Origin of the sequence: Micromonospora sp. NPDC050784 (genome assembly GCF_044456765.1) — a bacterium.
Classification (GTDB): Bacteria; Actinomycetota; Actinomycetes; order Mycobacteriales; family Micromonosporaceae; genus Micromonospora; species Micromonospora foliorum.
Window position 1 is genome coordinate 228642 of the sequence record NZ_JBITGG010000006.1, and the last position, 57671, is coordinate 286312.

The following is a 57671-nucleotide window of genomic DNA, read 5'->3' on the forward strand; positions in this document are numbered from 1 at the left end:
GCTGGGCAGCGACACCCCGACCACCCGGTCCGGCCCGAGCGCGTCGACGGCGAGCGCGGCCACCACCGCCGAGTCGATGCCGCCGGAGAGACCGAGAACCACCGACGGGAACCGGTTCTTGTTGACGTAGTCACGCAGACCCAGCACCAGCGCCTGCCACACCTCCGCCTCGTCGGCCACCGGCTCGATCAGCCCGCCCGTGGCGGGCGGGCCGGACGGCGTGGGCGGAATGCCGTCCACCGTGCTGTACACGATCCGCATGTCGTCCGCCACCGTCCCGGTGGTCGGCGGGGTGCCGGCGGCCGGCAGTTCGACGTCGTGCACGAGCAGGTGCTCGACGAACTGCGGGGCCCGGGTCAGCAACTCACCGTCGGCGCTCACGATCATCGAGTCGCCCTCGAAGACCAGCTCGTCCTGGCCGCCGGTCATGTTGACGTACGCGATGGCGGCGCCCGCCTCGGCGGCCCGGCGGCGGACCAGCGGCAGCCGGATGTCGTCCTTGTTCAGCTCGTACGGCGAGCCGTTGATGTTGACGACCAGGCCGACGCCGGCCCGCCGGGCGGCGGCGAACGGACCGCCGGCCTGCCACAGGTCCTCGCAGATGGTCAGCGCGACGTCCACGCCACCGATCCGCACCACGGTCAGCGCGTCACCGGAGATGAAGTACCGGTCCTCGTCGAAAACCCCGTAGTTGGGCAGGTGGTGCTTGAAGTAACGGGCGACCACGACGCCCCGGTGCAGCAGCGCGGCGGCGTTGCGGGCACCCCGGCCCGGCTCGGCGTCCCCGCTGACCTGCGGTGGTCCGTCGGCGTCCAGGTAGCCGACCACGACCGGCAACTCGCCGAGACCGTCGGCGGCCAGGTCGGCGGCCAGCCGCTCCACGGCGGCCCGGGACGCGGCCACGAAGGAACGCCGGAAGACCAGGTCCTCGACCGGATAGCCGGTCAGCATCATCTCCGGGAAGAGCACCAGCTGGGCACCGGCATCGGCGGCCTGGCGAGTCCAGCTGCGAACCAGGTCGGCATTGCCGGCGAGGTCGCCGACGCTCGGGTTGACCTGGGACAGGGCGAGGCGCAGGGTGGGCATGTCTTCATCTTGCCCCAGCCACCGCGCGACAATCCGTACCCTCGGGCGAGATTGCCGCCACCTGCCGCGCCGGGCGCTCGGCAGGCCGCGGCGGCGGAAGCTCGGCCGTCCTGGCGGCGGATGTGGCGGCGCGCGTGGCGGCACCGCTGGGGCGCGTGCTCGCCGGGCGGGACACGAGGGGACGGGCGGCGGCAGTTCGCGTAACGTCTGCGTAACCAGGCCCGGGAACACTGGGCGATCAGGTCGGGTGCAGCCCGACCAAGGCGGACAAAAAGAGTGTCGCGAGGGGTTGGGGAAGTGGACCGTCAGCAGGAGTTCGTCCTCCGCACGCTGGAAGAGCGGGACATCCGGTTCGTCCGGCTGTGGTTCACCGACGTTCTGGGCACGCTCAAGAGCGTTTCGGTGGCACCCGCCGAGCTCGAGGCCGCCTTCGAGGAGGGCATCGGCTTCGACGGCTCGGCGATCGAGGGCTTCGCCCGGGTCTTCGAATCGGACATGGTGGCCATGCCCGACCCGACCACCTTCCAGGTCTTCCCCTTCGAGGGTGGGGTCAGCGGCGAGAGCGCCCGGATGTTCTGCGACATCCTGCTGCCCGACGGCGGGCCGTCCTGGGCCGACCCCCGGCACGTGCTGCGCCGCGCGCTGTCCAAGGCAGCCGAGAAGGGCTTCACCTTCTACACCCACCCCGAGATCGAGTTCTTCCTGCTGGAGAACGGTCCGCAGGACGGCTCGGTGCCCACCCCGGTCGACACCGGCGGCTACTTCGAGCACACCACCCATGCCGTGGCCCGGGACTTCCGCCGCCAGGGCGTGCTGGCACTGGAACGGATCGGCATCTCGGTGGAGTTCAGCCACCACGAGGTCGCGCCCGGCCAGCAGGAGATCGACCTGCGCTACGCCGACGCGCTGACCACCGCCGACAACATCATGACCTTCCGGCACGTGGTCAAGGAGGTCGCGCTCTCCACCGGGGTGCAGGCCAGCTTCATGCCGAAGCCGTTCACCGACCAGCCGGGCAGCGGGATGCACACCCACCTGTCGCTGTTCGAGGGGGAGCGCAACGCCTTCCACGACAGCGGCGACCCGATGAAGCTGTCGAAGGTGGCGAAGTCGTTCATCGCCGGCCTGCTGGTGCACGCCCGGGAGTACACGGCGGTCACCAACCAGTGGGTCAACTCGTACAAGCGGCTCTTCCCGCAGGCCCTGCCGGACCGGATCACCGAGAGCCCGGCGTACGTCTGCTGGGGTCATCTCAACCGGTCCGCGCTGGTCCGGGTGCCCGCGTACGGCAAGCCCAACTCGGCCCGGGTCGAGGTCCGCTCACTGGACTCGGCGACCAACCCGTACCTCGCCTTCGCGGTGCTGCTCGGCGCCGGTCTGAAGGGCATCGAGGAGGGGTACGAGCTGCCGCCGGGCGCCGAGGACGACGTCTGGTCGCTGACCAGCGCGGAGCGGCGCGCCATGGGCTACGAGGCGCTGCCGGAGAACCTCGCCGAGGCGATCGACGTGATGGCCGGCTCCGAACTGGTCGCCGAGGTGCTCGGCGAGCACGTCTTCGACTTCTTCCTGCGCAACAAGCGGGCCGAGTGGGAGCAGTACCGCCGCGAGGTCACCCCGTACGAGCGGCAGCGCTACCTGGCGCTGTAGCCGCAGGGGCTGACGCCATTGCGCGCTGCCGCTATCGTCTCGATCACCGCGCCGGTACCCCTCCGGGCGGAGAGTCGGGAGGCAAGTCGGTGCTGGAGGATCTGTTCAGCGGTGCCTGGCAGAGCGTCGTGTTCGGGCTCGTCGGCGTCGGCCTCATGGCCGCCGGCTTCGGGCTCGTCGACCTGCTCACCCCGGGCCGGCTGCGCGACCTGATCTGGGTCGAGCGCAACGCCAACGCGGGGTTGCTGCTCGCCGCCAACCAGCTCGGCATCGCCGGGATCGTCTTCACCGCGATCCTGACCAGCTACAGCGACTTCGGCAAAGGGCTCGCCTCCACCGTGGTCTTCGGGCTGGTCGGGTTGGCGATCATGGCGTTGGCCTTCGTGGTGCTGGACCTGCTCACCCCCGGCAAGCTCGGCGAGGTCATCTGCTCGCCCGAGCCGCACCCGGCCGCCCGGGTCAGCGCCGCCACCCACTTCGGGGCCGCACTGATCGTCTGCGCCTGCATCGCCTGAGGCGGTCGTCCGCGTCGCCGGGGGAGCGTCGTACCTCGGTCGTAGCGTGGTGGGTATGAACCGCACGGACCGCCTCTACGCCCTGGTCGAGGAGTTGCGGGCGGTGTCACCACGGCCGCGCAGCGCCCGCTGGCTGGCCGCGCGCTTCGAGGTGAGCAGCCGGACCATCGAACGGGACCTCGGCGCGTTGCAGGAGGCCGGGGTGCCGATCTGGGCCGAGCCCGGGCGCACCGGCGGCTACGTCCTGGATCGCGCCCGCACCCTGCCGCCGGTCAACCTGACCGCCGCCGAGGCGGTGGCGATGGCCGTGGCGCTGCACCGGCTCGCCGGCTCGCCGTTCGCCGGGCCGGCCACCACCGCGCTGCGCAAGCTGGTGGCGGTGCTGCCAGCCGCCGACGCCGCCGAGGCACACCGCCTCGCCGGCCGGGTGCACCTGATCGGCGACGGGCCGGCCACGCCCGTCCCGGCCACCGTCGCCGACGCGGTCGCCGCGCGGCGGGTGCTGCGCATCCGGTACGCCGACCGCTCCGGCACGGACTCGATCCGTGACGTCGAACCGCTGGGCTACCTCGGCAACACCCGCCACTGGTACCTGGTGGCCTGGTGCCGTCTGCGCGACGAACTGCGGTGTTTCCGCACCGACCGGATCCGGAGCGTCTGGGCGCTGCCCGACGTGGTGGCCCGGGAGTTTCGCCTGACGGATCTCGACATCCCGCATGAACGGGTCCGCCCGCTGAGCCTGGTCTGAGGCGCGCACGTCGGCGCGGCGGGCCCGGGTGGGCCTCGTGAGGAGAAACCCCGCCGGGTGATCCGGAAACACCGACAGGACGTTGTCGCGAACGGCCCAGAGACTGCTCCAGACGACGGCCGAACGGCCGGCACGGAAACTCTGGAGGCAGTAAATGTCCAGGCCCACCACGCCTGTCACCTGGTTCGAGATCGGCACCGACCGACCCGAGGACGCGGAGCGGTTCTACGGAGAGTTGTTCGGCTGGACCTTCGAGGAGCAGGCCCCGACCAACGGCGGCTCCTACCGCGTGACCGGGGCCGGTGGCGACACCGGGATCGGCGGAGCGATCCGGGCGACCGACGGGACGTCGCCGAACTACGCGGTGTTCTACGCCGAGGTCACCGACGTCGAGCAGACCTGCCGACGGGCCGAAGCAGCCGGCGGCCGGGTGTTGGTGCCAGCGCGTACGACACCGGCCGGTCTCACGTTGGCCCACCTACTCGACCCGGCCGGCAACCATCTGGGCGTGTTCGCGCCCCCGCCCCAGCAGCCCTGACCCCCTTCCGGAGCAGGTGATCGACTCGGTTTGCAGGATGTCGGGGTGTTCGCGTGCGCCGGACACCGCGACTTCATGGAAACCGAGCGGATCAAGCCGCGGCCGACCCGAGCCGGCCCCGGCCCTACAGGTCGAACCGGGGCCGGCGGGGCGGACCAAGAGTGGCTCTGGCTCGACCGGACGGACCAGGGCCGGCCGGGGCGTTTCAAGGTCGGCCCCGGGTTGCCGGTGCCTGTCGGGGCCGGGGCAGCCGGGTTACTTGCCGGGCGTACCTTCGCCGTGGTGGCCGCCCGGACCGCGGTGGCTGGCCGGGCCGGGGAAGACGCCGGCCTCGACGGCCTTGGTGATGGCGTCGGCCTGCTCCTGGGTGAGCTTGCCGTCCTTGACCGCCTGGTCCAGGCGCTGCTTGAGCGCGGCCTGCCGGTCCTCGGCGGACGGACGCTGCGGGCGGTCGGTCGGGCGGTGCTGCTCGCGGATCTTCTTCAGTGCGGCGGTCACCTTGTCGGCGGGCACGCCCAGCTCCTTGGCGAGCGCCTCGGCGAACTCGCCCTGCCGGTCGGCCTTCGCGCCGGGAGCAGTGCCCGGAGCCGCGCCGGGCGCCGGGGCGGTGCTGGCGCTCGGCGTCGGAGTGTCGGCGGCGAACGCGATGGTCGGGGCCGCGATCCCGACGCCGAGGACTCCGGCCGTGGCCAGGCCGGCCAGCAGGTGCTTCCTACGGATGGTGCGGGACATGCTGTCCTCCAGAGGTTCGGTCATCCTGCGCTGTCGTCACCGACAGTGATCGAAGAGTCTGGGCGGAAGCCGTGGCGACCCTGTCAGCGAGCTGATAATCGAGACCGGCGGTCAGTGAAATCGGTTGTGTCGTCGCTGGCCGAGCGGTCAGGGTGGACGACCCACCGACAGAAGGGCACCGCGGAATGACCGTCGAGATTCGGGAGATTCCACTCGCCGAGCCGGGCGCGGGGCCGTACGGCATCACGCCTGGCCCGGACGGCGCGCTGTGGCTGACGCTGGCCCAGGCCGGCGGGATCGCCCGTCTGTCTCCCGACGGCGCGGTCCGGACCTACCCGCTGGACCCGGCGGGCGGTCGCCCGTTGATCATCACGGCCGGGCCGGACGGGGCGCTCTGGTTCACCCGCTCGGGAGACGACCGGATCGGTCGGATCACGGTCGACGGCGAGCAGCGCGCCATCGCCCTGCCGGCTGGCACCGGGCCGGGCGGCATCGCGGGCGGGCCGGATGGTGCGCTCTGGTACGCCGGAATGACCTCCGACACGATCGGCCGGGTGGAGACCGACGGCACCCACACCGCGTTCCCGCTGCCGGTGACCGGCGGGTTCGCCTCGATGATCACTGCTGGCGCGGACGAGGCTCTCTGGTTCACCCTCAACCAGGCGAACGCGATCGGCCGGATCGGCCTCGACGGCAGGGTGACGCTGTACCCGTTGCCCACCGCGAAGGCAGGCCCGGTCGGCATCGCCCTCGGTGACGACGGCGTCATCTGGTTCGTGGAGATCGCAGCCGGTCAGCTCGGTCGGATCGACCCGGATGGCGAGATCGTCGAGTTTCCGCTGCCGGACCGGGCGGCCCGACCGCACGCCATCGTCGCCGACGCGGACGGCGGCGCGTGGTTCACCGAGTGGGGAGCCAACCGGATCGGTCACATCGATCCCACCGGACGGATCGACGGCTACGCCCTACCCACCCCAAACGCCGAACCGCACGGCATCACCCGCACCCCCACCGGCATCTGGGCCGCCCTGGAAATCGGCGCAATAGCCCACCTAACCCCACCCACCTAGGCCCACCCCAACCCCACCAACCCGGCGGCGATCATGAAGTTATTGCCGCGACACGCCGTGGCGAGTGACAACAACTTCATGATCAACGACGCCGGGGCGGGGGGAGGGAGGGCCGGGGGAGGGAGGGGTACGGGGGTTACTGGACTGCGGGGGTTGCGGTGAGGGTGGCGGTGGTGGTGTCGAGGGTCGCGGTTGTGCCCACCGGGACTGTGAGCTGGTTGGGGCCGTGGCCGATGGGGAGGCCGCCGAGGACCGGTACGCCCAGGTCGCCGAGGCGTTCGGTGAGGACGTCGACGATCGTTGTGTCCCAGCCGTCTCCGCAGTCGGTGAACTGCCCGACCGCCACCCCGGCCAGTCCGTCCAGCGCGCCGGCCCGGCGCAGGTGCGTGAGCATCCGGTCGACCTTGTACGGGGGCTCCTGCACGTCCTCGATCAACAGCACCGCACCGGTCAGGTCGGGTAGGTCCGGGGTGCCGATCGACGCGGCGATCAGGCACAGGTTGCCGCCGAGCAGGGTGCCGGTGGCGCGACCGGGGACGCGTACGCCGAAGGTCTCCTCGGTGGGGACCGCGGTGATCGACACCGGTTCGGTCGTCATCAGCGCCGCGTGCAGGGACTCGGCGGAACGCAGCGGCGTCCGTTCGTCGCGCCAGGCCGCCCCGGGACCGTGCACCCCGGCCAGGCGGGCGCCCCGCCACAGTGCGAACTGCAACGCGGTGATGTCCGAGAAGCCAGCCACCACCTTCGGATCACGGCGAACGGCGGCCATGTCGATGGCGTCCACGATCCGCTGGGCGCCGTACCCGCCCCGAGTGCAGATCACCCCGCGCACGTCAGGGTCGGCGAAGGCCGCGTTCAGGTCGGCGGCGCGCCTGTCGTCGGTGCCGGCGAGGTAGCCGTGGCGGGCGTACGCGTTTGGTGCCGGCACCGGGCGCAGGCCCCAGCCGGTGAGCAGCTCCATGCCCCGGGCCACCCGCTCCGGCGAGGTCGGCCCGGACGGCGACACCAGCAGCACCGTGTCACCCGGGCGCAGCACGGGCGGGCGTACGGCGGCGGTGTCCTCGCTGATCACAACCGCAGAGCCTAACCACCCCGCCGTGGCCCGGACCCGCGCACGGGCGGCGGGACGACGCGCGCCCGTGCCGGGGCGTGGTGCCGTGTGGCGTACCGGCTAGCCTCGACGGGTGGCAACCGCGCTGGTGATCGAGAACGACCCGACGGACGACGCGCGCCGGCTGGGTGAGTGGCTGACCGAGGCTGGGCTGGAGTTGTGGGTGGTGCGCCCGCACGCCGGCGACGAGCTCCCCGCCGACCTGGAGGGGTACGCGGCGCTGGTGGTGCTCGGCGGCGACCAACAGGCGTACCCGTTGCCGGACGGCTCGCCCGGGGCACCGTGGTTTCCCGCCGTCGAGGGCCTGCTGCGCAAGGCGGTCCGGTACCGGGTGCCGACCCTGGCGGTCTGCCTGGGCGCGCAGCTGCTCGCCACCGCGCACGCCGGGTCGGTGGAGCGCAGCCCGTCCGGGCCTGAGATCGGCCCCGGCGTGGTCGGCCGGCGTGACGCCGCCGAGAACGACCCGCTGTTCCGGTACGTGCCGTTGATCCCGGACGTGCTCCAGTGGCACGCCGACGAGATCACCGAGCTGCCCCGGGGCGCGACGCTGCTGGCCGCGTCCACCCGCTACCCGCATCAGGCGTTCCGCCTCGGTGACCGGGCGTGGGGGTTGCAGTTCCACATCGAGTGCGACGCCGCGATGATCGCCGACTGGGCCACCGACTCGACCCAACTCGCCGAGCTGGGCTACGACCCGGAGCTGGTGGTCGCGGCCTGCGCCTCGGTGCTGGCCGACGTCGAGGAGGTCTGGCAACCGTTCGCCGCCCGGTTCGCCGCGCTGGCCCTCGGGGAGCTGGACGACAGCACGACGCGGCGCGGCCTGCCGCTGCTCGGGCACTGATGAGCCGGCCGACCAGGGCACCGGGCCGGCTCGCCCGGTACGGCTTCGGCACCGCCGAAGGCGATGGCGGCGCACGCGCCGCGGACCTGCTCGGCCCGGAGGGGCTGCGGCTGTGGCGGCCGGTCGAGCAGGAGCCGGTCGACGAGGCCGCCGCGGAGCTGCTCGCCGCGCTGTCCCGGGCCGCCGACCCGGACCTGGCGCTGCGCCAGCTGCACCGCATCGTCGAGGCCGAAGGCCGCACCACCGACGGCGGCGCCGGTAGCCGCGGCACCGAAGGCGGCGCCGGTAGCCGCGCGGAATCGCCGCTGCTCGCGGACCTGCACAAGGACCCCGGGCTGCGGCGGCGGCTGATCGCCGTGCTCGGTGCCTCGTCGGCGCTCGGCGACCATCTGGTGGCCCACCCCGAGCACTACCAGGCGCTGCGGACCGCCCCGGACGGGCTCGCCCCGACCGCCGAGGGGCGGCTGGAGCCGACCGGCGGCGGCAACCCGGTGGCGGCGTTGCGGGCCGCGTACCGCCTGGCGTTGTTGCGGATCGCGGCGGCCGACCTGACCGGCGGTCGCGGCCTGGAGCAGACCATGGCCGCGCTCTCGGCGCTGGCCGACGCGACGCTCTCCGCCGCGTACGCGATCGCGGTCGCGGAGTTGGCGGAGGGCACCGAGCGGCCCCGGCTGGCGGTCGTGGCGATGGGCAAGTGCGGTGGCGGTGAACTGAACTACGTCTCCGACGTGGACGTCATCTTCGTGGCCGCCGAGGACGCCGACCTGTCCGCCGCGACCCAGGTGGCGACCCGACTGATCTCCATCTGCGGGCTGGTCGCCTGGCCGGTGGACGCCGCGCTGCGCCCCGAGGGCAGCCGGGGCCCGCTGGTGCGGACCCTCGCCAGTCACCTGGCCTACTACCGGCGGTGGGCGCGTACCTGGGAGTTCCAGGCGCTGCTCAAGGCCCGCCCGGCCGCCGGGGACCTGCCGCTGGCCCAGGAGTGGATCGACCAGCTCGCGCCGCTGGTCTGGCGGGCGGCCGAGCGGCCCGAGGCGGTCGAGGACGTCCGCGCCATGCGCCGCCGGATCATCGACCACATCCCGCCCAAGGAGCTGGAACGCGAGATCAAGCGCGGCCCGGGCGGGCTGCGCGACATCGAGTTCGCCGTCCAGTTGCTGCAACTCGTGCACGGTCGCGGCGACGAGACGCTGCGCCCGCCCGGCACCATCCCGGCGCTGCGCGCGCTCGTCGCGGGCGGCTACGTCGGTCGGGCCGACGGCGAGGCCCTGTTGCGCGGCTACCGTTTCCTGCGCAGCGTCGAGCACCGGCTGCAACTCCAGGGTCTGCGTCGTACGCACACCGTGCCCGCCGAGCCGGGCGCGCTGCGCTGGCTCGCCGCCGCGCTGGGTTTCACGGCCGCGCCGGGGCGCAGCGCCGTGGAGAGCTTCCGGGCCGAGTGGGTCACCCACGCCACCGAGGTACGCCGACTGCACGCCAAACTGCTCTACCGGCCGCTGCTGGAGTCGGTGGCCCGGGTGCCGGCCGACGGGCTGCGGCTCACCCCGGAGGCGGCCAGGAACCGCCTGGAGATCCTCGGTTTCGCCGACCCGGCCGGGGCGTTGCGCCACCTCCAGGCGCTCACCGGCGGGGTGAGCCGCACGGCGGCCATCCAGCGCACGTTGCTGCCGGTGCTGCTCAGCGAGTTCGCCGACGCGCCCGAGCCGGACCGGGGGCTGCTCAACTACCGCAAGGTCTCCGACAAGCTGGGCAGCACCCCCTGGTATCTGCGGCTGCTGCGCGACGGCGGCCCGGTCGCCCGTCGGCTGGCCCGGGTCCTCGCCCTGTCCCGGTACGTCGCCGACCTGCTCGCCCGCGACCCGGAGGCGCTGCGGCTGCTGGCCGAGGAGAACGAGTTGGCGCCACGCGCGCCCGAGGTGCTGCGGGAGGGGTTCCTGGCGGCGGCGGCCCGGCACACCGACCCGGTCGAGGCCACCAGCGCGGTCCGCGCGCTGCGCCGTCGGGAGTTGGTCCGGGTGGCCTGCGCCGACGTGCTCTGCCGGGCGGGCGCGCTGGCCCCCAGCCCCACCCGGGCCGACGGCGCCAACCGGCCCGCCCGCGGGCTGTCCGACATCACCGAGGTCGGTACGGCGCTCGCCGACGTCACCGACGCCACCCTGGCCGCCGCTCTGCGGGCCGCCCAGGCCAGCCAACCGGCACCGGAAGGGCTGCGGTTCGCCGTGATCGGCATGGGCCGGCTCGGCGGGTACGAGTCGAACTACCTCTCCGACGCCGACGTGCTCTTCGTCTACGACCCGCCGCCGGGCACCAGCGAGAGCGCCGCCAGCGCCGCCGCGCACGCCGTCGCCGAGGAACTGCGCCGACTGCTCGGCGTACCCGCCCCCGACCCGCCGCTGGGCGTCGACGCCGACCTGCGACCCGAGGGCCGCCAGGGTCCGCTGGTACGCAGCCTCGCCGCGTACGCGCAGTACTACGCCCGCTGGTCGCGGGTGTGGGAGGCGCAGGCACTGCTGCGCGCCCGGTTCGTCTGCGGTGACGCCGCCCTGGGCGCCGAGTTCGAGGCGATGATCGAGCCGGTGCGCTACCCGGCCGACGGGCTGACCCGCGAGCAGGTCGTCGAGATCCGGCGGATCAAGGCCCGGGTGGAGACCGAACGGCTGCCCCGTGGCGCCGACCCGGCCACCCACACCAAACTGGGGCGCGGTGGACTCGCCGACGTGGAGTGGGCGGTGCAACTCGTCCAGCTCCGGCACGCCGGCGCGATCCCGGAGCTGCGCGGCACGCGTACCCTCGACGCCCTCGCGGCGGCCGAGCGGGCCGGCCTGATCGACCCGGCGGACGCCGCGGAGATGGCCGCCGGTTGGGCCCTGGCCGCGCAGGTCCGCAACGCGTTGATGCTGGTCCGGGGCCGGGCCGGCGACCAACTGCCCCGGCACGGGGTGGAGCTGGCCGGGGTGGCCCGGCTGCTCGGCCGCGACGACCCGGGGGAGTTCCTCGACGAGTACCTGCGCACCGGCCGCCGCTCCCGCGCCGCGGCCGAACGGGTCCTCGATGCCTGACGCGTCGCCGCGCCCGACCGGGCTACGCAGCGCGGGCACCGGCTGGGCGGCGGCGACCGGAGCCGCCGTCGTGCTCGCCGTCGCGTTCCTCCTCACGCCGCCGATGGGCACCGACCTCGCCGCCCAGGTGGCCCGTGCCGGCTTCACCGAGCGGTACGGGGCCGCGCCTGTCGACTTCGGCTGGTACGGCGGCGTCAACCAGTACGGCTACAGCCTCTTCACCGCCCGGTTGGGCGAGCTGATCGGGGTGCGTCCGCTGGGGGCGGTCGCCGCCGTGGTCGGCGCGGCCGCGCTGGGTTGGCTGTTCACCCGCAACCGGGCCCGCCGGCCGCTGCTGGCCGGCGTCCTCGGCGCGGTGGTGCTGGTCGGCAACCTGGCGAGCGGTCGGATCACCTTCGCGGTCGGGCTGGCGTTCGGGCTGCTGGCGCTCTGCGCGGTCAGCGCGGAACGCCCACCGCGCTGGCTCCGGTTGACGCTCGCCGCCGGCTGCGCCGCCCTGGCGACGGCGGCCAGCCCGGTCGCCGGCCTGTTCACCGGGCTGGCCGGCGCGGCGTTGCTGCTGGCCGCCCTGCGTACCGGTGACGGGCCGGGCCGACCGCTGCCCGGAGGGTTACGAGCCGAGCGACCACTGGCCGAGGGGTTCGTCCTGGCCGTGGCGCCCGCCGTCACGCTCGCCCCGATGGCGTTCGTCTTCGGCAACGGCGGCACCCAGCCGTACTCGGCCGAGTCGATGCGCATCAACGTCGCGCTCGCGGTGCTGGTGGCGGTCGTACTGCCGCGCCGCCGCCGGGTGTTGCGCGTCGGCGCGGTGCTCACCGTGCTGCTTCTGGTCGGGGCGTACTACCTGCCCAGCCCGATCGGGTCCAACGCGCTACGACTGCCGATGCTGTTCGCCCTGCCCGTGCTGGCCGGGTACGCCGCGTTGCCGGGGCCGTGGCTGGCCGGGCTGCTCGCCGCGACCGTGTGGTGGCAGTCCCCGGTGATGGTGAGCGATCTGACCCGGGCCGGCGCTCCCGAGAGCGCGGAGAGCTTCTACCAACCGCTCGTCGCCGAACTCGACAGGCGGCAGCCGGCCGGGCGGGTCGAGGTGGTGCCGCTGCGGGACCACTGGGAGTCCGCGTACCTGCCACCGACCGTGCCACTGGCCCGGGGTTGGGAACGCCAGGTCGACAGCGACCGCAACGCGCTGTTCTACGACGGCAGCCTGAGCGCGCAGACGTACGAGCAGTGGTTACGGCACGAGGCGGTGAGCTACGTGGTGATCGCCCCGGACGCACCCGCCGACCGGTGGGGCCGCGACGAGGCCGCGCTGATCCGCGCCGGCCTGCCGTACCTGCGGGAGGTCTGGCACGACCCGACCTGGCGGATGTACGCCGTGGTCGACCCGACCCCGCTGGTCGGCGCCCCGGGTCGACTCGTCACCGCCGACCGCGGTGCGGTCCGGTTGACCGCCACGCCCGGGGACGTGCCGGTCCGGGTGCGCTGGTCGCGCTGGCTCACGTTGAGCGGCCCGGACGGCTGCCTGCGGCCGGGCGCGGACGGGTGGACCGAGGTGCGGGTCCGGGCCGCCGGCGACTACTCGATCTCGAGCGGGCTGGCGCCGGCGCGCCACTGCTGACCCGTGCCTGCCGTCGGCACCCCGTCATGATGCTGGCAGCATGTCGGGCGTGCCTTCCCACCTCGCGCGCTGGACCGGCCTGGCCGGCTCGATGCTGCTCGCGTTCTCCGCGTTCCTCGGCGGCGCGTTCCCCAGCGGCCCCCTGCGCAGCACCCCGGTCAGCATCTGGCAGGGGCCCGACGGCCCGCTGATCCTCGCCGCCTGGTTGGTCGGCACCGGCCTGATGGCGTACGCCTGGTGGGCACTGCGCGACGGGGGACCGTCGACGCGGTGGGCCCTGCTCACCGTCGGGCTCTGGCTGCTGCCGTTGCTGGTCGCACCGCCCTTCGGCAGCCGGGACGTGTACGCGTACGCCTGCCAGGGCGCCAGCTTCGTCGGCGGCATCAGCCCGTACGAGCAGGGCGTCTCCGCGCTGCCCTGCCCCTGGCTGGACACGGTCTCGGTCATCTGGCGGGACACCCCGGCGCCGTACGGGCCGCTGTTCGTACTCATCGCGGGCGCCGTGGTGAAGGCCACCGGTTCGCTGACCGCCAGCATCGTGCTGTTCCGTGCGCTGTCGCTGGTCGGCGTGCTGCTCACCGCGTGGGCCCTACCGGCGTTGGCCCGCCGGGCCGGTGTGCCGGCGAAGCGGGCGGTGTGGCTGGCGTTGGGTTCCCCGCTGGTCGCCGCGCACCTGGTCGGTGGTCCCCACAACGACGTCCTGATGCTCGCCGCGCTTGTCGGTGGGCTCGCCGTGGTGGCCGCGCACCCGGGCCGGCGCGGAATGCTGCTGGTCGGCGGGCTGCTCCTCGGAGTCGCGGTGGCCATCAAGGTGACCGCCGTGGTGGTGGTGCCGTTCGCCGCGCTGGCGGCCACCGCCGGGCCGTACCGGATCCGAACGCTGATCCGCGACGGCGGCTGGGTGGTCGGTGGCACGGCCGCCACAGTGGTCGGGGTGACCATCGCCGGTGGGCTGGACTTCGGTTGGGTCGGTGGGCTGTCCCAGGGCGGTGCCGCCATCGCCTGGACCTCCCCGCCGACCGCCGTCGGGCAGACGATCGGGTACGTCGCGGCGCTGTTCGGCGCTCACATCGACGCGCTGCCGGTCACCCGCGGGATCGCCGTCGTCCTCCTGGCCGTCCTGCTCGTCTGGCTCTGGTGGCGCGCGCGCACCCGTGACCCGCTGTACCACGCCGGTCTCGCGCTCGCCCTCACCGTCGCGCTCGCCCCCGTGGTGCACCCCTGGTACTGGACCTGGCCGCTGTTCGTGCTGGCGGCCACCGCCCAACGGACCCGATGGTTCACCGTGGTCGCAGTGGTCGCGTCGTTCCTGGTGCTGCCCGACGGCACCGGGCTGCCCCGGTACACCAAGACGGTCGGGGCGCCGCTGATGACGCTGTTGGTGATCGTGCTGGTCATCCGGTTGGTACGGTCGGCTCGGGCGGCCCGTCAGCCGGTCGCCGCCGATTGAGGGAAGGTGCGCCGGTGACCTCTCCCGGCCCGCCTGTTTCGCCGCCGCCTGTGTCGTTGGCGGCATCGGGTGCCCGGTACGCGGGCCTGGCCGGCGCGGTCCTGCTCGCCGTGGCCGGATACCTCGGCGGGGCGCTGCCCGACGCCCCGCTCGGCGCGACACCCGCGTCGATCTGGCGAGCCCCGGACGGCCCGGCGACGCTGACCTGCTGGCTGGTCGGCACCATCCTGCTGGTCGGGGCGTGGTGGTCGCTGCGCGGTGGCGCGCCGTCGATTCGTTGGGCGTACGTCACCGCCGGGCTGTGGGCACTACCGCTGCTGGTCGCGCCGCCGCTAGGCAGCCGGGACGTCTACTCGTACGCCTGCCAGGGCTGGACGTACGCGCACGGCGTCGACCCGTACACCGTGGGGGTGGCGGCGGCGGGCTGCCCCTGGCTGGACACGGTGGCCCCGATCTGGCGGGACACCCCGGCACCGTACGGGCCGGTGTTCGTCCTGCTCGCGGCGTTCGCGGTCGGCCTCGGTGGCGGGCTCACCGGCACCATCGTGGCGCTGCGCGTGATCGCCGTGGCCGGGCTGCTGGTGGCCGCACTCTGCCTGCCCGGTCTGGCTCGGGCGGCCGGAGTACCCACCCGGCGGGCCGCCTGGTTGGCGCTGGCCGGTCCACTGGTCGGCGTACACCTGGTGGCCGGCGCGCACAACGACGCCGTGATGCTGGGCCTGCTGCTGTGTGGGCTGCTGGTCGTGGTCCGTCGACCGGGTCGGCCGGCGGCGTTGCTGCTGGCCGGAGCGCTGCTCGGGCTGGCGGTCACGGTGAAGGCCACCGCCGTGGTGGTGGTGCCGTTCGCCGTGCTGGCCGGGATGCCTAGCCGGTACACGGTGCGGGCAGTGCTGCGCCACGGTGGTTGGCTGGCCGGCGGGCTGCTCGCCGCGCTGCTGGTCACCTCGACGGTGTCCGGCCTCGGCTTCGGCTGGGTGGGTGGGCTGACCCACAGCGGCGACTCCGAGCAGTGGACGTCACCACCCACCGCCGTGGGCTTCGTGATCGACTACGCGGGTGGGCTGGTCGGCCGGGACCCACAGGCGGTGCCGGTCGTCCGGGCGGTCGCGCTGCTGCTGCTCGTCGGGGTGCTGGCGGTGCTCTGGTGGCGAGCCTGGCGGACCCTGCGCAGCCTGAACGAGGTTGTGTCTCCCGAGGTGGCGTGTCCTGATGGAGCGGGTCCCTGGCTGGCGCGGTCCCGGGTGCCGCTGCACGGTGCGGCGTTGGCGCTGGTCGCCACCGTCGTCCTGTCCCCGGTCTTCCACCCCTGGTACGCGACCTGGCCGCTGGCGCTGCTCGCGCTCACCGCCGCCGGTACGACGTGGTTCGTGTTGCCCGCCGCGGCGGCGGCCTTCCTCGCCCTGCCCGACGGCACCAACCTGGCCCGTGTCACCAAGGCACCCGGCGCCCTGGCGATGACCGCACTGCTCCTGACCGTGCTCGTGCGCACCCTGCGCCGCCCGTCGCCCACCCCGGCCACCACCACCCCCGCCGCGCGCAGTGGCCCCGGGAGCGACCGACCGAGTTGATCATGGAGTTGGCCGAGATGAACCGGACATAACTCCTGGCTAACCTCATGATCACCGGGGTCGGATGCTCAAGATCGTGCTCGAACGTGGATGTAGTGGCCTCTCGGCGCGTTCGAGGCCCCTCAATCCAGGATTGAGCACGATCTTGGCCGAGGCCAGACCCAAGATCCGCGCAACCGCAGGGTAAGTGCTGCCTCCCGGGCGTCGGAGGCAGCAACATCCCTGGAGTTGCGCCCCGCGCCCTCACACCCCGAGCCTTGCCACACCACACCTCCCGCCCCCTCGCCCCGCCATACTTCGCGCCAAGATCCGCGTCGCTGGAGAGGGTGTCGAAAGGGGGAAACGGGTCGGGCCGGCTCCGCGAACGCGAAGCCGGCCCGAGCCGGTGGTGCAGTGACTGCTCAGCAGTCGTAGTACATGGCGAACTCGTGCGGGGTCGGGCGCAGGCGCACCGGGTCGACCTCGTTGGCGCGCTTCCAGTCGATCCAGGTGGAGATCAGGTCGGGGGTGAAGACGCCACCGTCGAGCAGGTAGTCGTGGTCGGCCTCGAGCGAGTCGAGCACGGCCGGCAGCGAGCCCGGCACCTGCTTGACGTCGCCCCACTCCTCCGGCGGGAGGTCGTAGAGGTCCTTGTCGATCGGCGTCGGCGGCTCGATCTTGCTCTTGATGCCGTCCAGGCCGGCCATCATCATGGCCGAGAAGGCCAGGTAGACGTTGGCCGACGGGTCCGGGACGCGGAACTCCACGCGCTTGGCCTTCGGGTTCGCACCGGTCACCGGGATGCGCGTGCAGGCGGACCGGTTGCGCTGGGAGTAGACCAGGTTGACCGGCGCCTCGAAGCCCGGCACCAGGCGGCGGTACGAGTTGACCGTCGGGTTGGTGAAGGCCAGCAGCGACGGGGCGTGGTGCAGCAGACCGCCGATGTACCAGCGGGCCATGTCGGACAGGCCGGCGTAGCCGGTCTCGTCGTAGAACAGCGGCTCACCGTTGAGCCAGAGGCTCTGGTGGGTGTGCATGCCGGAGCCGTTGTCGCCGAAGAGCGGCTTGGGCATGAAGGTCGCGGTCTTGCCGTTGGCCCAGGCCTCGTTCTTCACGATGTACTTGAAGAGCTGGAGCTGGTCACCGGCGTGCAGCAGGGTGGAGAACCGGTAGTTGATCTCGGACTGGCCGGCGGTGCCCACCTCGTGGTGCGAGCGCTCCACGTTGAAGCCGGTGTCGACGAGGCGGCGCACGATCGAGTCGCGCAGGTCGGCGTAGTGGTCCACCGGCGGGACGGGGAAGTAGCCGCCCTTGTACGCGGTCTTGTAGCCGCGGTTGCCGCCGGGCTCTTCGCGGCCGGTGTTCCAGGCGCCCTCGATCGAGTCGATGTAGTAGAACGACTGGTGCGCCGAGGTCTCGTGGCGGATCGAGTCGAAGATGTAGAACTCCGCCTCGGCGCCGAAGTAGGCGGTGTCGGCGATGCCGCTCGCCGCCAGGTACGCCTCGGCCTTCTTCGCCACGTTGCGCGGGTCGCGGCTGTAGGCCTCGCGGGTGAACGGGTCGTGGATGAAGAAGTTGAGCGCGAGAGTCTTCTGCGCGCGGAACGGGTCGATGAACGCGGTGGCGACATCCGGGAGCAGGAGCATGTCCGACTCGTGGATCGCCTGGAAACCGCGGATCGACGAACCGTCGAACGCGAGGCCGTCGGTGAAGAGGTCGTCGTTGACGGACTCGACCGGCAGGTTGAAGTGCTGCATCACGCCGGGCAGGTCACAGAAACGAACGTCGACGAACTTCACGTCCTCGTTCTTGAGGTATCGCAGCAGTTCCTCGGGATTGGCGAACACACATCCTCCTGGCACGTCCACGGGGTGGCTAGGCTTCTGGCGACGCTAGGGCCGGGGGGTTGCCCGGCCGTGTCTCCGTTGTTTCTGCCGTGTTACGTCCCTCGCGGAGCGTCAGCGACACCCCTGTCCACGCCTCCGGCCCGCCAGGAACGCCGTACCGACTGTGCCAGTGTAATGACATCTGATGCCTTTGGCCTGAATCGGCACACAGCGGCGGCGGCACCCGGCCGGCCCTCATCTCGGCGCGGATACCCTTGACCGCTGTGACCAATCCGCACCTCCCGGCAGCGCCGGCCACCGACCCCACCTTCACCGCGCCGAGCCTCGGTCGGCGGTTCGGTGCGCTGATCATCGACTGGGTGCTTTGCCTGCTGGTGTCCAACTTCTTCGCCGACCCGGTACGCGACGGCTGGGCGCCGGTGCTGGTGCTGGTCCTGGTCTACGGCATCTTCCTCGGCCTGTTCGCCCAGACGCCGGGCATGTACATCACCAAGATCCGCTGCGTGAACTGGCACGACGGCGGCCGGATCGGCGTGCTCCGAGGGTTGATCCGTGGCCTGCTGCTGGCCCTGGTCGTCCCCGCGCTGATCATGGACGAGCACCGGCGCGGCCTGCACGACCGACTCGCCGACTCGGTCATCGTCGACGCCCCCCGCGCCTGAGCCGACCCATCAAGGCCGACCCGGGGCCCGCGACCGCGCGACCCGCGACCCGCGACCCGCAAGATCGCACTCGATCCAGTATGTAGTGGCATCCACCGTGCACGAGGCCACTACATACAGGATCGAGCACGATCATGGCCGAGGCCGAGGGCCGGGGCCAGGAGCCGCGGAGGCCGGAGGGAGCGGGGAGGTCGAGGCGGCGGGCCAGGCCGGGCGGTGGTCAGCCCAATCCGGGCGTCGGCGCGAACTCGGGCGGCAGGCCGGGGCGTGGGCGCGAACTGGGGCGGCAGGCCGGGGCGTGGGCGCGAACTGGGGCGGCAGGCCGGGGCGAGGCGCCGGGCGGCCGGCGCGTCGGGGGCGGGCGGCATGAGGGTGTACGCGAAGGAGCCGGACCCGCACGGGTCCGGCTCCTTCGCGTACACCTGGGGTCAGCGGCCCCGCGACTGGCGGAAGGCGCCTGGCGGCCGCATGTTCTTCGGGATCGCGCCCTTGGGCATCTGCGGCCTAGCGGTGAGCGCCTTGAGTCGCTTGTCCAGTGAGTTGACGTCCTTGCCGGAGAGGGCGCGGGGCAGGCGCAGCAGCGTCGTCCGGAGCTTGCGGATCGGCAGCTCGCCCTCCTCCTGCCCGATCACGTAGTCGTGCAGGGGGGCGGAGCCGATCACCTTGGACAGCCGCCGCTTCTCCTGGCCGAGCAGGCCGCGCACCCGCTGCGGGTTTCCCTCGGCCAGCAGGATCACGCCCGGGCGGCCGATCACCAGGTGGACCATGTCCATCTGGGTGGTCGAGCTGACCGCCGGGGTCACCCGCCAGTCGCCGCGCATGTTCTCCATGATCTGCGCCGCTGCGCCGGGTTGCCCCTCGGCGGCGTTCATCATCGCCTTGTTGGACCGCAGGTTGAGCACGATCAGCACCGCGAGCAGGATGAACAGGATGCCGATCGGCAGCCAGATCCAGCCCCAGAGGATGACCGCGACCACGGTGAGCGCGAGCGGGAGCAGCACCGCCGCGGCGACCAACGGCGCGAACCACCGGTCCTGCTTGGCGGTGAACTGGAACACCATCCCGATCTGCTTCAGCCGCTGGCCGAACGAGACCTTCTCCTGGGGCTTTGCCATGTCGCAGAGTCTAGTGGTCGCCGCCGGCCCGGTTGATCCGCGTCCGGGTGCCGGGGCAGCTGAGTACCTTACGTCGCCTTACCCGCCCGGACCGGCCGGGTAAGGAGGCTGTGGGCGGGGAAGATGAGGCGCCGTGCCCATGCCGGGGTGGGGCCTTCGCGCGAAGAGTCGTCAGCAGAAGACGACGACACCACGAAGGAGCCCGACATGTTCGGCAACGACGCAGATTTCCTGCTCACCCTGCACCGTACCCACGCCGCCGAGTTGCGCGCCGACGCGGCCGCGGACCGGCTCGCCCGGTCGCTGGCGCGTTCCGTCAGCCGCGGGTGGTTGGGCCGGCGCAGGCAGGCCGGTCGCACCAGCGACGCCCGCCGGTGACCGCGCCCAGCGTGGCTGCCACGTCTACGGCGCCGAGCGTGGCTGCCATGGTCGCGGCGCCCGCCGGGGTGGCGGCGGCTCGACCCGATCCGACCCCGTCGCCCGGCCGCCGGCCGGTCGGCGGGGTGGGCGGCGTGGGTCGCCATGGCATGCTCGAACACGTGACCGTACGCGCCGCCAGTTCCGTCCTCGTCGGGCGTCACCGCGAGACCGCGGCACTGCGCGAGGCGCTGGGCCGGGCGCGGGCCGGGGAGCCGACCACCGTGCTGGTCGGCGGTGAGGCGGGTGTGGGTAAGACCCGGCTGCTGGAGGAGTTCGCCGGCTGGGCTACCGAGGGCGCGGCGCGGGTTCTCGTCGGCCAGTGCCTGGAGCTGGGCGAGGCGGGTCTGCCGTTCGCCCCGTTCGCCGCCGCGTTGCGCGCGGTGCTCCGCGCCGACGGCCCCGAGGTCTTCGCCGGCTACGAGGCGGAGTTCGCTCCGCTCCTGCCGGAGCTGGGCCGCGCCTCCGCGACGCTGGCCGCGCCGCGTGCCGTCCCCCTCAGCGACGCCCCGCGCGGTTACCTGTTCGACCTGGTCGCCGAGCTGTTCCAGCGGCTGGCCGACGCTCGCCCGCTGGTCCTGATCATCGAGGACCTGCACTGGGCCGACCGCTCCACCCGCGACCTCATCGGCTTCCTCGTCCGGGCGGCGAGGCCGGGCCGGCTGCTGCTGGTCTGCACCTACCGCACCGACGAGTTGCAGCGCGGGCACCCACTGCGCCCGTTCCTCGCCGAGCTGGATCGGGCCCGTGGGGTGGAGCGGGTCGAGCTGGGCCGCCTGGACCGCGACGGCACCGCCGCGATCCTCGCCGACCTGCTCGGTGCCGAGCCGCTCGCGCGTGCCGTCGACGATGTCCACGACCGCACCCAGGGCAACCCCTTCTTCATCGAGGAGTTGACCGTCGCCGGTGACCCGATCGGCTGCGCGGCGCTCCCCGAGACGCTGCGTGATCTGCTGCTGGCGCGGGTGGACCGGCTCCCCGAGCCAACCCAGCGGGTGTTGCGGATCGCCGCCGCGGGCGGCACCCGTTTCGCCCATGACCTGCTCGCCGAGGTCGCCGGGCTGCCCGAGGCCGAGCTGGAGGACGCGTTGCGCGCCGCCGTCGCCGCCCAGTTGGTGGTGGCCGACCGGGACGGTGACTACGAGTTCCGACACGCGTTGGTCCGCGAGGCGGTGCACGACGAGCTGCTGCCCGGTGAGCACGCCCGGCTGCACGCCCGCTTCGCCGCCGCCATCGAGGCCCAGCCGCACCTGGTCGCCGCAGGCCGGGCCCCGGCCGAGATCGCCCACCACTGGTACGCGGCGCACGACCACCCGCGTGCCCTCGTCGCCGCGCGGGCCGCCGCGGGCGCCGCCGCCGACCGGTACGCGTACGCCGAGCAGCGCCGACTGCTGGAGCGGGCGCTGGAGTTGTGGGAGCTGGTGCCGGACGCCGCCGACCTGCTCGGCGTGGACCACCTGGCGTTGCTGGAGCAGACCCTGGACGCCGCGGTCACCGCCGGCGATTTCAGTCGGGCCATCACGCTGACCCGGGCCGGGCTGGCCGAGGTGGACGCCGGCGCCGCGCCGCTGCGCGCCGCCCGCCTGCTGGACCAGCGGGGTCGACTGATGGCCCTGCTCGGCAAGAGCGACGGCAGCCGCGAGTTGGATGAGGCGTACCGGCTGGCGGCCGGTGGCCCGCCCGCCGCGGAGCGGGTCCGGCTGCTCGCCGACATCGCCACCCATTTGGTCAAGATCGACCCGCAGAAGGCGGCCCGGGTGGCAGCCGAGGCCGCCACCGACGCCGAGGCGTTCGGGGTGAACGTGGCCCTGCTGTCGACGCGGATCGCGCTGCTCTGCCACGGCGAGCGGGACCTGACCGGGGGGCTGGCCGAGCTGGGCCAGGCGGCCGCCGCCGCCCGTGCGGCGGGGGACGCGCCGACCCTGGTGCTCGCCATGGTGTTCGAGTCGGACATGCTCTGCGAGTTGGGCCGCTACGCCGAGTCCGCGCAGGCCGCCGAGGCCGGCGTGGCCGAGGCGCGACGGGTGGGAATCAGCCGCTCCACCGGGGCGTACCTGCTCTCCAACCGGGCCGAGGCGCTCATCGCGCTGGGTCGGTGGGACGAGGCCGAGGCGGTCTGCGCGGAGGCCGCCCGGATCGACCTGTCCGGTGTCACCGGGCTGCACTGGCTCCAACTGGGTGCCGGGCTGCGGCTGGCCCGCGCCCATCCCGGCGCCGACGAGCTGGTCGACCGGGCGCTCACCTTCCTCGGTCGGCCGTACCTGTGGCCGAACCACCGACTGCCCCTGCACGAGCTGGCGATCGAGGCGGCGCTGGCCGCGGACGACAAGATCGAGGCGGTACGGGCGGCCCGCGTCGCGGTGGCTGACGAGAGCCTGCCGCAGCTGCCCCGGGAGGGTTGGCCGGTGCTCAGCGCCGCCGCGCGTACCGCGGCCCGGGTGGGTGACCGGGAGCTGGCCGCCGCCGTGGCGGCGCTCGCCACCGACCTGCCGGCGCGGCACCCGGCGGCCCGTGCGCACGCCGCCCAGGTCACCGCGCTGCTCGCGGTCGGTGACCAGGCGCTGCCGGCGTGGCGTGCGGCGGTCGACGCGTGGCGGGCCGACGGGCAGCCCTACCCACTGGGCCGGGCGTTGCTGGCGCTGGCCGAGGCGACCGCCGCGGCCGGGGAACGCGACGAGACGGCGGCGGCGGTCGCCGAGGCCACCGAGATCGGCCGGCGGCTGGGCGCGGCGCCGCTGGTCGAGGCGGCTGCCACCCTGGCGCGGCGGGTCGGCCTGCGCGGTGCGGCCGGGGGTGGGGCCGGCGCGGCCCTGCTGACCGCCCGGGAGCGGGAGGTGCTGCGGTTGGTCGCGGAGGGGCACAGCAACAGCCGGATCGCCGAGCAGCTGTTCATCTCCCCGAAGACGGCGAGCGTGCACGTCTCCCGGATCATCGCGAAGCTGGGCGTGACCAACCGGGTGGAGGCCGCCGCCCTGGCCCACCGCCTCGGCCTGCTCACCGAGGCCGCCGGGCCGCGCTGACGCGCACCGAGACCGCCGCTTCGGCGCGCACCGAGGTCACCGTGCCGCGCTGGCGCGCACCGAGGTCACCGCGCCGCGCTGGCGCGCACCGAGGCCGGCGCGCACCCGGGGCTGCGAGGTCAGCGCGGCAGGTAGATGCGCCAGCCCTCGATCGTGACCAGGTCGAGGCTGCCCGGCGTCGCCCGCTGCCGCTCGTCGAGCACCTCCGCCAGGGGCGAGCCGGCCGGTGCGACCCAGGCCGGTGCGGTCGCGCTGTCCACCTCCCGGCGGTACGCGGGGTAGCGGTCGAAGCCGGGGCGCAGGGTGTCGTCGACGACGGCGCAGACCACCCGCTCCGCACTGGCGAAGGTGAGCCGGTTGCAGGTCCAGTAGCCGGCGCGTACGTGCCGTACCCCGAGCTGGCGCAGGGTGTTCACCAACTCGGTGTGCCGGGCCTCGGCGGCCCGGGTCGCCGGGACGGTCTCCGCCGCCCGCCAGGTGGCGTGGGCGGCGGTGCCCAGCGTGGCGGCGAGCAACACCACCGCGACCGACCGGACTAGCGTCGACCCGATGCCGGGCCGGCTGGTCGTCGCCGAACCCAGCCCGTGCCGGGCCGCCGTCCACACCGGCCAGAGCAGCGCCGGCAGGGTGATGAGCAGGCAGGACAGGTAGCGGGAACTCTCCACCGGGGTGAGCCCCGCGGAACTGCTCACGGTGTACGCGCCGAGGGTGGCCACCGCGGCCAGCACGAGCGCCAACCGGACCGCCGCCGCCACCCGAGGCGACACCGCGCCGGGGCCGACAGCGGCAGGGTCGGGGTCGGGGGTGCGCAGGGCCCGCCAGGCGGTGGCGGCGGCGATGACCAGCAGCGGCGGCAGGGCGAGCGCCCACCAGAGTTGCCAGGTGGCGCACTGGCCGGGAGCGCAGAAGCCCAGGCCCAGCCCGGGGCCGAGCACCAGGCCGCCGTGCAGCCGGTCCGGCCAGCCCGCGCTGGCGTTCGCACCGCTGGCCGCCAGCACGGCGTGCAGCGGGTTCCGCCCGGTCAGCAGGCTGTGCAGCAGCAGCGGGGCCGCACCCAGCACGGCCGCCGCCCCGAGCAGCGCCCCGGCGGCACCCCACAGCTCCCGGCGGCAGAACCCGACGAGGACCGCGCCGGTCGCCGCGACGTACGGCAGCACGAGCGGGTCGACCCAGAGCATCAGCCCGGCCAGCAACCCCCACGCCGCCCAGCGCGCCAGCCGCCAGCCGGGTCGCCCAGCGTCGGCCGTCCGCCCGCCGGGTCGCCCAGCGTCGGCCGGTCGGCCGGTGGCCAGGTCCACGGCGAGCAGGGCCAGCGCCGCCCCGGCCGCGTTCATCTCGGGGTAGCCGCCGCCGGCGATCAGCTGGTTCTTGATGATCCGGTCGGAGCCGAGGGCCAGCAGCGTGACCACCAGCAGCCCGAACCACCGGTCCCCGGTCAGCCGCAGCGTCAACCGCCAGGTCAGCAGCAGGAACAGCGCGTAGAGCGCCAGCGTGGGCAACCGCAGGCCGAGCAGCGACGGCCCACCGGCGAGGGCGAACACCGGCGCGGCCAGGTACGCCTCCAGCGTGCCCATGTACTGCTGGCCGTAGAACCAGACCGGGAAGCCCTCGCCTCGGGCGATGTGCAGCGCGGCCAGCCCCATGGTGGCCTCGTCGCTGTTCGTCGGCGGCGCGGCGTGCCCCAGCAGCCAGAGCCGGTAGCCCACTCCGGCGAGCACGGCCAACCCGGTGAGCCAACCGACCAGGCCGGGACGTGCGCCGGGCCGCGGGCGGGGAGAGCCCGCGCCGCGCGGCTGCTCGCGTACGCCGACGGTCATCACAGGATCATGACACCCGGGCGCCGAACGGCCCGTGCGGCGCTGCGGCGGAGTCAGCTGGCGGTGGCGACCGAGGCGGCGGCGCGGGCGTCGATGGCCTGCTTGTAGAGCCGACCGGCCCGGTACGACGAACGCACCAGCGGCCCGCTCATCACCCCGGCGAAACCGATCTCCTCGGCCTCCTCGCGCAGCTCCACGAACTCCTCCGGCTTGACCCAGCGGGTCACCGGGTGGTGCCGGGGCGAGGGGCGCAGGTACTGCGTGATGGTGATCAGCTCGCAGCCGGCCTCGTGCAGGTCGCGGAGCGCCTGCGAGACCTCGGACCGCTCCTCGCCCATGCCCAGGATGAGGTTGCTCTTGGTGACCAGGCCGTCGGCGCGGGCCTGCCGGATCACGTCCAGCGAGCGGTCGTAGCGGAACGCGGGCCGGATGCGCTTGAAGATGCGCGGCACGGTCTCCACGTTGTGGGCCAGCACCTCCGGGCGGGAGCTGAAGACCTCGGCCAACTGCTCGGGGACGGCGTTGAAGTCCGGGATCAGCAGCTCGACGCCGCAGCCGGGCTGGAGGGCGTGGATCTGCCGGACGGTCTCGGCGTACAGCCAGGCGCCGCCGTCGGGCAGGTCGTCACGGGCGACACCGGTGATGGTGGCGTAGCGCAGCCCCATCGAGACCACCGACTCGGCGACGCGGCGCGGCTCGTCGGCGTCGAACTCGGCCGGCTTGCCGGTGTCGATCTGGCAGAAGTCGCAGCGCCGGGTGCACTGGTCACCGCCGATGAGGAAGGTGGCCTCCCGGTCCTCCCAACACTCGTAGATGTTGGGGCAGCCGGCCTCCTGGCAGACAGTGTGCAGCCCTTCGCGCGAGACGAGCCCGCGCAGCTGGGTGTACTCCGGGCCCATCTTGGCCTTGACCTTGATCCACGGCGGTTTGCGCTCGATCGGCGTCTCGGCGTTGCGCGCCTCGATCCGCAGCAGACGCCGCCCCTCGGGGGCCGCCGTTGCGGTGCGCGCTGCCTGGCCGGTCGTCGGCGCGGAGTGCTCGATCGTCACGAAAATGAGCCTACGCCGGACGGCAGGTGTCTATGTGCGTCAGGCGACCGGCGTCACGCCCCAAACGTTGTGACGCCGGACACCGGGGTGTCGAAAATGTGCGTCACACGAGCGGGATTCGGGTGCTACGGTCACCGCCAACAGCGACGACGGAGCCGAGTAGCCCCCGACCCGCCAGTGCAGAGAGCCGCCGGTGCTGAGAGGCGGTCTGGCACCGGGGCGCGAAGACCCTCCCGAGCTGCGGGAAGAACGGCCGCGGGTCACCCGCGCCCAGTAGAGCCCGCCCGGCTGGCCCCGGTCATCAGGCGACGAACGAGGCCCCCGCTTCGGCGGGGGCGAAGGTGTGGTGGCACCGCGAGGTTCCCGCTCGCCCACACCTCCCTGGGGCTGATGCGACGCTTCGCCACCCCAGGGCGGCGACCGCGTGGCGATCGACCGAGGAGCAGTACGCCATGCAACGAACCCTGTCCCAACACCTGCCCGCCAGGATCGGCACGACAGTGCGGATCGCCGGCTGGGTGCACCGCCGCCGACTGCTGAAGTCGGTGGCCTTCCTGATCGTGCGGGACGCCACCGGCCTGACCCAGGTGGTCGTCACCGACCCGGCCGTCCGTGCCGACCTGGAGAAACTCACCGAAGAGACGGTCGTCGAGGTCACCGCGACGGCCACCGCGAACGACACCGCGCCCGCCGGGGTCGAGCTGACCGACCCGACGGTACGTCCCCTCGGGCCGTCCGCCGTGCCACCCCCGTTCGACCTGTACCGGCCGGCGCTCACCGCGAGCCTGCCCACCCAGCTGGACAACGCGCCCACCGCGCTACGGCACCCCACCCGGTCGGCCGCGCTGCGGATCTCGGCGGCGGCGGTGGCCGGTTTCCGGGCCGCGCTCGACACCCACGACTTCGTGGAGATCCACACGCCGAAGGTGGTCAGCTCCAGCACCGAGAGCGGGGCGAACGTGTTCGCGCTGGACTGGTTCGGCCGGCCCGCGTACCTGGCCCAGTCACCGCAGTTCTACAAGCAGCTGATGGTCGGCGTCTTCGAACGGGTCTACGAGGTGGGGCCGGTCTTCCGGGCCGAGCCGCACGACACCGTACGGCACCTCGCGCAGTACACGTCGCTCGACGCGGAGCTGGGCTTCATCGCCGACCACCGGGACGTGATGCGCGTGCTGCGCGACACAGTGGCCGGGATGCTGGACGCGGTGAGCGGGCGGGCCGGCGCCGCTCTGGCGACGCTCGGCGTCACGCCGCCGCAGGTGCCGGCGGAGATCCCGGCGGTGCACTTCACCGAGGCGCTGACGATCGCCGGCGCACCCGCCGACGAGCCGGACCTCGCGCCCGCCCACGAACGGGCGCTGGGCGAGTGGGCCCTACGCGAACACGGGTCGGACTTCCTCTTCGTCACCGGCTACCCGATGGCGAAGCGGCCCTTCTACACCCACCCGGACCCGGCGCGGCCCGCGTACTCAAACGGTTTTGACCTGCTCTTTCGAGGTCTGGAGCTGGTCACCGGTGGGCAGCGGCTGCACCGGCACGCCGACTACCTGGCGGCGTTGGCGGCCCGGCGTGAGCCGGTCGAGCCGTACGTCGGCTACCTGGACGCGTTCCGGCACGGCATGCCACCGCACGGCGGCTTCGCCATCGGGCTGGAACGGTTCGTGGCCCGGCTGGTCGGCGCGGCCAACATCCGGGAGGTCACCGCGTTCCCGCGTGACCTGCACCGCCTGACTCCGTAGGCGGACGCCCCGCCGGCCCACTCGATCGAATGGAGGGGGCCGGCGGGGGCTCAGGCGGGGCCGAGCAGGTCCCACAGGTTGCCGGCGACGTCGCGGAAGACGGCGACCCGGCCGTACGGCTCGGTGCGCGGCGGCTTGACGAACTCGACGCGCGCCTCGACCATCCGGCGGTAGGTGGCGTCGAAGTCGTCGACCTGGAGGAAGAACCCGACGCGGCCGTGGGTCTGGTCACCTACCGCGGCCTCCTGCCGCTCGCCGTCGGCGCGGGCGAGCAGCAACCCGGTGCCGCCGCCCGGCGGGCGGACCACCACCCAGCGCTTCGGTCGCCCGTCGTTGGTCAGCGACGGGGAGTCCTCGGTCAGCTCGAAGCCGAGTACGCCGGTGAAGAAGGCGATGGCCGGGTCGTACTCGCTGACGACGATGGTGACGAGATCGATCTGCACCTGCCGAGGGTAGGCCGACCGTCGGTCACCCCGGCGCGCGGCCGGGTCTCAGACCGTGACGAGGGTGGAGAGTCGGCGCTCGACCACCGGCAGCACGTCGGCGACGCTGACCGGGCGGCCCAGCTCGGCGGTGAGCGAGGTGACGCCCGCGTCCCGGATGCCACACGGCACGATCCGGTCGAAGTACGTCAGGTCGCAGTCGCAGTTGATCGAGAAGCCGTGCAGGGTGACACCCCGGGCCACCCGGATGCCGATGGCCGCCACCTTGCGGGCCGGCCCCCGGTCGTCCTCGGGCACCCAGACCCCGCTGCGCCCCTCGACCCGGCCGGCGGTCAGCCCGAACTCGGCGCACACGTCGATGAGCAGCTCTTCGGTCCGGCGCACGTAGGCGACCACGTCAACCGGGTCGGGCAGGCGCAGGATGGGGTAACCGACCAGCTGACCCGGGCCATGCCAGGTGATCTTGCCGCCGCGGTCCACGTCGACGACCGGAGTGCCGTCCACGGGTCGGTCCCACGGCTCGGTGCGCTTGCCCGCGGTGTAGACGCTCGGGTGCTCCAACAGCAGCACGGTGTCGCCGCTCTCGCCAGCCACCACCGACTCGTGCAGGCGCCGCTGCTCGTCCCAGGCGGCCTGGTAGTCGAGCAGGCCGGCGCGGACGGCCGTCAGGCCGGGGGTCGTCGTTGTCACGGCGTCCAGCCTAGTCCCGCCAGGGGCGATCTTCCCTGGTGAGCCGCCTCACCGGGCCGGCCCGCCGCGACCCGCCCGCCTCAGGTGCTGCTCCGTCCCGCTGACCTCCTGCACCACCGGGTCGCCGCCGCGCCAGCCGACGATCTCGCTGGTCGAGGCGGTCTACCGATCGGCGGGCGGGATCCGCCAGAGCCAGACGTCGTCGACCCGTTGCGGCTCGCCGAACAGGGCGGTACCGGTACGTCGAAGCGCCTCCTCGTCGACCTCGAACTTCGCGCCGTGCACCTGGTCGGCGAGCACCACCGTCTCGATGCGCCAGTGCCGCAGGTCCGACTGGACCTCTCGGATGGTCCCGTCGGTGACGATGGGGACCAACCCGGTACGGCCGGCCTGGTCCATCAACGCGCTCAGGGTGCGCGGCACCGGACCGATCCGACCCCGCCCGTCCGGCCCGCCGGGGCCGAGGAAGAAGCCGCCCGGGATCTCGAACTCGCCCTGCCGGTGCGACAACGCGTACGCCTGCCACCGCTGGCCGTCCGGGTAGATGTCCACGGTCAACGGCACCGGGGTCAGCACCCCGTCGGGTGAGACGTAGTCCCGCCACGTGCCAGAGGTGATGAAGCGCGGGATCGGCTCCCGCTCGTCGGTCAGCAGCGGTGTGGGCAGCAGCGGCACCAGGGCCACCGCGAAACCGAGCAACCAGGCCAGCTCCGTGGAGCGGTGCCGGGGCGGCTCGGCGCGCAACTGGTCGACGGCGTACGCCAGCAGCAGCCCGATCACCGGCGCGACCACCAGCGCCAGCCGGGCCGGTAGCGCGGCGTTCACCACCGGCAGTTGTCCGACCAGGTCGAACGGCATGGGGAGGTCGGTGCGTCGGCCGTCGACCTTGGCGACCGGCCCGAAGGAGAGCACCGTGAAGATCAGCGCGAGGATGCCCAGCGCCCAGAGGGTGGCCCGGCGGTGCGCGTCCGCCCGCCGCCAGAGCGCGACGAAACAGACCACGGTGAGCACCAGCAGCGGGATGCCGAAGAACGAGTTCTCCTCGGTCGGGTTCGGTGCCAGCGAGGTGCCCAACCCGGCCTCGCCGGCCAGCGAGCGGCGCGGGAAGGCGGCGAACGCCGCGATGTCCTCGGAGTGGATCAGCGGGTCGAAGCCGGTGCCGTGGAACCGTTGTGGCCCGGCGAAGTGCAACCACAACGGGTACGACAGCAGCACGCCGGCGACCACCGCGGTCACCCCGAGCCCGCGCAGGAAATTGGGCAGCGCGGCGCGTGCCTCCACGCGGTTGGCCGGGTGCAGCGCCCAGATGGCGACGAACACCCCCAGCGCCAGCGCGGTGAAGAAGAGCCCCTCGGCGGCGATCGAGAAGGCCACCGCGACCAGCACGCCGAGGATCAGCCCGTCGCGCAGCCAGTGCCCCGGGCGGCGCAGTGCGAACAGTCGCCAGATCAGCAGCGGCACCAGCCAACCGGCGGTCCAGTTCAGGTGTGCGTTGGCGTGCGACACCATGCCGGGGGAGTAGGCGATGAACAGAGCGCCGATCCCGGCGGCCAGGCGGCTGCGCACCAGGTGCCGGGAGAGCAGCCAGTACCAGACCAGCGCGGTGGCGAGCAGATTCAGCGTGAGGATCACCAGGAACGTCGCCGGTGGCCCGATCAGGTACGTGAGCGGGGCGAAGACCACCGCGTACACCGTGATCGAGGTGTTGACCGCGAGGTTCACGCCGTCCGGGACGTTGATCAGGTAGGTGAAGAGCGGGTTGTCGCCGTGCGTGACCGCGTGCCCGCCGAAGGCCAGCAGCCACTCGAACAGCGCCTGGTCGCTGGAGTTGACGGTGATGGTGCGGACGTTCGGGTCCCGCCACAGCCCGCTTGTCACCCAGACGGCGAGCGCGAGCGCCACCAGCACGACGATCAGGTCGGCCCGGCGGTCCCGGACGGTGCGCGGCGGTGACGCGGGTGCGGGCCCGGTGGCCAGCGACGGGGAGGACGGCACGCAGCGGACGTTACCAACCGGACCTGGACGGGCCGGTCAGACCTGCAAGGAGGGGACCGTTGGGGACGGATTAGGCCCGCCACGTCGACGGTCTGGCGTACACAGCGTCCGTCGTGAATGTGTGAGTGTGCCCCATGTCATAGCGGCGACACATCGTCGTAACGTCTCGGCAACTCGACCGTGACCCAGTTCACAGTCCGCCCCTCCAGGAGGCCGCCGTGCGCCGCTCCTCGTCCACCCTCACCCGGCTGCTCGGTGCGGTCGCCGGGCTCGCCCTCGCCGTAGCGGGCGCCGTCGCCGTCGCCGCACCAGCCCAGGCCGCCACCCTCACCCAGGTCACCGGGTTCGGCTCCAACCCCGGCAACCTCGCCATGTACGCCTACCGGCCGGACGGTCTGCCGGCCAACTCCCCGGCGGTCGTGCTGCTGCACGGCTGCACGCAGAACGCCTCCAGCTACTTCTCCGGCTCCGGTTGGCAGAAGTACGCCGACCAGTGGAAGTTCACCCTGATCGTCGCCCAGCAGCCCTCCGGCAACAACGCCAACTCCTGCTTCAACTTCTTCGAGGCGGGCGACACCACCCGGGGTCAGGGTGAGGCGCTGTCGATCAAGCAGATGGTCGACCACGCCAAGACGAACTTCGGGGTGAACGGCTCCCGGGTCTACGTCAGCGGGCTCTCCGCCGGCGGGGCGATGAGCGCGGTCATGCTGGCGACCTACCCGGACGTCTTCGCCGCCGGGTCGATCATCGCGGGGATCCCGTACCGCTGCGCCACCAGCATGGTCAACGCGTTCAGCTGCATGAACCCGGGTGCGGACAAGACCCCGGCCGCCTGGGGCGACCTGGTGCGTGGCGCCTACTCCGGCTACACCGGCCCGCGTCCCCGGGTGGCCATCTGGCACGGCACCTCGGACACCACTGTCACCCCGCTCAACGGCACCGAGTCCCGTGACCAGTGGACCAACGTGCGGGGCGTGTCGCAGACCCCGACCAGCACTTCGTCGCTGCCCGGCAACACCAGCCTGGAGGTGTACGGCAACGACGACGTGCGCCTCTACCGGATCTCCGGGATGGGCCACGGCACCCCGGTCGACCCGGGCTCGGCGGCCGAGCAGTGCGGCACCGCAGGCGCGTACTTCCTGGACACCATCTGCTCGACGTACCGTGACGCGCTCTTCTTCGGCCTGAACGGCGGCGGGACCAACCCGACCCCGACCCCGACGGTCACCGCCACCCCCACGCCGACTCCGACGGCCACTCCGACCACGCCGCCGACCTGCGTGACGGCCAGCAACTACGCGCACGTGGCGGCCGGTCGGGCGTACCAGTCCGGCGGCTACGCCTACGCCAACGGCTCCAACCAGCGCATGGGCCTCTACAACACCTTCTACTCCAGCGCCCTCAAACAGACCGCCCCCAACTACTGGGTAGTCGGCTGCTGACCCCCACCCCTAACCCCTGTTGATCAAGAGGTTTGCGTCATCCGGAAGCCGGAATCTGACGCAAGCCTCTTGATCAACTCGGTCGTCGGCGCGGGGCTCGGGCGCGGGCTCAGGTCAGGCGGGCCAGGACTGGCGTGAGTGGATCCAGCGCGTCAGCGCGGACCACGAACCGGGTCACGCCCCAGCGCCGTTCATGCTCGGCGACCGCCGTGAGGATCTCGTCCACCGTGCCGATCAGCACGAACGGGGTGGCCAGCAGCTCGGCGGGGGTCATGCCGTTGCGCCGGGCCTGCTCCGCGGCGGCAGCCTCCGCGTCGTCGGTGACCACCACCGTCTGGACCAGCGCCTCCAGCGCCGGCGGATCGGTCCGGCCGGCCGTGCCGGCCGCCACACAGGCCAGCTGCGCCTCGATCTGGTCGGCCCGCCAGCGCGCCTCATGCTGGTGGCCGTCGGCGAGGGTACGCCCGAACCCGGTCAGCCCGACCACGTCGGCGTACGCGCCGGCCCAGCGCAGCAGCGTGGAGTTCGCCGTACCCATCGTCAGCGGGATCCGGTCCTGCACCGGCCGGGGTGCGCGCAGCACCGCCTCGCGCATCGTCAGCTCGGCCGAATCGACGGTGACCGAGGCGCCGTCGAGCAGGGCGCGGACCGCCTCGGCGACGGCCACGCAACGGCGGACCCGGCCTGCCACGTCAGGACGTTCCCGGCCCACCGCGTGCCACTCCGCCGGGGTGTGACCGGCGCCGACACCGAGCCGGGCCCGTCCACCGGAGATCAGGTCGAGGGTGGCCACGTCGGCCGCGAGCAGGATCGGTTCCCGTACGCCGAGGTTCGACACGTACGAACCGAGCCCGATCGTCGAGGTGACCGGGGCGGCGGCGGCCAGCGCCACGAACGGTGACGTCACGTCGCCGGGATGGTCGGCGGCGAGCAGGGCGTCGAAGCCGGCGGTCTCGGCCCGACGGGCCAGCTCGGCCCAGCTCGCCGCGTCGGTCGGGGTGGCCTGGAGGGAGAAGGTCGCCATTGGTCCAGCATCGGCCCACGCCAGCCCACCGGCGACCTGCTGACCGCCGATTCTGCCGAGGGCCGAACCACCGGGGGTAGCCGGGCCCGTCGGGTGGGGTTAGGGGGTTAGGGCTGCTTGGAGGGCTTGGGGGAGGGTTTGGTGGTGGTAGGGGTAGGCGGCTCGGGTCAGGACTCCAGGGAGGACTCGGGTGCTGGTGAGGGCCTCGTGGGCGAAGCCGCCGAGGACCACCTTGAGCGCCAGCCCGGGAATCGGAATGACCGCCGGCCGGTGCAGTTGCCGGGCCAACTCGCGGGTGAACTCGGCGTTGGTGACCGGGTTCGGCCCCACCACGTTGACCGGGCCGGCGATGTCGTCGCGGTCGAGCAGGAAGCGGGTCGCGTCCAGCCAGTCGGCCATCGAGATCCACGGCAGCCACTGCCGGCCGCTGCCCAGCCGGCCGGCGATGCCCAGCTTGAACGGCAGCAGCTGCGGCTTGAGCAGCCCACCCTCGCGGTGCAGCGGCAGACCCGTACGCAGCCGGACCACGCGTACCCCGGCGTCCTCGGCCGGCCGGGTCGCGGCCTCCCACACCCGGCAGACGTCGGCCAGGAAGCCCTCGCCGGCCGGCGCGTCCTCCTCGACCGCCCGGTCGCCCGTGTTGCCGTACCAGCCGACGGCTGACGAGTTGAGCAGCACCCGGGGTCGGTCCGCGGCGGGGAGCCCGGCGACGGTGGTCGCCAGCGTGGTGGTGCTGTCCACCCGGCTGGTGCGGATCAACCGCCGGTAGTCGTCGTTCCAGCGCTTGTCGCCGACGCCCGCGCCGGCCAGGTTGACCACGGCGTCGGCCTCGGCGACCACGGCCGGGTCGAGCTGCCCGGCGGCCGGGTCCCACCGTCGCTCCTGCGGCCCGCCCGGTGCCCGCCGGACCAACCGGGTGATCTCGTGCCCGTCGCGGACGAGCGCGTCGGCCAGCCGGGTGCCAAGGAAGCCGGACGCGCCGGCCAGAAGGATCCGCATACCCCCATCTTCGTCCAGAACGCCACCGACGGATGCGCAGGGCGGCCGACGTCACCGGCACCGGGACGTGCCGGCGACGAAACGGAACGCGCCGGCGAATAAATCTGCGGGCGTCCCCCGTGCGGCGCGGAAAACGCAGGTCAACGGGCCTCCCGGGGAGCCGAAAAAGGCTACCGCGCGCTTTCGGTGGTCAGCGCGTTTCCGCAGGTCAGAGCGAACGTGAATGCGGTGTTCGCGATTGCTTCCCGCGGCGATTTGGCCGACCATGAGGCATCCGAGAGCGCCCCCGAATGGCGGGGTCGGTTCGCCGTGCCCACCGTCGGGATATCCCTGAGGAGGAACCATGCCGATCCTGGTGACCGGAGCTACCGGAACCGTCGGAGGCAGCCTGGTCCGGCAACTGCTGGCCGCCGGCCACGACGTACGGGCGCTGACCCGTGATCCGGCTTCGCCGGCGGCCGCCGCGCTGCCCAGCGGCGTGGAGGTGCTGGCGGGCGACTTCGCCAGGCCCCACACGCTGGCGCCGGCGCTGCGCGGCGTGACGCGCATGCACCTGGTCGCCATGGATGGGTACGGGCCGCTGACCACCGGTGCGGAGATCTTGGAACTGGCCCGGAAGGCCGGCGTCCGTCGGGTCACCCACCTCGGTCACAACGATCCGAGCCGGGCCGACGACGACCCGCTCGAGGCCCCGCACCGGCCGCTGCACCGGGCGGTCGAAAACTCGGGTCTGGAGTGGACGCACGTGTTTCCCGGCGAGTTCATGGCGAACACCCGGGACTGGGCGCGCACCATTCGGACCGAGGGGGTGGTCCGGGCACCGTTTGGTGACTGGAACAGCGCCCTGGTCCACGAGGCGGACATCGCCGCGGTCATCCTGGCGGCACTCACCGGCGACGGCCATGCCGGCCGGGTGTACCAGCCGACCGGTCCGGAGCCGGTCCGCCGCCGGGACGCGGTCCGGATGATCGGCGAGGCGATCGGCCGTCCGGTGCGGTTCGACGAGCTGACCCCGGAGCAGGCCCGGGAGTACTGGAAGGACACCTATCCCGCCGACGTGATCGAGTGGTTCCTGGAGATGGGCCAGTATCTCGACGGCAACGCCTGGGTCGCCCCGGACGTCGAGCAGGTGACCGGCCGCCCCGGGCGCACGTTCCGACAGTGGGCCGTCGAGCACGCGGACGACTTCCGCTGACGACGCCCGGGGCGTGGACCGGCCCGGCGCGGTCAGGCCGCCGCAGTCGGACGAAGGTCGGCCAGGAGGCGTTCCACCTCGGCGTAGGAATCGGGGCTCAGGGGGCCGAGTTCCAGGGTGGCCAGGTTCTCGTCGGCCTGGGCCACCGTGCGCAGGCCGGGGATCGGCACGGTACGAGGGCTGCGCGCCAGCAGCCAGCCGAGCGCGCCCTGGGCCAGAGTGCGACCGTCGGCGGTGAGCGCCGCGCGGACCTGGTCGACCCGGGCCGCCCAGCGGGGCGTCGGCCGGCCGTCGGTGAACCACTCCAGCCACTCCGGTGCCCGTCCGCGCACATCGTCCGCCCCGACCGCCCGGGTCGACCCGGTGAGCAGCCCCATCGCCAGCGGCCCACGGTTGAGACTGGCCAGGTCGTGTTTGTCGCAGACCGCCAGCACCGCCGCGTTGTCGCGCAGCACCGACTCGTCGTGCTGGATCGCGGCGCAGTGCGGGCCGGCAGCCGAGAACGCCTCCGCGGAGGTCGGGTCGTCGGTGCTCCAGCCGTACGCCCGGATCTTGCCCTGGTCGACCAGGGCCTCCAGGGTGTCGACCAGATCGAGCGCGGCGGGCACCGGCAGTGCGTTGATGTGCAGTTGGTAGAGGTCGACGTAGTCGGTGCCGAGGCGGCGGAGCGAGTCTTCCAGGCTGCGCGCCGCGAAGGCCGGGCTGGCGTCGGTGCCGAGCGCCCGCCGGGTGGTCTCCTCGCTGACGTTGCCGAACTTGGTGGCGATCACCACGCTGTCCCGCCGCCCGGCCAGGGCCTGACCGAGGATCCGCTCGCTGTGCCCGGCGCCGTAGTTGCTGGCGGTGTCGAACAGGGTCACCCCCAGGTCGAGCGCCCGGTGGATGGTGCGGATCGACTCGTCGTCGTCCACCTCACCCCAGCCGAACGGCTGCCCGTCGTCACCCCAGAGCGGGCCGCCGATGGCCCAGCACCCCATTCCGATCGCGCTCACCGTGATGCCGCTGCGTCCCAGCGTTCGTGTCGTTGTCATGGTCATCAGCCTCCAACCTGGAGCGCGCTCCAGGTCAAGCACTACGATCTCGCGACATGAGCGGTTACGCCCCCTCGGAGGCCGCCCGCCGCAGCGGCTTCAGCCTGGACACCCTGCGGTACTACGAGAAGATCGGCCTCCTCGCGGACGTGGAGCGGACGGCGGGCGGGCAGCGTGTCTTCACCGACGACGACCTCGGCTGGCTGGTGCTGTTCCGCTGCCTGCGGGACACCGGGATGCCGATCGCGCAGATGCGCCGCTACGCGCAACTGGCCCGCGATGGCGAGCACACCGCCGACGAGCGCCATGAGCTGCTGCGTCACCACGCGGCGCGGGTCGAGGAGCAGATGCGCCTGCTCCAGCGCCAGTACGACCACCTCCGGGAGAAGATCCGCTTCTACGAGCGACTGCCCGCTACCGCCCCGGGCCCGGAGTCCGGGCACGACACCTAGAGGGGACCGGGCGTGGTCAGGCCGAGGAGTTCCTCGGTCGTCCCGGGTCGGCCGGTGAGCGCGTTCAGGGCGGTGACCAGCCGCTTCTCCTCGTATCGGAAGTGCGACTCCAGGAGGGCGGCCAACCCGCCCAACTCGGCGCGTACCTGGGCGACCGGCACCGCCGCGTCGCCGCCCAGCAACGCCTCGACCCGTTCCAGGATCCCCGCCACCACCTCGTGATCGGTGATCAGGTTCTCGATGACCGGGCGCAGTTCGGGGGCCTCCTCGGCCAGCAGCCGGAAAGCGCCCGCGTCCTCACCCGTGTGGTGTCGGCCGAGCGCGGCGCAGAAGGTCAGGCAGTGTGCTCGCAGGTCCCGGGACGGGGTGTCGAGGCTTTCCCGTAGCCGGGCCAGTTCCGCGCTGAGCCAGAGGTGGATCTCGATCATCTGATTGCCGACGGCGGCGAGCCGGCCGGCCGGTGAACCGGTTGGGTGCACGTTCGTCCCATGCTGTCCCCGCGCCTCCATGCCCACGGCGGCCTTCGTGCCGGGTGCACCGCGACGCTGCGCCGGAGTCTAGGGCCGGCCGGCCACGCTCTCAAGCCTGGGAACGCCGAAGTCACGGCGTGGTCGGCTCGTCGCTCTCCCGGACGTCGTGCCAACGCGCACGCCAGGCGGCCTCGTGGGCCTCGTGGCTGGTCCGCTCCTGGAAGACGGCGGCCCGCAGGGCGTGCCGGGACTGCGACATCACCATCACCTCCACGGCCACCAGCGCCACGCAGATCACGGTCGCGAGGGTGAGCGCGCCCAGCGCTGGCAGGTGCTGGCCGATCGGGAGGGCCGCCGTGAGCACCACGATGACGCCGACGCGGGTCCACGTGACGGTGTGCAGGGTGCGGAGCTGGAAGAGCAGGTTGACGGCGAAATAGCAGATCAACCCGCCGAAGAGCATCGGCACCGCCGGTCCCTCGACCTTCTCGGCGATCCCGCCGGCCGGGTCGGTGATCTTGTGCAGGACCTCCTCGTTGCCGATCGAGAAGAGGATCACCCCGGCGATCATCGGCAGGTAGAGATACGCGTACGCGTCGCGGGCCATCGCCACCCGGGGGCCGCCCTCCGCCGCGTGCAGGGCGATCCGAGCGGCCGGCCCGATGAAGTCGAAGTGCGCCCACCAGAGGGCGGCGGTGATCACGATGCTGAGCGCGGCGGCGGCCACCGCCGGCCAGGTGACCGGCTTGCCGAGCAGGTTGCCGCCCACGCCGGTGGAGATGATCGACTCGCCCAGCGCGATGATCAGGATGAGGTCGTAGCGCTCGGTCCAGTGCTCGGCGCTGGTCACCCCCCAGCCCCAGGTGCCGACGATGAAGCCGGTGGCGTACTGCACGACCACCACGGTGATCCACAGCCCGTCACGGACCAGGGCGGCCCGGTCGGGGTCGGTGATCTGCGGCGGGATGAGCGCGGCGGCCAGCAGCAGCACGATGCTCACCGCCAGCTCCGGCGCGAACCGCCGCAGTTGCCGCCGTTCCTGCGGGCTGTCCCGCACCACGTGCTGATAGAGGAACATGTGTACGGCCCGGACCACGACGTAGCTGATGGCCACCAGCATCGGGCCGGCGGCACTTCCCTTCGGGTCGTTGAAGGCCTGCGGTAGCGCCAGTGCGAACGCGAACAGGGCGACCATCGCGATCACCATGAGCACCGGGACGTAGCCCTCGCCGAGCCGGACCCGGGTGGCGACCAGGCTGTGCACCACCCAGATCCACCAGAGCACGGCGAGCACCAGGCCGGCGTGCAGCAGTTGCCGGCCGGAGATGTTCGCGGCGGTGGCCCGGGTGATGATGAAGAACGAGAAGACGAAGACCAGATCGAAGAAGACCTCGAACTTGTCCACTCGTGCGCCGGGGGCGATCGGGACGGCCGGTCCCAGCTGTCCGCCCCGCCGGTAGCCGCCCACGATCCCACTCTGGCAGCGTCCGGGCTGGTCGGAGGCCCGAACGGCGATGGCGGCGGAGTCCGGCGTTACCTCCGGCCCGGGCCGGGGAAACACCGGGACCCACGGCCTCCCGCAGCGGGCCGGTCGGTCCGCCCCACCCGGACAAGGATGGACAATGACGACGAATAACCCGATCACCACTTCGTTCGCCCCGCACTCGACGGCCATGGACGTGATCAGGGGCGTGGACCTCGTGGGGCGGCGGGCGATCGTCACCGGCGGGTCCTCCGGGATCGGCGTGGAGACCGCCCGCGCCCTGGCCAGCGCCGGCGCGGAGGTCACCCTGGCCGTCCGCAACCCGGACGCGGGCCAGCAGGCCGCCAACGACATCACCGGCACCACCGGCAACGACAGCGTCCTGGTCGCCCCGCTCGACCTCGCCGACCAGGGATCGGTCGCCGACTTCGTGGCCAACTGGGACGGCCCGCTGCACATCCTGGTCAACAACGCCGGCATCATGGCCGCACCCCTGTCCCGGACCCCGCAGGGCTGGGAGATGCAGTTCGCCACCAACCACCTGGGGCACTTCGCGCTCGCCACCGGGCTGCGCCCGGCACTCGCGGCCGCCGACGGGGCCAGGATCGTGTCGGTCAGCTCCGCCGCCCACCTGCGCTCACCCGTGGTCTTCGAGGACATCCAGTACGACCAGCGGGAGTACGAGCCGTGGCAGGCGTACGGGCAGTCCAAGACGGCCAACGTGCTGTTCGCCGTGGAGGCCACCCGGCGGTGGGCCGACGACGGCATCTTCACCAACTCGCTGATGCCCGGCGCGATCCGGACCAACCTCCAGCGCTACGTCAGCGAGGAGGAGCTGAACCGGCTGCGCGCCGGTAACGCGGCAACCTGGAAGACCGTCGAGCAGGGCGCCGCCACCTCCGTGCTGGTCGCCGCCTCACCACTGCTCGACGGGGTGGGTGGGCGCTACTTCGAGGACTGTCAGGAGGCTGCGCCCAACCAGCCCGGTGGGCGGACGGGAGTCGCGGCGTACGCGCTGGACCCGGAGGCCGCCGAGCGGCTCTGGCAGGTCTCGACCGCCCTGCTGAAGGGCTGAGGACCGCAAACGAGAGGGCGCCCCGGTCGACGACCGGGGCGCCCTCTCGGCGTTGCGGGTGGATCAGGCCAGGCCCAGCTCCGACTCGAAGTTGCCGGCCTCCAGCCGCTCCTTGACCGCGGTCAGGAAGCGGGCCGCGTCGGCGCCGTCGATGAGCCGGTGGTCGTAGGACATGGCCAGGTAGACCATCGACCGGACCGCGATGACCTCGCCCAGGTCCGGGTCGTTGACCACGACCGGACGCTTCACCACGGCACCCGTGCCGAGCATCGCCGACTGCGGCGACGGCACGATCGGGGTGTCGAAGAGCGCGCCCCGGCTGCCCGTGTTGGTAAGCGTGAAGGTGGCCCCGGCCATCTCGTCCGGGGTGATCTTGTTGGCCCGGGTGCGTTCGGCCAGGTCGGCGATCCGCTTCGCGATGCCGCCCATGTTGAGGTCACCGGCGTTGTGGATGACTGGCACGAGCAGCCCGCGCTCGGTGTCCACGGCGATGCCGAGATGCTCGGCGGCCGGGTAGGTGATCGTGCCGCCGTCCAGGTCCATGCTGGCCTGGATGATCGGGTGGGTCTGCAGCGCCTCGACGGCGGCGAGCGCGAAGAACGGCAGGAAGGACAGCTTCACGCCGTGCTTGGCCTGGAACGAGTCCTTCGCCTGGATCCGCAGCTTGGCGACCCGGGTGACGTCGACCTCGACGACAGTGGTCAGCTGCGCCGTCTCGTGCAGCGACTGCTGCATCCGCTTGGCGATCGTCGCCCGGATCCGCGGCAGCTTCTCGGTGGTGCCCCGCTTGCTGCTCGGCTGCGGCTTCGCGGCCGGCTTGGCCGCAGCCGCCGACGGTGCGGCTGCCGGCGCGGGCGCGGCGGCGGGAGCGGCCTTGGCGGCCTTCGCCTTCTCGGCGGCCTCCAGCACGTCCTGCTTGCGGATCCGGCCACCCACGCCGGTGCCGTTGAGCGCGGCCAGGTCGACGCCGTGCTCACTGGCCAGCTTGCGCACCAGCGGGGTCACGTAGCCGGCGGCCTCCTCGCCGGCGCCCGGTGCCGGGGCGGACGGGCGCGGCGGCGTCGAGGTCGAGGCGGCAGGCTGCGCGGCCTGCTCGGTCTTCGCCGGCTGCGCCGAGCTCTCGGTCTCCGCGGCCGGCTCGTTGTACGACATGCCGGGGGTCGGCTCCTCGACCTTCGCCTTCGCCTCCGGCTCGGCCTTCGGCGCCGGCTTGGCCTCCGCCTTCGCCTCGGGCTTCGGCTCGGGCTGCGCCGGGGCGGGGGCCGCGCCGGCAACGCCGATGATCGCCAGGTCGGCGCCGACCGCGGCGGTCTCGTCCTCGGCGACCTTGATCTCCAGCACCGTGCCGGCGACCGGCGACGGGATCTCGGTGTCCACCTTGTCGGTGGAGACCTCCAGCAGCGGCTCGTCGACCTCGATGGTCTCGCCGACCTGCTTCAGCCAGCGGGTGACCGTACCCTCGGTGACGCTCTCGCCCAGGGCGGGCATCTTCACCGCGGTGCCCTCGCCCGACGAGGCGGCGGCCGGAGCCGGCGCCTCGGCCGGGGCCTCGTCCTGGGCCACCTCGTCGGCGGTGCCCTCGGCGGCGGCCGTCGGCTCGGCGGCCGGCTCGACCGACTCGGCCGGGGCCTGCTCCTGCGGGGCGGCCTCGCCACCGCCGGTCGACTCGCCCTCACCGGCGATGACGGCCAGCTCGCTGCCGACCTCGGCGGTCTCGTCCTCGCCGACCACGATCCGGCTCAGCACGCCCGCAGCGGGCGACGGGATCTCGGTGTCGACCTTGTCGGTCGAGACCTCGAGCAGGGGCTCGTCAACCTCGACCGTGTCGCCCTCCTGCTTGAGCCAGCGAGTGACGGTGCCCTCGGTGACGCTCTCGCCGAGCCGGGGCATGGTGACCGATACCGGCATTTTCTGAGACTCCTTCATTCCCCTGGTGGGATCTTCGCCCGTCGCCGGACGCCGCGGTTTGGATGATCAGGCGTGCGCGTGCAGCGGCTTGCCGGCGAGGGCCAGGTGCGCCTCGCCCAGGGCCTCGTTCTGGGTCGGGTGGGCGTGCACGAGCTGGGCGACCTCCGCCGGGTACGCCTCCCAGTTGTAGATGAGCTGCGCCTCACCGATCAGCTCACCCACCCGGGCGCCGATCATGTGCACGCCGACGACCGGGCCGTCCTCGACCCGGACCAGCTTCACGAAGCCGGTGGTCTTGAGGATCTGGCTCTTGCCGTTGCCACCCAGGTTGTAGTTGTACGTCTTGACCTTGTCAGCGCCGTACTGCTCCTTGGCCTTGGCCTCGGTGAGACCCACCGACGCCAGCTCCGGGTCGCAGTAGGTGACGCGCGGGATGCCGACCTCGTCGATCACGGCCGGGGTCTGCCCGGCGATCTCCTCGGCCACGAAGATGCCCTGCTGGAAGCCCCGGTGCGCGAGCTGCAGGCCGGGCACGATGTCGCCGACCGCGTAGACGTTCGGCACGCTGGTGCGCAGCCTCTCGTCGGTCAGCACGTAGCCGCGGTCCATCTTGACGCCCTGCTCCTCGTACCCGAGGTTGGCGGTGTTCGGGCCGCGACCGACGGCGACCAGCAGCAGCTCCGCCTCGACGGTCTCGCCGCCCTGGATGGTCAGCTTGACGCCGCTCTCGGTCTTCTCGACCTTCTCGAACGGCTTGCCGACCTTGAAGTTGATCTTCCGCTTGCGGAACGCCCGCTCCAGCGCCTTCGACGACTCCTCGTCCTCGGCGGCGACCAGCCGGGGCAGCGCCTCGACGATCGTCACGTCCACACCGAAGGACTTCCACACGCTGGCGAACTCGACGCCGATCACGCCGCCACCGAGCACGATCACCGACGACGGCACCCGGTCCATCGTGAGCGCGTGGTCGCTGGTGATGATCCGCTCGCCGTCGACGTCCAGGCCCGGCAGGCTCTTCGCGTACGAGCCGGAGGCCAGGACGATGTTGCGGCCGGTGTAACGCTTGCCGTCCACCTCGACCACGTTCTTGCCGACCAGCTTGCCGTGGCCCTCGACGATGGTGATCGCCTTGTTGCCCTTCAACATGCCCTGCAGGCCCTTGTACAGGCGGGAGATGACACCGTCCTTGTACGCGTTGACCCCGGCCATGTCGATGCCGATCAGCTCGGCCTTCACGCCGAACTGCTCCGACTCGCGGGCCTGGTCGGCGATCTCCGCCGCGTGCAGCAGCGCCTTCGTCGGGATGCAGCCGTTGTGCAGACAGGTGCCGCCGAGCTTGCCCTTCTCGACCAGCGCGACCTTCAGGCCCAGCTGGACGGCGCGCAGCGCGGTCGCGTAGCCGCCGCTGCCACCTCCGAGAATGACAATGTCGAAGGTCGCTTCGTTCGGCTCGCTCACGTCCAACTCCCAGGTCGCGTCGCTGCATCGGGGGTCACGGGGATGTAACACGGACACACCCCACCTCGGTCATCTTGTCACCACTGAGCACAGGGTGCGTACTGAGGTGCCCAACGACACGTCATCGACACGTACCCTTGGCACCGTTGTCGATGACGCACGGTGGGGGAGAGATCCGGTGGGCTTGTTCCGGCGCCGCAAACAGGCGGCTGTGCCGAGCCGTGACCGTGCCGCCGATCGTGGCGATCTGGACCATCTGGAGAACTTCATCCGGAGTCGGCGTGGCGTCGAGGCGTTCATCGAGCCCCGGACGACCGTGACGGAGACCACGGTCATCCTGATCGCCGACGACGGGGAGTGGACCCGCCGGCGCATCGACGGCCCGGACGGGGCCCGGCGCTTCGCGCACCGGATGGGCATCCCGGTGTACGACGTCCGGCTGATGGGCTACCCGCAGCGGATGCGCGACTTCAACGAGCGACGCAAACGTCGCCCCGAGCGGTACTGAGACACGCGAAAGGGGCCCCTGCTCAGGGGGCCCCTTTCGCCTTTCCGTCAGCCGTTGGCGGCGACATCCTCGACGAGCTGGACCAGCGTGCGGACCGGGACGCCGGTGCCGCCCTTGGTCCAGTAGCCGGTCGGCTCGCCCGAGTGGTAGCCCGGCCCGGCGATGTCGATGTGCGCCCACGCCACGTCGTCGGTCACGAACTCGCGCAGGAACACGCCGCCCTGCAGCATGTGACCGGCCCGGTCCATCCCGGCGTTGACCTGCGAGATGTCCGCCACATCCGACTCCATGCCCTTACGGACGTCGTCGGGCAGCGGCATCGGCCAGGCCGGCTCGCCGACCGAGTCGCCGACCACCTGGACGCGGTTGCACAGCTCCGGGGTGCCCATCACGCCGGCCACCCGCTTGCCGAGCGCGATGACCTGGCCACCGGTCAGGGTGGAGGTCTCGAACAGGTAGTCGGTGCCGTCCGCGCAGGCGCGCGCGATGGCGTCGCCCAGGATCATCCGGCCCTCGGCGTCGGTGTTGAGCACCTCGACCCGCTTGCCGTTGAACATGGTGATCACGTCACCCGGCCGGTAGCTGGTGCCCGAGGGCATGTTCTCCGCCATCGGCAGGTACGCGCTGACCGCCACCGTCGGCTTCAACGCGGCGATCGCCAGCATGGCCGCGCCCACCGCGGCGGCGCCCGCCATGTCGGACTTCATCTCCCACATGCCCTGCGCCGGCTTGATCGAGATGCCGCCGGTGTCGAAGGTGATGCCCTTGCCGACAAGCGCGACCCGCTTGCCGTTGCCGCCGCCCTGCGGCGTGTAGGTCAGCTTCACCAGCCGCGGCGGGGCCTCCGAGCCCTGCCCGACCGCGACGATGCCGCCGTACCCGCCGGCGGCCAGCGCCGCCTCGTCCAGCACCTCGACGCCGAGGCCCGCCTCGCGCGCCGCGCTCGCGACCGCGTCGGCGAACGACGGCGGACGCAGCTCGTTCGGCGCGGTGTTCACCCAGTCCCGGCTGAGCCGGACCGCGCCCGCCACCGCCTGCGCCCGGGCGATCTCCGCCTGGGCGCCGGCGTCGCCGGCGTCCGGCACCGCGATGAGCACCTCGGCCACCGGCTCGCGCCGGGTCGGCTGGGGCCGGGTCTTGTAGCCGGCGAACCGGTACCCACCCAGCAGCGCGCCCTCGGCGACCGCGCGCAGCTCGGCCGACGCGTCCGCGTCGTCCGGCAAGGGCAGCGCCAACGCGACCCGGGGTGCGCCCGCGAGGGCCCGGATCGCCGCACCGGCGGCCCGGCGCAGCGTCTCCGGGGCCGGGGCGGCACCCGACGGCTCCGGACCGAGCCCGACCGCGGTGACCAGCGGGGCGGTCACGGTGCCCAGCGTGGCCAGCTTGATGACCTCACCCGGCCCGCCCGTCGCGCCGAGCAGCGCGAGAGTCTCGGTCAGCTTGCCGTCGAACGCGGCCGCGATGCTCTCCGCGCCGCTGGCGAGCAGCAGGGTGCCGGCGAGGCCGCTGGTGGCGCCCTGCTCTCCGGTCTGGCTGTGCACGCCGATCACGATCGCGTCGACGGCGAGCTCGGCCGGGTCGGTGTCGACCAGGCTCAGGTTGGTGGTGCGGGGTGAAGTCACTGAAGCTACTCCGGGCGGGCCGGGCCGGTCGCGGCGTCGCGTACCAGCGGTGAAGGTCTCCGGCGGAACCTACCTGCCGGACGTCATGGCTGTCCCGCCGACAGCGCCAGCGGGCTCCCGCCGATGCTAACCAGCGACGTTGCCCCCGGTAAGTTGCCACCCATGACCGACGTGACCTCCGACGCCGCCGCGACCCGGCTGCGCCGTTCCCCGCTGCACGAGCGGCACACCGCCGCCGGAGCCAAGTTCGCCCCCTTCGGGGGCTGGGAGATGCCGCTGGAGTACGCCGGCGGCGGGGTGCTCAAGGAGCACACCGCGGTGCGTACGGCGGTCGGGGTCTTCGACGTGTCACACCTGGGCAAGGCCCGGGTGAGCGGCCCCGGCGCGGCCGACTTCGTCAACTCCTGCCTCAGCAACGACCTGGGCCGGATCGGCCCGGGCCGGGCGCAGTACACGCTCTGCTGTGACGACGCCACCGGCGGCGTGGTGGACGACATCATCGCCTACCTCTACGCCGACGACCACGTCTTCCTCATCCCGAACGCGGCGAACACCGCCGAGGTGGTGCGCCGGTTGCGCGCCGCCGCGCCCGCGCAGGTGACCGTCACCGACGAGCACGAGGCGTACGCGGTGCTGGCCGTGCAGGGCCCCCGCTCGGCCGAGTTGCTGGCCGCTCTGGACCTGCCCACCGAGCACGGCTACATGAGCTTCTCCGCCGCCAGCCTGGCCGGGGTGGAGCTGACCGTCTGCCGTACCGGCTACACGGGCGAGCTGGGCTACGAGCTGGTGGTGCCGGCGGAGCACGCGGTAGCCGTCTGGGACGCGCTCTTCGCCGCCGGCGCGGCGTTCGAGCTGCGCGCCTGCGGGCTGGCCGCCCGGGACACCCTGCGCACCGAGATGGGCTACCCGCTGCACGGGCAGGACCTCTCCCTGGACATCAGCCCGGTGCAGGCCCGCTCCGGCTGGGCGGTCGGCTGGGACAAGCCGGCCTTCTGGGGCCGCGACGCGCTGCTCGCCGAGAAGGCCGCCGGCCCTCGGCGTACGCTGCGCGGCCTGGTGGCCGTCGACCGGGCCATTCCCCGCCCCGGCATGACCCTGCACGTGGGCGACACCCAGGTGGGGGAGGTGACCAGCGGCACCTTCTCGCCAACCCGCAAGCAGGGCATCGCGCTGGCCCTGCTGGACACCGACGCCAACCTCACCGACGGCGACGAGGTCGAGATCGACATCCGAGGCCGCCGAGCCCCCCTGAAGCTGACGAAGCCCCCCTTCGTAACCCCCTCAGTGAAGTAATCCCCGGCCTTGCCCCGGTGATCAAGAGGTTTGCGTCAGAATCTCGTCCGCACGTGACGCAAACCTCTTGATCAACGCGGGTGGGGGGTCAGCGGGACGGGGTTGGGGGTTCGCCGGAATCTAGGACTGCTTGGGTCCAGCCGCCTTCTATGACGCCTGTGGCGTCCAGGACGGCCCAGTCGACGACGTCGGACGTCTCCACGACCACGGGGGCGCCGATGCGGACGCTCTGGTCGGTGTTGGCGTCGCTGGCGCTCACGCCGACGATGCGCTCCGGGGTCTCCCACGAGGTGACGCCCGCCCAGACGTACTCCGGGCCGTCGTCACCGGGCAGGCCGTACTTCACCACCAGCTGCGACTCGGTGGGGAGTTGGCCGGCGACGAACCGGGCCCGCGCGTCACCGAGCGCGGCCCGGGCGGTGGCGACCGCACGGCTCATCGCGTCACCGGAGCGGGCGTAGCGCACGTCCGGCTGGATCCCGGAGAAGAGGGTCGCGCAGGCGGCGGCGTAGTAGCGCCCGTCCGGTCCGGGGTGCCCGGCCGGCGGGCGCAGGCTGAGGAACGAGTCGGCCTCCGGGTCGGTCGCCGGGTCCAGTTCGAGGCGGAGCAGCACCGGGGCGGTGGCGCCGTGCTGCTCCGGGTTGCCGTACGCCACCGCGATGTCGTGCCCGGTGACCGTGGCGAGCACCGGCAGTTGCACGAACGCCGGCACCTCCTCGCCGGTGAGCCCGTCGGTCCAGTCCCGCAGCAGTCGGCGGGCCGCCCCGGTCATCACCGCACCCCAGGCGCGGGTGAGGTGGTCGGGCACCCCCTGGGTCTGCAACTCCAGCAGACCGAAACGGCGGAGCCCCTTGGTGGTGAACCACAGGCCCTCGGTGTCCGACGAGTACGGCACCAGCACCCAGTCGACAAGTCGGACGCGGCCCTGCTCGTCGGGGAGGGAGCGCAGCGCGGTCGCCGGGTCGAGGAACTGGAGGCCGAAGACGTCCACCACGTCGCTGTCGACGGACTCCGCCACGGCGGCCGCGACCGCCCGGGCGGCCCACTCGTGCGCGGGCGGCCAACCGGGCCGGTACTCGGCCTGTACGACCACCAGGTGCGTCGCCGCCGCCAGCCGGGCCAACTGCTCCTTGGTGGCGCCGAACGCGGTGAGCAGGTCCGGCGGCAGCTCGGGGAACTCGGAGATCGGCCGGGTGTCGACGCTCATCAGCGGGCTGTCGAGCATCTGCCGGGCCAGCCCGTGCACCGGCTCGGCCAGCCGGCCGGTCAGGGCCGCCACCGCGGTCTTCGCACTGACCTTCGGTAGCCCCGCCATCGGCACCAGATAGGTCGCGCTGAGCGACTCCGGCACCGGTACGGGCAGGAAGTCGTCCGTGATGAGCATTGTGGGATCCCCCGGTGGCCGCGCCGGTGTTGTCGAGCCGAACGCTACCCGGCCCGCCGGGCCCGGTTCAGCCGGACAGCACCAGACCCAGGTAGACCAGCGTGGTGACCACCTCGACGGTGGCGCCGAGGACGTCGCCGGTGATCCCGCCGAGCCGGCGTACCACGTGGTTGAGCAGCGGTAGCGCGACGGCGATCGCGGCCACGACGGCCAGCGGCCCCTGCCACGGACGGTCCGGCACCGCGGGCACCGCCAGCAGCACGACGGCGACCGCGCCGGCGGCCACTGCCACCGGGCCGACCGTGCCGGCCACCAGCGCGCCCAGCCCGTCCGGCCGGGCCGCCGGCACTCCCCGCCGGCAGGCTACCGCGACACCGAGCCGCCCGGCCGCGGTCGCCGCGACCACCGCCGCGAGCCCTGCCGGCCAGGACCGACCGGCGAGGTCGGCGAGCGCCGCCGCCTGCACCAGGAGTACGACCACCAGGGCGACCACTCCGAACGGGCCGACGTCCGGCTTCTTCATGATCTCCAGGGCGGCCGCGCCCCGTCGGTACGAGCCGAGCGCGTCCACGGTGTCGGCCAGCCCGTCCAGGTGTAGCCCCCGGGTGAGCAGCGCGGCGACGCCGACGGTCACGCCGGCCGCCACAAGCGGGGGTGCGAGCGCGCCGGCCAGCAGCAGCACACCGGCCAACACGGCGCCGAGCAGCGCGCCGACCACCGGGGCGAGGGCCATCGCCGTGCCGGCGACCGGGCGGTCGATGCGCCCGGCCCGCACCGGCAGCGTGGTGAACGTGGTGAGGGCCAGCCGGGCTCCCGCGAGGAGCCGTGGCTCAGCCGGCACGCCAGCCCGACGCCGGCTGCTCGTCCGCCCCGGTGCTGGCCGGGCCCGGCCCGGCCGGCTCCGGCTCGACGAAGTCGGGCTCGGTGAGATCCGGGTCGGCGTAGCTCGGCTCGGTGTAGCTCGGGTCGGTGGACTCCGGCTCGTCGGTGGTCGGGTCGGTGTCGTCAGTGCCGCCCAGCGACGGGTGCACCGGCAGCGCGGCGGACAGCGCCAGCACCGAGCGCAGTAACGGCAGCGCGACAAGCGCGTTCGCGCCCTCGCCGAGATCCAGCCGCAGGTCGAGCAGCGGGGTGAGGCCCAGCACGTCGGCGGCGAGCCGCACGGCGGGGTGCCCACCGTGGTCGGCCAGCAGGCACCAGTGTCGGGCCTGCCCGGCCAGGTCACGGCTCACCATGCCGGCGGCCAACCCGACCGGTCCGTCGAGCAGCACCGGCACCCGGCGGGCGGTGGCGCCGAGCAGCACGCCGGTGGCCACGGCCACGTCGCCGCCGCCCAGCTCGGCGAGGATGTCCTTGGCGCCGCGCGACGAGCGCCGGGTGCGGTGCAGCGCGTCGCGGACCGCCGCACAGCGGATCATCCACGCCGCGTCGTCGATCTCGCCGGATTCGGTGATCACCCGGCCCAGCACGGCGGGCGGCTCCGCGCCCGCGGTCGCCGCGAGCACCGCCGCGGCCGCCGCCTCGGTGCCGGCGCCGCACGCACCGAGCACCAGCAGTTGTACGCCGGCGTCGGCGGCCTGCTCGGCCAACCGCCAGCCGTAGCGCAGCGCGGACTCCACCTGCTCCGGCGCGAGGGCCGGCTCGTCCTCGATCGGCCCGGAGGCCGGAGTGTCCACCACCTGGAGACTGGCGCCGCTCTCGGCGGCCAACCGCGCCAACGCGCCCCGGCCCGCGCGGGCCTGCGCGGCGCGGCGCGCCGACTCACCGGCGACGGTGCCGGCCGACGCCCCGCCGGCGTGGTCGCCGTGCAGCAGCAGCACCCGCACCGAGCCCCAGGCGGCGGGGATCGAGGTGCCCTGGGTGGCGGCGGCGAAGCCCACCACCCGGTCCAGTACGCCCAGCCCGGCGCCCGGTACGTCAAGCGTGGCCAGCCGGTCCACCGCCTGCGGGCCCGCGTACTCGTCGGGCATCGGCAGCTCCATGCCGGGCTGGATGACCAGCCCGGTGGCCACCATCGGCAGCGCCATGGTCGGTGCGGCCCACGGGTTGCCCTGCTCCTGGGCCGGGACGGCCGGCGCCGTGTGGGTCAGCACGTCGGGCAGCTGCACCTCGGGGGTCGGCTCGGCGTCGGCCAGGCTCGCCACGACTGGTGCGGCGGCAGCCGTCGGCGCGGTCGCGGTGGCGAGAGCGGCCGGCGCGGTCGCGGTGGCGCCCGGCTTGAGCCAGACCGGCTGACCGGCGACGACAAGCACGACCGCGTCGCAGGCGTCGGCGACCGCGCGGTTGGCCGCGCCCAGCGCGTCGGTGAACGCCCGGCCCAGCGGGGTGGTCGGCACCAGCGACAGCCCCACCTCGGGGCTCACCAGCACCACCCGCGCGGCACACCCGCGGATCGCCTCGGCCAGCTCGGCGATCGTCGCCACGTCGTCGGCGGGCTGGTGGTCCGGGTCGAGCAGCACGGTCACCCAGCCGCCCAGGTCGTCGACGAGCACCATCTCGTTGGGCTCGGCGGACTCGAGCACGTCTGCCAGCCGGCGCGGATCCTCGGTGGTCTCCTCGGTGGTCCAGCTGCCCGGCCGCCGGGCGCGGTGCGCCGCCAACCGGGTCGCCCACTCGGTGTCCTCCGGGTCGCCCTCGGGCGCGGTGGCGACGTAGCGGACCACCGGCGCGTCGGTGACCAGGGACTCGGCGAACTCGGACTTGCCGGACCGGATACCGCCGAGCACCAGGACCGTGTTCCACCCGTCTACGGACATGCCCGTACCTTAAGGCCGCCCGGGGTCGCGGTGCCTGCCGGCCCGGTGCTCCCGGCCGTTCAGTCGCAGTGTTCGAACCCGCTGCCGTAACTGACCCCGCCGGTGGAGCCGCCCCACTTGACGCACGTCCCGGCGGCGGTGGCCCGCACCGGCCCGGCGTAGTAGTCGAAGGACCCGCTGTCGGTGCTGCGGGCCCGCCCCTGCACCTCCAGGTACGCCGAGGCCGCCGACTTCGCGCCGACCGCGGTGTCCTTGAGGGTGACCACGCAGTTGGTGCCGGTGCCCGGGTGGTACAGCAGGAAGACCCGGCCCTTGCGCTGCCCGTCCCCGCCGGTCAGCGTCGCTGAGTCGATCACCTGGTAGCCGCTGCCGCACGCTTGGGCGGCCGTGTACGGGTTGGGCCGGCCCGACGGGGTGCGGCTGGGCGTCGGTCGGCTGCTGGTCGTACCGGTCGGTGTGCCGCCGGGCGTCGTGGTGCGCGGGTCCGGGGTGACGGTCGGCGCGTCGGTCCCTCCGGCGGAGCCGGTTGGCGCGGGGGACGCGGTGCGGCTGGCGCCGGGGGTGCCGCTGGGTGTGGGTCCCGAGGTGCTCGCACCTCCGTTGCCGAGCGCGCCGCTGTCCGGGGCGGCCGCCGATTCGCCGGCCAGCGCGGGCGGACGGTCCGCCCCACCCGGCTCACCGCTGGGCCGTAGGGCCGCCACGGCCACGGCGATCAGCGCCACGAGAGCGACCGCGCCGACCCCGATCAGCAGTGGCCGGCGCCGGCCGGACGACCCCTTCCGGAACACGTCCTCCCGGGTCGAGCCCGGCCCGGTCACCGGCGTGGCCGCGAGGCCTGCCGGCGTGGGCGCGGCGGCGGCCCCGACCGGCGCGGGCTGCCCGGTCGCCGTCGGCCCGGCCGGGGGCGGCGGCGCGGGGGTCGGTGCCGGCGACGGCGCGGAAGTCGGTGCCGGCGGCGCAGCGGCCGGGGTGACCGGAAGGGCCGAGGGCGTTCCGGGGGTGGGAGCGGCCAGCGCCCACGGTGGGCGGGCGGAGACCGGGATGCTCGCCAGGGTCGCGTCGCGGGCGTCGGCGGCGGCAGCGGCCAACTCAGCGGCGCTGCCGAACCGGTCCGTCGGACGCTTGGCCAGCGCGCGGGCCACCACGGCGGCGACCGCCGGTGGAGTGTCCGCCGGCAGCGCCGCCGGATCCTCCTGGGCGTGCCGCAGCGCCACCGCGAGGGGGTTGTCACCGTGGAAGGGCGGCTGTCCGGCAAGGCAGAAGTACGCCACCGCGCCGAGCGCGTAGATGTCCGTGGCGGCCGAGACCGGCTGCCCGGTGGCCTGCTCGGGGGACATGTACGAGGCGGTGCCGAGCACCATGTTCGCGGCGGTGAGCCCGGCCATGTCGCGGGACCGGGCGATGCCGAAGTCGACGAGCACCACCCTGCCGTCGGCCTTGACCAGCAGGTTGCCCGGCTTCACGTCCCGGTGCACGAGGCCGGCGAGGTGGGCGGTGTGCAGCGCGTCCGCGGCCTGGGCCAGCACCGACATGGTGGTGGCCGGATCCAGCCGCCCCACCGCGCGCACCCGGGCGGACAACGGCTCGCCCTCGACGTACTCCATCACCAGGTAGTCGACCTGGCTGCCGTCGTCGAGCGCGGCCTGCCCCACGTCGTGCACCGGGACGACGCCGGGGTGCCGCAGCGCGGCCAGCATCCGCGCCTCGGCCCGGAACCGGGCGGTGAACTCCGGATCGGCGACCAGCGACGGCAGCAGCACCTTCACGGCGACCTCGCGTTCCAGCAGCACGTCCGTGCCGCGCCAGACCGCGCCCATCCCGCCCGTCGCCACCCGCTCGCCCAGCCGGTACCGGTCGCCGAGCAGCACTCCCCGTGTCAGCACCGAGCCACCGTACCGGCCGGCGTCGATCCGATTGATCCACCCCGTGGGTCCGGCCGGGGCGAGCGAGCGGCCGTTGCGCGCCGGGCCGACTACGCTGGCGAGGGTTCGTCCCACGGGGACTTCAGCGGCGAGGGGAGACGCGGCATGGCGTGGAGCTGGCGGTACGAGGGCACGGACGGCCAGACGGTCGAGGGACCGGCGGAGTCGTTCGGCAGCCAGGCCGACGCCGAATCCTGGATCGGTCAGACCTGGCGGGAGCTCGCGGCGTCCGGCGTCACCTCGGTCGCGCTCGTGGAGGACGACCGGGTGGATTACCGGATGAGCCTGCTGCCCACGGCCGAGTGATGGCCTACGACCGCCCCGGCGGTGACGGGCTGGTCCTCGGCGTGCCCAAGGCGGCGTTCCGGCCCAGCCCGGTCTTCCTCGGCCTGGTCGCCCTCTTCGCGGTCACCGGGGTGCTGACCTGGAACGGGTACGGCAACACCCGGTTCAACGTGTTCCTCTTCGTCGTGTCCGGCTGGCTGGTGTCGCTCTGCCTGCACGAGTACGCCCACGCGGTGGTGGCCTACCGGGCCGGCGACCGGGACATCGCGCACCGCGGCTACCTGACGCTCAACCCGTTCAAGTACACCCACCCGCTGCTGTCGATCGTGCTGCCGGTGGTGGTGGTGCTGCTGGGCGGCATCGGCCTGCCGGGTGGCGCGGTCTGGGTGGACCGGCACGCCATCCCGGGCCGGCTGCGGCACACCCTGGTCAGCCTCGCCGGCCCGGCGACCAACGTGCTGTTCACGCTGGTGTTGGTGGCGGCGGTGCGGCTCGGCACCCAGTCGGGTGGTCCGGTGGAGTTCTGGGCCGGGGTGGCGCTGCTCGCCTTCCTCCAGCTCACCGCCAGCGTCCTGAACCTGCTGCCGGTGCCCGGCCTGGACGGCGGCAACATGATCCAGCCGTGGCTCAACCCGCAGTGGCGCAAGATGTACGACCTGTTCGCGCCGTACGGCTTCATCCTGCTCTTCGCGCTGCTGTGGAACCCGCGCATCGGCGGCTGGTTCTTCGACGCGGTCTTCGCGGTCGGCGACCTGCTCGGTCTGCCGTCGTGGCTCTACGCCACCGGCCTGGAGCTGATCCGCTTCTGGCAGAGCTGACCGGCCGGCCCGGCGACGGGCTGAGCGACGGGCTGAGCTGGGCCGGCCCGGCCGGCGCGAAACCCTCGCGCCGGCCGGGCCGGAACGGCGTCAGGGACGCTGCGCGGGGGACTCGGTCTTCGCCGGGTCCCGCTCGACGATCGGCTCGACGATGTCGTCGATCGCCTTGAGCAGGTCGGCGTCGAGCTTCACCCCGGCCGCCTTCACGTTGTCGTGCACCTGCTCGGGGCGGGACGCGCCGATGATCGCCGACGAGACGTTCGGGTTCTGCAGCACCCACGCCACGGCGAGCTGGGCCATGCTGAGCCCGGCCTGCTCGGCGAGGGGCTTGAGCTGCTGGACCCGGGTCAGCACGTCGTCGTTCATGAACCGGGAGATGAAGCCCGCACCGGACTTCTCGTCGGTGGCGCGGGAACCGGCCGGCGGCGGCTGGCCCGGCAGGTACTTGCCGGAGAGCACGCCCTGCGCCATCGGCGACCAGACGATCTGCCCGATGCCCAGCTCCTCGCTGGCCGGCACGACCTCGGTCTCGATGACCCGCCAGAGCAGCGAGTACTGCGGCTGGTTGGAGACCAGCGGGATGTGCAGCTCCCGGGCGAGCGGGTGGGCGGCGCGCAGCTGGGCGGCGGTCCACTCGGAGACGCCGATGTAGTGCGCCTTGCCGGAATGGACGACGTCGGCGAACGCCTCCATCGTCTCTTCCAGCGGGGTGCTGCTGTCGTAGCGGTGGGCCTGGTAGAGGTCCACGTAGTCGGTGCGCAGTCGGCGCAGCGAGCCGTTGATCGACTCCATGATGTGCTTGCGGGACAGGCCACGGTCGTTACGGCCGGGCCCGGTCGGCCAGTAGACCTTGGTGAAGATCTCCAGGCCCTCGCGGCGCTCGTTCTGCAACGCCCGGCCGAGCACGTCCTCGGCCCGGGTGCCGGCGTACACGTCGGCGGTGTCGAAGGTCGTGATCCCCGCATCGAGAGCGGCGCGGACGCAGGCGAAGGCGGCGTCCTCCTCGACCTGCGAACCGTGGGTGATCCAGTTGCCGTACGAGATCTCGCTGACCAGCAGGCCGGAACGGCCCAGGTGTCGGAATTCCATGTACCGACCCTAGCTCCAGTGGATCACCGGTGGCGACCGGCGACTCAGAGCACCGGGTTGGCGTCGGTGAGTAGCCGGTCGATCTCCTCCAGCACGCCGGCGCGGTCGCGGTGCACCGGGTCGATGAGCGGTACGCCGCGCCGGTCCAGCGCGCCCCACCGCCCGTTGCCGCTCTCGACCAGGAACGCCACCGGGTGGATGACCAGCATCGGGTGCGTCGGTGGGACCAGCACCGTCCCGGTGCGGTCCACCACGCCCCGCCGACCCGCCACGTCGACCACGGCGAGCCCCTCGTCGGTGAAGCCGTCGATCTGCTGGCCATCGGCCAACTCGGTGACGAAGCCGTGGTAGCGGGTGGGCACGACGATCCGGCCGGTCCGGTCGACCGCCCCCCACCCCTCGCGTCGCACCGCGGCCAGCCCGCGTCGGAACGGTCGTACCTCGGCGAAGTTGGGCGCGACCTGCACCACGCCGGTCGCGTCGATCGCCGTCCACCCGTTCTCGCCGACCACCCAGGCCAGGCCGTCGCTGAACGGACGCGCGGCCCGGAAGGACGGCGGGATCACCGTCGTACCGAGCAGGTTGATCAGCGACCAGCGGTCGGTGTCCGGCCGGCGGACCCAGGCCAACCCGTCGTGGAAGGGCTGCGCCTCGGCGTACCGGGCGGGGATGACCACGTCGCCGTCCTGGCTGGTGTAACCCCACAGCGGCCCGTCCCGGTCCGGCAACGGGGGCCGGTCCCGGTCGAGCACCTCGTCCCGACCCCGGGGGTACGGCCCGAAGCCATCCGCCTCGGCCCGGACGGTGACCGCGTCGAGGGCCACCCGGACCCGGTCCAGCAGTTCGGCGTCGCCCGCGCCGCGCAGGTCGAGCGCCTTCTCGAAGTGCTCGCAGGCCTCCATGAGCCGCCCCTGGTCGTAACACGACCGTCCGGCGTGCTCGTGCAGCGCGGCCCGCAACCGGTCCGGCAACTCGATCGAGTTGGCCTGGGCGAAGAGTTGGTCCGCCTCGGCGAAGTCACCGCGCCAGCGCAGCACGTGCGCCAGCCGGGCCTGGGCCAGCGCGGTCCGGCGCAGCTCGCCGGTGGCCTCGGCGTAGGTGAGGGCGAGCCGACCATCGGCCAGCGCGTCGTCCAGGTCGCCGAGGATCCGCGAGGCCACCGCCCGCAGGCTGAGCAGCCGGGCCCGGGCGCGGTTGTCGATCGCCGAGCCCAACTTCTCGGTCAGTCGTCGCCGGATGGCCCGCAGGTCGTCCGGCTCCGTCAGATCCTCGCGCAGGGTGACCGGGTCCAACCGCCAGCGGTACGCGGCCAGCACCTGCTCCGGGTCACCCGGGTCGGCCAGCGACGGGCGGGTCACCGGTGGTGCGTCGTCGGGTGGCGCGGACACCGGCACGTTCTCCGCGTCCGAACCGCTCCTCGGGCCGGGCACGGCCGAGGCGGGTGGCCCGGAGACCGGCACCGCCGATGTCGGCACGGCCGCCGGTGGCGCGGGGACGGACGCTGCCTCGGGCGCTGGCGGCGCGGAGACGGGCGCCGGCGGTGCGGAGACGGGCGCTGGCGGCGCGGAGACGGGCGCTGGCGGCGCGGAGACGGGCGCCGGCGGTGCGGAGACGGGCGCCGCGGCGGGCGGTGCTGTCGAGGCTGGCGGCGCGGAGATGGGCGCTGCCGAGACGGGCGCTGGCGGTGCGGAGATGGGCGCTGCCGAGACGGGCGCTGGCGGTGCGGAGATGGGTGCGGCGGGCATCGGCGACGCCGACGCGGGTGGCGCGGATACCGGTGACGCGGAGACGGGTGACGCGGTGGGCGCGGGTGGCGCCGAGGTGGGCGCTACGGAGTACGGCTGCGCCGACGGCGGCGCGGAGACCGGCGCCGCGGCCGGCGCTGGCGGTGCGGAGCTGGGCGCTGTGGAGAGGGGTGGCCCGGAGACGGGCGCTGACTCGGGCGCTGGCGGCGCGGATGTGGGAGCTGTGGCTGACGCTGGTGGCGCGGAGACGGGCGATGCGGGCGGTGCCGAGACTGGCGGTGCCGAGACGGGCAGGTTCGCGTCGTCCACAGACGTCACGGGCGGCGCAGCGTCGACCGACCACTCGTCGAACGGCGAGCCATCCGTCGGGCCTGTGCTCGGGGCGTCCGCGCTGTCCGCCCACTCGTCGTGGGGCGCGACCTCGTCCGTCGGGTCGGGCTCGACCGAGTCGGTGTCCTCGGCGGGCCAAGCGGTGGAGGACTGCTGGTCCACCTCCACCTCGGCTCCGAGATCGGTCTCGGCTTCGGCCTGGTGGTGCGGCATCTCGACGAAAGGTGCGCTGGAGACGGGCCGGTCAGCTCCCACCGATCCAGGGTGGAAGGCGGGCTGCGGGTCGTCGTCCAGTTCGTCCGCCCAGAGGCGGGGTGCACCGGAGACCGGGCGGGCGGGCGGCGCGGAAACGGGGAGGGCGGGCGGCGCGGAGACCGGGGCGAAGGCGTCGTCTGGTGTCGACGCGCTGGCGTGCTCGTCAACCAGGTCGAGGGCGTCGACCCTCGGTGTCGGCGTCTCCACGCTGGGTGTCGCGGAGAGGTCGGGGTCGCCGTCCGTCGACTCATCGTCGGCCGGGTCGAGCGACTGCTCATCCGTCGCCGGCTCGCCCTGCTCGGAGTCGGCGGGCTGAGCGGGGCTGAACCACGCTTCCGGCCCGCGGGTGCCCGGGACGTCGTCCGGCTCGC

The 57671-nt window shown here is 73.2% G+C and carries 46 protein-coding genes (2 of these 46 cut by a window edge); 22 read left to right on the forward strand and 24 right to left on the reverse strand.

Annotated features, from left to right (window positions below; genetic code table 11):
- Positions 1–1086 carry the 5' portion of an NAD+ synthase gene (locus ACIBD9_RS10900; RefSeq protein WP_396716533.1) on the reverse strand. The gene continues 672 nt to the left of window position 1, outside the view, so only the first 1086 of its 1758 coding nucleotides appear in the window; its start codon is at positions 1084–1086; its stop codon lies beyond the left edge, outside the window.
- Positions 1087–1383: 297 nt separating this feature from the next.
- On the opposite strand from ACIBD9_RS10900, the gene glnA (ACIBD9_RS10905) reads away from it, so the two are divergent.
- The 4 genes from glnA (ACIBD9_RS10905) (at position 1384) to ACIBD9_RS10920 (ending at position 4534) form a co-directional block, all read left to right on the forward strand.
- Positions 1384–2733, forward strand: a complete 1350-nt coding sequence (gene glnA / locus ACIBD9_RS10905) for a type I glutamate--ammonia ligase (RefSeq protein WP_363615562.1) — start codon at positions 1384–1386, stop codon at positions 2731–2733.
- Between the two features lie 89 nt (positions 2734–2822).
- Positions 2823–3248 (forward strand): DUF350 domain-containing protein, encoded by a 426-nt coding sequence (locus ACIBD9_RS10910; protein ID WP_210787425.1) that lies wholly within the window; start codon positions 2823–2825, stop codon positions 3246–3248.
- A 55-nt stretch (positions 3249–3303) separates the two neighbouring features.
- On the forward strand, positions 3304–3996 hold the full coding sequence (locus ACIBD9_RS10915) for a helix-turn-helix transcriptional regulator (RefSeq protein WP_396716536.1): 693 nt from the start codon (positions 3304–3306) through the stop codon (positions 3994–3996).
- A 154-nt stretch (positions 3997–4150) separates the two neighbouring features.
- Complete coding sequence (locus ACIBD9_RS10920) at positions 4151–4534, forward strand: VOC family protein (protein ID WP_396716538.1); 384 nt, start codon at positions 4151–4153, stop codon at positions 4532–4534.
- Positions 4535–4789: 255 nt separating this feature from the next.
- Here the strand turns inward: ACIBD9_RS10920 and ACIBD9_RS10925 are convergent, their stop codons facing one another.
- A complete protein-coding gene (locus ACIBD9_RS10925; protein WP_396716702.1) occupies positions 4790–5266 on the reverse strand; it encodes a hypothetical protein in 477 nt (158 codons plus the stop codon).
- Positions 5267–5451: 185 nt separating this feature from the next.
- Between ACIBD9_RS10925 and ACIBD9_RS10930 the strand changes: the two genes are divergently transcribed.
- A complete protein-coding gene (locus ACIBD9_RS10930; protein ID WP_396716540.1) occupies positions 5452–6336 on the forward strand; it encodes a virginiamycin B lyase in 885 nt (294 codons plus the stop codon).
- A gap of 136 nt (positions 6337–6472) precedes the next feature.
- Here ACIBD9_RS10930 and ACIBD9_RS10935 read toward each other — a convergent pair whose 3' ends face one another.
- Complete coding sequence (locus ACIBD9_RS10935; protein ID WP_396716542.1) at positions 6473–7408, reverse strand: LD-carboxypeptidase; 936 nt, start codon at positions 7406–7408, stop codon at positions 6473–6475.
- A gap of 112 nt (positions 7409–7520) precedes the next feature.
- On the opposite strand from ACIBD9_RS10935, the gene ACIBD9_RS10940 reads away from it, so the two are divergent.
- Genes ACIBD9_RS10940 through mptB (ACIBD9_RS10960) form a run of 5 tightly spaced genes read left to right on the forward strand, consistent with a single transcriptional unit; the run spans position 7521 to position 15983 of the window.
- Positions 7521–8288: a type 1 glutamine amidotransferase gene (locus ACIBD9_RS10940; RefSeq protein WP_396716544.1), complete on the forward strand. Its 768-nt coding sequence runs from the start codon at positions 7521–7523 to the stop codon at positions 8286–8288.
- Positions 8288–11347: a bifunctional [glutamine synthetase] adenylyltransferase/[glutamine synthetase]-adenylyl-L-tyrosine phosphorylase gene (locus ACIBD9_RS10945; protein ID WP_396716546.1), complete on the forward strand. Its 3060-nt coding sequence runs from the start codon at positions 8288–8290 to the stop codon at positions 11345–11347. Before ACIBD9_RS10940 ends, ACIBD9_RS10945 begins: the two co-directional genes overlap by 1 nt.
- The gene (locus ACIBD9_RS10950) at positions 11340–12965 is read left to right on the forward strand and encodes a hypothetical protein (RefSeq protein WP_396716548.1); all 1626 of its coding nucleotides are present in this window, start codon (positions 11340–11342) and stop codon (positions 12963–12965) included. The genes ACIBD9_RS10945 and ACIBD9_RS10950 overlap by 8 nt, the downstream gene beginning before the upstream one ends.
- Before the next feature lie 40 nt (positions 12966–13005).
- A complete protein-coding gene (gene mptB, locus ACIBD9_RS10955) occupies positions 13006–14415 on the forward strand; it encodes a polyprenol phosphomannose-dependent alpha 1,6 mannosyltransferase MptB (RefSeq protein WP_396716550.1) in 1410 nt (469 codons plus the stop codon).
- Between the two features lie 14 nt (positions 14416–14429).
- On the forward strand, positions 14430–15983 hold the full coding sequence (mptB, locus tag ACIBD9_RS10960) for a polyprenol phosphomannose-dependent alpha 1,6 mannosyltransferase MptB (RefSeq protein ID WP_396716552.1): 1554 nt from the start codon (positions 14430–14432) through the stop codon (positions 15981–15983).
- Positions 15984–16384: 401 nt separating this feature from the next.
- Here the strand turns inward: mptB (ACIBD9_RS10960) and glnA (ACIBD9_RS10965) are convergent, their stop codons facing one another.
- A complete protein-coding gene (gene glnA / locus ACIBD9_RS10965) occupies positions 16385–17809 on the reverse strand; it encodes a type I glutamate--ammonia ligase (RefSeq protein ID WP_396716554.1) in 1425 nt (474 codons plus the stop codon).
- A 263-nt stretch (positions 17810–18072) separates the two neighbouring features.
- Here glnA (ACIBD9_RS10965) and ACIBD9_RS10970 point away from each other — a divergent pair, with 263 nt between their 5' ends.
- On the forward strand, positions 18073–18471 hold the full coding sequence (locus tag ACIBD9_RS10970; RefSeq protein WP_396716556.1) for an RDD family protein: 399 nt from the start codon (positions 18073–18075) through the stop codon (positions 18469–18471).
- Positions 18472–18899: 428 nt separating this feature from the next.
- Here the strand turns inward: ACIBD9_RS10970 and ACIBD9_RS10975 are convergent, their stop codons facing one another.
- On the reverse strand, positions 18900–19586 hold the full coding sequence (locus tag ACIBD9_RS10975) for a DUF4191 domain-containing protein (protein WP_124822539.1): 687 nt from the start codon (positions 19584–19586) through the stop codon (positions 18900–18902).
- A 207-nt stretch (positions 19587–19793) separates the two neighbouring features.
- Here ACIBD9_RS10975 and ACIBD9_RS10980 point away from each other — a divergent pair, with 207 nt between their 5' ends.
- Positions 19794–19964, forward strand: coding sequence for a hypothetical protein (locus ACIBD9_RS10980; protein ID WP_396716558.1), 171 nt, complete (start codon positions 19794–19796; stop codon positions 19962–19964).
- Positions 19965–20011: 47 nt separating this feature from the next.
- A complete protein-coding gene (locus tag ACIBD9_RS10985) occupies positions 20012–23023 on the forward strand; it encodes an AAA family ATPase (protein ID WP_396716704.1) in 3012 nt (1003 codons plus the stop codon).
- Positions 23024–23142: 119 nt separating this feature from the next.
- Here the strand turns inward: ACIBD9_RS10985 and ACIBD9_RS10990 are convergent, their stop codons facing one another.
- Positions 23143–24840, reverse strand: coding sequence for a hypothetical protein (locus ACIBD9_RS10990; RefSeq protein ID WP_396716560.1), 1698 nt, complete (start codon positions 24838–24840; stop codon positions 23143–23145).
- Positions 24841–24893: 53 nt separating this feature from the next.
- Positions 24894–25889: a lipoyl synthase gene (gene lipA, locus ACIBD9_RS10995; protein WP_396716562.1), complete on the reverse strand. Its 996-nt coding sequence runs from the start codon at positions 25887–25889 to the stop codon at positions 24894–24896.
- A 452-nt stretch (positions 25890–26341) separates the two neighbouring features.
- Here lipA and aspS point away from each other — a divergent pair, with 452 nt between their 5' ends.
- On the forward strand, positions 26342–27628 hold the full coding sequence (gene aspS / locus ACIBD9_RS11000; RefSeq protein ID WP_396716564.1) for an aspartate--tRNA(Asn) ligase: 1287 nt from the start codon (positions 26342–26344) through the stop codon (positions 27626–27628).
- Between the two features lie 50 nt (positions 27629–27678).
- Here the strand turns inward: aspS and ACIBD9_RS11005 are convergent, their stop codons facing one another.
- The 3 genes from ACIBD9_RS11005 to ACIBD9_RS11015 all read right to left on the reverse strand — a co-directional run bounded on the left by ACIBD9_RS11005 (position 27679) and on the right by ACIBD9_RS11015 (position 30756).
- Positions 27679–28071 carry a VOC family protein gene (locus tag ACIBD9_RS11005; protein ID WP_396716566.1) on the reverse strand — a complete coding sequence of 131 codons (393 nt, stop codon included), beginning with the start codon at positions 28069–28071 and terminating at the stop codon, positions 27679–27681.
- A 48-nt stretch (positions 28072–28119) separates the two neighbouring features.
- Positions 28120–28761, reverse strand: a complete 642-nt coding sequence (gene lipB, locus ACIBD9_RS11010; protein WP_396716568.1) for a lipoyl(octanoyl) transferase LipB — start codon at positions 28759–28761, stop codon at positions 28120–28122.
- A 162-nt stretch (positions 28762–28923) separates the two neighbouring features.
- On the reverse strand, positions 28924–30756 hold the full coding sequence (locus ACIBD9_RS11015) for a DUF2079 domain-containing protein (RefSeq protein ID WP_396716570.1): 1833 nt from the start codon (positions 30754–30756) through the stop codon (positions 28924–28926).
- 218 nt (positions 30757–30974) lie between these two features.
- Here ACIBD9_RS11015 and ACIBD9_RS11020 point away from each other — a divergent pair, with 218 nt between their 5' ends.
- Complete coding sequence (locus tag ACIBD9_RS11020; RefSeq protein ID WP_396716572.1) at positions 30975–32198, forward strand: PHB depolymerase family esterase; 1224 nt, start codon at positions 30975–30977, stop codon at positions 32196–32198.
- Between the two features lie 109 nt (positions 32199–32307).
- Here ACIBD9_RS11020 and ACIBD9_RS11025 read toward each other — a convergent pair whose 3' ends face one another.
- Complete coding sequence (locus tag ACIBD9_RS11025; protein WP_396716574.1) at positions 32308–33222, reverse strand: LLM class flavin-dependent oxidoreductase; 915 nt, start codon at positions 33220–33222, stop codon at positions 32308–32310.
- A 99-nt stretch (positions 33223–33321) separates the two neighbouring features.
- A complete protein-coding gene (locus ACIBD9_RS11030; protein ID WP_396716576.1) occupies positions 33322–34221 on the reverse strand; it encodes a TIGR01777 family oxidoreductase in 900 nt (299 codons plus the stop codon).
- 343 nt (positions 34222–34564) lie between these two features.
- Between ACIBD9_RS11030 and ACIBD9_RS11035 the strand changes: the two genes are divergently transcribed.
- The gene (locus ACIBD9_RS11035) at positions 34565–35416 is read left to right on the forward strand and encodes an NAD(P)H-binding protein (RefSeq protein ID WP_396716578.1); all 852 of its coding nucleotides are present in this window, start codon (positions 34565–34567) and stop codon (positions 35414–35416) included.
- A gap of 32 nt (positions 35417–35448) precedes the next feature.
- On the opposite strand, the gene ACIBD9_RS11040 is transcribed toward ACIBD9_RS11035, so the two are convergent.
- Positions 35449–36447 (reverse strand): aldo/keto reductase, encoded by a 999-nt coding sequence (locus ACIBD9_RS11040; protein WP_396716580.1) that lies wholly within the window; start codon positions 36445–36447, stop codon positions 35449–35451.
- Between the two features lie 56 nt (positions 36448–36503).
- Between ACIBD9_RS11040 and ACIBD9_RS11045 the strand changes: the two genes are divergently transcribed.
- The gene (locus ACIBD9_RS11045) at positions 36504–36899 is read left to right on the forward strand and encodes a MerR family transcriptional regulator (RefSeq protein WP_396716581.1); all 396 of its coding nucleotides are present in this window, start codon (positions 36504–36506) and stop codon (positions 36897–36899) included.
- Here ACIBD9_RS11045 and ACIBD9_RS11050 read toward each other — a convergent pair.
- Both ACIBD9_RS11050 and ACIBD9_RS11055 read right to left on the reverse strand, forming a co-directional pair.
- Entirely contained in the window at positions 36896–37378 is a 483-nt protein-coding gene (locus tag ACIBD9_RS11050) for a hemerythrin domain-containing protein (protein ID WP_396716583.1), read from the reverse strand. The two genes, ACIBD9_RS11045 and ACIBD9_RS11050, sit on opposite strands and share 4 nt — an antisense overlap.
- 121 nt (positions 37379–37499) lie before the next feature.
- On the reverse strand, positions 37500–38837 hold the full coding sequence (locus ACIBD9_RS11055) for a low temperature requirement protein A (RefSeq protein WP_396716585.1): 1338 nt from the start codon (positions 38835–38837) through the stop codon (positions 37500–37502).
- Between the two features lie 154 nt (positions 38838–38991).
- On the opposite strand from ACIBD9_RS11055, the gene ACIBD9_RS11060 reads away from it, so the two are divergent.
- Positions 38992–39927, forward strand: coding sequence for an SDR family NAD(P)-dependent oxidoreductase (locus ACIBD9_RS11060; protein WP_396716587.1), 936 nt, complete (start codon positions 38992–38994; stop codon positions 39925–39927).
- Positions 39928–39990: 63 nt separating this feature from the next.
- On the opposite strand, the gene sucB is transcribed toward ACIBD9_RS11060, so the two are convergent.
- Positions 39991–41835, reverse strand: coding sequence for a 2-oxoglutarate dehydrogenase, E2 component, dihydrolipoamide succinyltransferase (gene sucB / locus ACIBD9_RS11065; RefSeq protein ID WP_396716589.1), 1845 nt, complete (start codon positions 41833–41835; stop codon positions 39991–39993).
- 66 nt (positions 41836–41901) lie between these two features.
- Positions 41902–43293 carry a dihydrolipoyl dehydrogenase gene (gene lpdA / locus ACIBD9_RS11070; protein ID WP_396716591.1) on the reverse strand — a complete coding sequence of 464 codons (1392 nt, stop codon included), beginning with the start codon at positions 43291–43293 and terminating at the stop codon, positions 41902–41904.
- Between the two features lie 178 nt (positions 43294–43471).
- Here lpdA and ACIBD9_RS11075 point away from each other — a divergent pair, with 178 nt between their 5' ends.
- Entirely contained in the window at positions 43472–43801 is a 330-nt protein-coding gene (locus ACIBD9_RS11075) for a hypothetical protein (protein ID WP_387176594.1), read from the forward strand.
- A gap of 47 nt (positions 43802–43848) precedes the next feature.
- Here the strand turns inward: ACIBD9_RS11075 and ACIBD9_RS11080 are convergent, their stop codons facing one another.
- On the reverse strand, positions 43849–45423 hold the full coding sequence (locus ACIBD9_RS11080; protein WP_396716593.1) for a leucyl aminopeptidase: 1575 nt from the start codon (positions 45421–45423) through the stop codon (positions 43849–43851).
- A 162-nt stretch (positions 45424–45585) separates the two neighbouring features.
- Here ACIBD9_RS11080 and gcvT point away from each other — a divergent pair, with 162 nt between their 5' ends.
- A complete protein-coding gene (gene gcvT / locus ACIBD9_RS11085) occupies positions 45586–46716 on the forward strand; it encodes a glycine cleavage system aminomethyltransferase GcvT (protein WP_396716595.1) in 1131 nt (376 codons plus the stop codon).
- A gap of 88 nt (positions 46717–46804) precedes the next feature.
- Here the strand turns inward: gcvT and ACIBD9_RS11090 are convergent, their stop codons facing one another.
- The 4 genes from ACIBD9_RS11090 to ACIBD9_RS11105 form a co-directional block, all read right to left on the reverse strand.
- Complete coding sequence (locus ACIBD9_RS11090) at positions 46805–48100, reverse strand: DUF2314 domain-containing protein (RefSeq protein ID WP_396716597.1); 1296 nt, start codon at positions 48098–48100, stop codon at positions 46805–46807.
- Positions 48101–48167: 67 nt separating this feature from the next.
- Positions 48168–48941: an adenosylcobinamide-GDP ribazoletransferase gene (gene cobS, locus ACIBD9_RS11095; protein ID WP_396716599.1), complete on the reverse strand. Its 774-nt coding sequence runs from the start codon at positions 48939–48941 to the stop codon at positions 48168–48170.
- A complete protein-coding gene (locus ACIBD9_RS11100; RefSeq protein WP_396716601.1) occupies positions 48931–50856 on the reverse strand; it encodes a bifunctional adenosylcobinamide kinase/adenosylcobinamide-phosphate guanylyltransferase in 1926 nt (641 codons plus the stop codon). The genes cobS and ACIBD9_RS11100 overlap by 11 nt, the downstream gene beginning before the upstream one ends.
- A 59-nt stretch (positions 50857–50915) precedes the next feature.
- Positions 50916–52739, reverse strand: coding sequence for a protein kinase (locus tag ACIBD9_RS11105; RefSeq protein ID WP_396716603.1), 1824 nt, complete (start codon positions 52737–52739; stop codon positions 50916–50918).
- 144 nt (positions 52740–52883) lie between these two features.
- Between ACIBD9_RS11105 and ACIBD9_RS11110 the strand changes: the two genes are divergently transcribed.
- Together ACIBD9_RS11110 and ACIBD9_RS11115 are read left to right on the forward strand one after the other, a co-directional pair.
- Positions 52884–53084: a hypothetical protein gene (locus ACIBD9_RS11110; RefSeq protein WP_007463228.1), complete on the forward strand. Its 201-nt coding sequence runs from the start codon at positions 52884–52886 to the stop codon at positions 53082–53084.
- Positions 53084–53881: a site-2 protease family protein gene (locus ACIBD9_RS11115; protein WP_396716605.1), complete on the forward strand. Its 798-nt coding sequence runs from the start codon at positions 53084–53086 to the stop codon at positions 53879–53881. The genes ACIBD9_RS11110 and ACIBD9_RS11115 overlap by 1 nt, the downstream gene beginning before the upstream one ends.
- 90 nt (positions 53882–53971) lie before the next feature.
- On the opposite strand, the gene ACIBD9_RS11120 is transcribed toward ACIBD9_RS11115, so the two are convergent.
- Positions 53972–54970, reverse strand: coding sequence for an aldo/keto reductase family protein (locus tag ACIBD9_RS11120; protein WP_396716607.1), 999 nt, complete (start codon positions 54968–54970; stop codon positions 53972–53974).
- 44 nt (positions 54971–55014) lie between these two features.
- Positions 55015–57671, reverse strand: the 3' portion of a protein-coding gene (locus tag ACIBD9_RS11125) for a WG repeat-containing protein (RefSeq protein ID WP_396716609.1). Its footprint extends 2482 nt past the window's final position; 2657 of the gene's 5139 nt are visible here — the last part of the coding sequence; its start codon lies beyond the right edge, outside the window — the gene reads right to left on this strand; it ends in the stop codon at positions 55015–55017.

Coding starts and splice junctions, on each gene's coding strand:
- ACIBD9_RS10915 (WP_396716536.1), top strand. CDS start 3,304: ATGAACCGCACGGACCGCCTCTACGCCCTGGTCGAGGAGTTGCGGGCG.
- ACIBD9_RS10920 (WP_396716538.1), top strand. CDS start 4,151: ATGTCCAGGCCCACCACGCCTGTCACCTGGTTCGAGATCGGCACCGAC.
- ACIBD9_RS10925 (WP_396716702.1), bottom strand. CDS start 5,266: ATGTCCCGCACCATCCGTAGGAAGCACCTGCTGGCCGGCCTGGCCACG.
- ACIBD9_RS10930 (WP_396716540.1), top strand. CDS start 5,452: ATGACCGTCGAGATTCGGGAGATTCCACTCGCCGAGCCGGGCGCGGGG.
- ACIBD9_RS10945 (WP_396716546.1), top strand. CDS start 8,288: ATGAGCCGGCCGACCAGGGCACCGGGCCGGCTCGCCCGGTACGGCTTC.
- ACIBD9_RS10950 (WP_396716548.1), top strand. CDS start 11,340: ATGCCTGACGCGTCGCCGCGCCCGACCGGGCTACGCAGCGCGGGCACC.
- mptB (WP_396716550.1), top strand. CDS start 13,006: ATGTCGGGCGTGCCTTCCCACCTCGCGCGCTGGACCGGCCTGGCCGGC.
- ACIBD9_RS10975 (WP_124822539.1), bottom strand. CDS start 19,586: ATGGCAAAGCCCCAGGAGAAGGTCTCGTTCGGCCAGCGGCTGAAGCAG.
- ACIBD9_RS10980 (WP_396716558.1), top strand. CDS start 19,794: ATGTTCGGCAACGACGCAGATTTCCTGCTCACCCTGCACCGTACCCAC.
- ACIBD9_RS10985 (WP_396716704.1), top strand. CDS start 20,012: ATGGTCGCGGCGCCCGCCGGGGTGGCGGCGGCTCGACCCGATCCGACC.
- ACIBD9_RS10990 (WP_396716560.1), bottom strand. CDS start 24,840: ATGACCGTCGGCGTACGCGAGCAGCCGCGCGGCGCGGGCTCTCCCCGC.
- aspS (WP_396716564.1), top strand. CDS start 26,342: ATGCAACGAACCCTGTCCCAACACCTGCCCGCCAGGATCGGCACGACA.
- ACIBD9_RS11025 (WP_396716574.1), bottom strand. CDS start 33,222: ATGGCGACCTTCTCCCTCCAGGCCACCCCGACCGACGCGGCGAGCTGG.
- ACIBD9_RS11030 (WP_396716576.1), bottom strand. CDS start 34,221: ATGCGGATCCTTCTGGCCGGCGCGTCCGGCTTCCTTGGCACCCGGCTG.
- ACIBD9_RS11035 (WP_396716578.1), top strand. CDS start 34,565: ATGCCGATCCTGGTGACCGGAGCTACCGGAACCGTCGGAGGCAGCCTG.
- ACIBD9_RS11040 (WP_396716580.1), bottom strand. CDS start 36,447: ATGACAACGACACGAACGCTGGGACGCAGCGGCATCACGGTGAGCGCG.
- ACIBD9_RS11045 (WP_396716581.1), top strand. CDS start 36,504: ATGAGCGGTTACGCCCCCTCGGAGGCCGCCCGCCGCAGCGGCTTCAGC.
- ACIBD9_RS11060 (WP_396716587.1), top strand. CDS start 38,992: ATGACGACGAATAACCCGATCACCACTTCGTTCGCCCCGCACTCGACG.
- sucB (WP_396716589.1), bottom strand. CDS start 41,835: ATGCCGGTATCGGTCACCATGCCCCGGCTCGGCGAGAGCGTCACCGAG.
- gcvT (WP_396716595.1), top strand. CDS start 45,586: ATGACCGACGTGACCTCCGACGCCGCCGCGACCCGGCTGCGCCGTTCC.
- ACIBD9_RS11090 (WP_396716597.1), bottom strand. CDS start 48,100: ATGCTCATCACGGACGACTTCCTGCCCGTACCGGTGCCGGAGTCGCTC.
- ACIBD9_RS11100 (WP_396716601.1), bottom strand. CDS start 50,856: ATGTCCGTAGACGGGTGGAACACGGTCCTGGTGCTCGGCGGTATCCGG.
- ACIBD9_RS11110 (WP_007463228.1), top strand. CDS start 52,884: ATGGCGTGGAGCTGGCGGTACGAGGGCACGGACGGCCAGACGGTCGAG.
- ACIBD9_RS11115 (WP_396716605.1), top strand. CDS start 53,084: ATGGCCTACGACCGCCCCGGCGGTGACGGGCTGGTCCTCGGCGTGCCC.
- ACIBD9_RS11120 (WP_396716607.1), bottom strand. CDS start 54,970: ATGGAATTCCGACACCTGGGCCGTTCCGGCCTGCTGGTCAGCGAGATC.